This window comes from Xanthomonas sp. WHRI 6108, from assembly GCF_040202385.2.
In the GTDB taxonomy this organism is placed as follows: Bacteria; Pseudomonadota; Gammaproteobacteria; order Xanthomonadales; family Xanthomonadaceae; genus Xanthomonas; species Xanthomonas arboricola.
Window position 1 is genome coordinate 2,456,917 of record NZ_CP168198.1, and the last position, 56,768, is coordinate 2,513,684.

A 56,768-nucleotide genomic window follows, 5' to 3' on the forward strand; every position below is an offset into this window, starting at 1 on the left:
TGCCCTGCCCGCCGACCAGGGTCTGCACCAGATCGCCGCGCAATTGCATGGTGCGGATCGACGAGCCCAGCCCATCGCAGATGTAGGCCACCTGCTGCACCGCGGCCAGGCCGGCCGGCTGTGCGAATGCGGCCAGGTGCCCGCTGCCATCGCGAATCTCGAGCGCACCGGTACCGGCGCGTGCGCTCAATGCGGCGCGGCCCAGGTCATAGCTCCAGATGCGGTTGTCGCCCGCCATGGCGATCAACACCTGATTGTCGGCAACGGCCAGGCCTTGCGGGTAGTTCAGCGCCGAGGCACCGGCGAACGCCAGCGGCCCCTCGACCGGCTCGCCGGAGCGCCCGGTGCCGCACAAGGTGTCGACCTGCCCACTGCGCAGGTTGATGCGACGCAGGGCGTGATTGCCGGTGTCGGCGACATACAGCTGGTCGCGCTCCAGCGCCAGGCCTTGCGGACGCCGGAACGCCGCTTCACCGACGCCACCATCGATGAAGTCCGCGTTGCCGTGGCCGAACTGGCGCAGCACGCGGCCGCCATGCGTGCATTCGAGCACGCGGTGATGGCCGGTGTCGGCGATGTACAGGCGGTCCTCGGTGGCGGCCAGGCCGGTTGGAAACCGCAGCTCCAGGCGCGGCTCGGGATCGCGCTCGGCCACCCCATGCAGGTCGGCGTCCGATGGCGGCTGCTGGCCTTCGCACAGGGCGACCAGCGCCTTGTCGAGATCGCCGGTCACGCCGACCAGGCGCTGACGCTCGCGGCCGTAGGCATCGAGCAGCACCAGCGTCGGCCAGGAGTCGATGCCGAAACGGCGCCAGGTCTCCCAGTCCCTGTCGAGCAAAATGGGCGCACTGACACCATGGCCGCGCAGCTGCTTGAGCGCGCGTTGCGGCTCGCGTTCGCTGTCGAAGCGCGGCACCTGCACCACGATCACCTGCAGCCGGCCGGGGCTGCGCGCCTGGAACTGCGCCAGCTCGGCCAGGCGCTCGGCGCACCACACCGAGCTGGCATTGACGAATGCCAGCACCAGCGCCCGCCCGCGATGCTCCTGCAGGGTGGATGGCCTGGCATTGAGCCAGGTAGGAAATTCCGGCAATTCCTGGGTAAGCTGGGCAGTCATACCGTAATTATGCCCAAGCCCGATTAGCTGCGGGTGAGTCTGGCCACGGTCTGGCGCGCAGCGGTATCGACCAGTTGCCAGGCACGCTCGAAATCGTCCATGTCACCGGTGTAGGGGTCGGGGATATCGTCACGCTCTTCCACACCGGCCCAGGGCAGCCAGAGCGCGACCTTGTCGCGCAGCGGCGCCGGGGCGAGGCGTTGCAGATCGCGCAGATTGCTGCCATCGGCGCACAGCAACCAGTCGAAGTGTTCGAAGTCGGCGCCGCGCACCTGGCGCGCGCGCAACCCGGAGATGTCCACGCCATGGCCGCGTGCGCAGCGAATCGCGCGTGGGTCCGGCGGATCGCCGGCATGCCAGTCGCCGGTGCCGGCCGAATCGACCTCGATCCGCCGCGACAACCGCGCCTCGTCCAGCCGCGCACGCAGGGCGCCCTCGCCCATTGGCGAGCGGCAGATATTGCCCAGACACACGATCAGCACCCTCATGCCGCTGCCACGCGGGTTTGCGCGCGCGCCAGATCGTCCGGGGTATCGATGCCGGGCGGAAACTGCTCCGGCGTCAACGCCACCGCGATACGGTAGCCGGCCTCCATCACGCGCAATTGTTCCAGCGACTCGATGCGCTCCAGCATGCCGGGCGGCATTGCCGCGAAGCGCTGCAGAAATCCTGCGCGGTAGGCGTAGATCCCGATATGGCGCAGCCATTGCCCGTCACCGGGCAAGCTGTCGCGCTGACTGGCGAAGCTGTCGCGATGCCAGGGAATCGGCGCGCGACTGAAGTACAAGGCGTCGCCACCTGCGTTACGCACCAGCTTGACCACGTTCGGATCGAACAGTTCGTGCGCGCCGTCGACCTGCGCGGCCAGCGTGGCCATTTCGGCGCCGGAGTGCAGCAGCAGCTCGGCCACCGCACGGATGCCGGCGGCCGGCGCGAACGGCTCGTCGCCCTGCAGGTTCACCACGCAGGTATCGGCTTCCCATCCGGCGATCCGCGCGCATTCGGCAAGCCGGTCGGTACCCGATGCGTGCGCGTCGCCGGTCATCGCCACATGCACGCCGGACAGGCCTTCGACCACCTCGGCAATGCGTGCATCGTCGGTGGCCACCCAGACCTCGCGCGCGCCGGCCAGCAGCGCCCGCTCGGCCACATGCTGGATCATCGGGTGATCGCCGATCAACTGCAGCGGCTTGCCCGGCAAGCGCGTGGAAGCGTAGCGCGCGGGAATGGCGACGACGAAATCTGCAGGCGTTGAGTTAGTCATGCGTGCGCGCTCTGGAAAACAGGAAGAGTGGAAGAAACGAGATAACCGAATCGCATGATGTCGTGGTGTGAGCGAAGTCACGGTGGTCAATTGGGCGGCGATGCCCGACATCAGCACTACGCGCCGCTGCCCGTACTGCCCGCACAGGCACACCGACCATCTTGATTGGCCCTTGCCCACCCACCGTCGCGGGACCTTGATGTTCTTGCGGCGTGTCCCGCGACAGTGAGTCGAAGGACCCTGCAACCAAGCCGCAGATCGCCCACCGGCGCAGCGTTCACACGCCCTGCCGGCTGGCCAACTTGTCCAGGCGATCCAGCAGGCTCACCCAGAACGCCGCCGGCAGCTCCGCCTTGAGCGGCACGCTGTACAGCCATTCGTCGGCAAATGGCCTGCATTTCACCGCATCCTTTTCGGTCATCAGCACTGGCAAACGGCTGCCGAAACTGAAATCCGCCGCGCGATACACGTGATGATCAGGGAAGGCATGCGGCACCACGCCGATGCCGCGCGCGCGCAGCATCGCGAAGAAGCGTTCCGGGTGCGCGATCCCGGCCACCGCATGCACGCGCTGGCCGGCCAGCCGGCTCAATGGCTGAGCGCGCTTGCCATCCATCGGCTGCACGCTGTCGATGCTCAGGCGCATCTGCCATTCGCCGAATCCGGCGTCATCGGGCGCGGGTGTGGTCGCTGGTGCGCTGGCCTGGCCCAGATTGACCACGCGGAAATCGCAGTCGCGTGCACGTGCAGCCGGCTCGCGCAGCGGCCCGGCCGGCAACAGGCGCCCGTTGCCGTAGCGGCGCTGGCCATCGACCACTTCGATCTCGACATCGCGGGCCAGCCGGTAGTGCTGCAGCCCGTCGTCGCAGACGACGATGTCGCAGCCCGCTTCGACCAGGGCGCGCGCCGCAGCCAGGCGATCGCTGTCCACGCGTACGCGGGCACCGGTCTTCCAGGCGATCAGGACCGGCTCGTCGCCGCCGAGCGCGACCGGCGTGTCCGCCTCGACCCAGCGCGCCGTGCCCGATTCGTCACGGCCATACCCGCGGCTGGCCACGCCGGGCGTCCAGCCGGCCTCCTGCAACTTGGCGACCAGGGCAATCGTCAACGGCGTCTTGCCGGTGCCGCCGGCAGTGACGTTGCCCACCACGATCACCGGCACCGGCACGCCGTGGCGCTTGCGCCAGCCGCGGCGATACAGGGCGCGTCGCAGCGCGATGGCAGCGCCGTAGACCGGCGCCAGCAGGCGCGCCGACAGCGGGATCGGCGCATTGTCGTACCAGTAACCCGGCGTGCGGGTGCCGCGCTTGCTCATGCCTGACGTTCGCGGAACTGCATGCCGTGCAGGTGCGAGTACAAGCCGCCCTGCTCCAGCAATTGGTGATGGGTGCCGCGCTCGACGATACGGCCCTGGTCCATCACCAGCACCTGGTCGGCATGCTCGATGGTGGACAGGCGGTGCGCGATCACCAGCGTGGTGCGGTCCGGCATCAGCTTGTGCAAGGCGTCCTGCACCAGGCGTTCGGATTCGTTGTCCAGCGCCGCGGTGGCTTCGTCCAGAATCAGGATCGGCGCGTCCTTGAGCATCGCGCGCGCGATCGCCAGACGCTGGCGCTGGCCGCCGGACAGGCGCCCGCCCTTGGTGCCCACATGCGACTGCAGGCCTTCGGGCAATTGCGCGACGAACTCCATCGCGTTGGCGCCCAGGATGGCGCGTTCCAGCTGGCCGGCATCGGCACTGCGCATTTCGCCATAGGCGACGTTGTCGGCGATGCTGCCGTCGAACAGCATCACCTGCTGGCCAACCAGCGCGATCTGCCGCCGCAGATCGGCCAACGCGTACGCCTGCACCGGGTGCCCGTCGAGCAGGATCTGCCCGGACTCTGCTTCGTAGAAGCGCGGGATCAACTTGATCAGGCTGGACTTGCCGCTGCCGGAACGCCCGACGATCGCCGTCACCGTGCCCGGTTGCGCCACGAAACTGACCTCGGCCAGGGCCGGGTTCACCTGGTCCGGATAGCGTGCAGTGACATTGCGGAATTCGATCAGGCCCTTGGCGCGCGTCAGCGGCACCGCGCCCTGGTCCGGCTCGTCGGGACTGTCGAGCACCGAGAACAGGCGCTCGGCCGAGGCCAGGCCACGCTGCACCATGTTCTGCACATTGGTGAGCTGCTTGAGGCCCGGGATGATCGTCAGCATCGAGGTCATCAGCACCACGAAGTCGCCGGCGGTCAGCCGCCCGGCCAGTGCCTGGGCACCGGCCACGAACAACAGCGCCGACAGGCCGATCGCACCGATCATCTGCACCGTGGCGGTGGAAATGCCACGCGTGGATTCGACCTTCATCGCCAGACGCAGATTGCGGTCGGCCAGCGCGCCATAGCGCTCCATTTCGGTCTGCTGGGCACCGTAGATCTTGACCTCCTGATGGCTGGACAAGGTTTGGTCGGCGGCCTGCAACAGATGCGCGCCGCTTTCCTGGATGCTGTGGCTGATGCGCCGATAGCGCCGCGCCACCTTGTCCATCACCCAGGCCAGCACCGGTGCCAGCACCAGGATGGTCAGCGTGACCTGCCAGCTATGCCACAGCATCAACGCCAATGCGCCGATCACCTGCAGCGACTGCTGGATCATCACCTTGACCGCATCCACCGCCGCCTGCGCCACCTGGTCCGAGTCCGAGCCCAGGCGGATCAGCATCGACGGCACCGGTTCGGAATCGAAGCGCGATCCCGGCAGGCGCAGATATTTGGACATCACCTTGACGCGCAGGTCGCGCGCGATGCTGCGTGCGGATTTGCCCATCGCCATATCGGTGATGTAGCCGGCGACGCCGCGCACCACGAACAACAGGATGATCTGCACCGGCAGCCAGCGACTGACTTCGGCATTCTTGTAGATGAAGGTCTCGTCGGTGATCGGCTTCATCAACGCCAGGAAGCCGGTCGTGCCGGCCGCTTCGATCAGCGCGGCAATCAGCGCGGCGACCAGCAACAGGCGATACGGCTTGGCGAAGGCCAGCAGGCGACGGTACGTGCGCCAGGACGAAACTGGCGCCGGGCGGTCGTTGGAGGTGGTCACTGGCGGGTTCCGTTAGTGCGGGTCTGGCCGGTCGTGGATGTCGCCCCGGCTTGAGGCGCTGTGGCGATCGCGATGCGGCGGAAGCCGAGTTGCCCCAACGCATCCTGCGCTGTCACCACCGCTTGATACGGCGTGCGTGCATCGGCGCGCAGCAACACCGTCTGCTCGCGGTCGTCGCCGGCGAGCTGGGCGATGGTCTGCTTGAGCGAGTCCACGTCCGAGCGCAGCACTTCCTGATCGTTGATGAAATAACGCCCATCGGCATTGACCAGCACGCTCAGCGAACGTGGCGGTGTGCTGCTGTGCTGGTCGCTGGCGGTCGGCAGCTGCAATTGCAGCGTGGAGCGTGCGTCGAAGGTCGTGGTCACCACGAAAAAGATGATGAGGACAAGGATGACGTCAATCAATGGCACCAGATCGATATGCGGCTCGTCCTGGCTTCGGTCACTGCCGATGCGCATCCGTCAGCCCTTTGCCATGACGGGTTTGCCACCTGCCACGACCGGCGCCGCGGCGGCTGGCACCACGCGGCCGTCCATCGTGTCCAGCAACAAGGTGGCTTCCTGCTCCATCTCGATGATGTAACCGGCGATGCGGCCCTTGAAGAAGCGATGCGCCATCAATGCCGGTACCGCGATGATCATGCCGGTGGCCGTGCACACCAGCGCCTTGCCGATGCCGCCGGCCAGCTGGTTCACATCGCCCACGCCGTGATCGAGGATGCCCAGGAACATCTGGATCATGCCCACCACCGTGCCCAGCAGTCCCAGCAGCGGCCCGGCCGAAGCGATCGTGCCCAAGGCATTCAGATAGCGCTCCATGCGGTGCACCACATGCCGGCCGGTGTCCTCGATACGCTCGCGAATCAATTCACGCGGACGACCGCGCACATCCAGCGCTGCGGCCAGCAAAGCGCCCAGCGGCGAATTGCGCCGCAGCGACTCGATGTGGCTGGGATCCAGTTTTCCGCGCGCGGCCCAGTTGCGGACCTCCTCGCCCAGACCTGGCGGGGTCACCTCGTTGCGGCGCAGGCTCCACAGACGCTCCAGCACGATCGCCAGCGCGATCACGCCCAGCAACAGCAACGGCACCATCGGCCAACCGCCTGCCTTGACCAGCTCCAACACGATTCGATTCCTCCGGCAACGCGGCCGCCTATTCGCTGGTCGATAGGATAGCAGCCGACCGCCGCCGTTCCGCAGCATCCCAGAGCCGTGGCTGCCAGCGCCGGCGCTCGCGTACCTGCAGGCCCTCCGCGCCCAGCCAGACCCGGATTGCCCCGGCCCGGGCCGTGTCGAGCAACTCGGCGCCACTGCCCTGCCAGCGCTGCATCACCTCGGCACGCGGGTGACCGAAGCGATTGCCGTACCCGGAGGACACCAGCGCCAGCCGCGCGCCGGTGGCGGCGATGAAATCGGCATGCGAGCCGTCGGCGCTGCCGTGGTGCGGGACCACCACCACATCGGCACGTAACTCCGCGGCATGTTCACGCAGCAGGCGGCGCTCGACGAGCTCGCCGATATCGCCCGGCAACAAGGCGCTTCCATACCGTGTTTCGATGCGCAGCACGCAACTGGACTGATTGCGCAGATACGGGAAGCCGGCGCTGGGGTGCAGGAAGCCAAAGCGCACCCCATCCCATGCCCATTGCTGGCCGGCACGGCAGCGGGTGCTGACGTCCAGTGGCGCCTGTGGCGGTGCCGCCGTCATCGCAACGGGCAATCCCGCACGCACCGCTGCATAGCCGCCGGCATGGTCGGCGTCGGCATGGCTGAGCACGATGGCATCCAGGCGACGCACCCCGAGCGCGCGCAAGGCCGGCAGCGCCACCCGCTCGCCGGCATCGAAGCCATCGCGCACCGCCGGGCCGGTGTCGAACAGCAACGCATGCCGCTGCGTGCGTACCAAGACTGCCAGCCCCTGCCCCACGTCCAGCACCTGCACGTCGGCCTCGCCGGCCGCGGGCAGCTCGCGGTCCGGCCACAGCAGCGGCAACCACAACAGCAGCGCCATGGATTTGCCGGGCGTGCCGCGCGGCAGCAGCAACCAGAACGCGCCGAGCAAGGCCGCGACCAACGCGAGCGCATCGGACTCGGGCACCCACCACAACGCCACCGAGGTCTGCCCAAGCCAGACCAGGCCCGGCCAGGTCAGCTCGAAGCACCAGCCAGCCAATCGCCATGCCCACACGCCCGCTCCCGGCAGCACTGCTTCCAGCCCGGTGCCCAGCAAGGCGAGCGGCACCACCACAAAAGTCCACCAGGGAATGGCGACCAGATTGGCCAATGGCCCCACCAACGACGCCTGGCCGAACAGGCTGACGGTCAACGGCAGAAGGCCGACAGTGGCGACGGTCTGGGCGGACAGGAAGCCGCGCACGACCGCGCGATTGTCCGCTGGCAGGCACCACACCAGCCAGGCCACCCCGGCAAAGCTGAGCCAGAAGCCCGCCACCAGCACGCTCAGCGGGTCCCCCAGCAGTACTGCCAACAAGGCCAGCGCGAGGATCTGCACGGTGCTGGCACGCCGCCGCAGCACCCGCGCCAACGCGACCACGGCAATCATCAGCACGGTGCGCACCGTGGGCAGCGCCAGGCCCGCCAGCACTGCATACCCTGCGGCACCGAGCAAGGCGGCGACCGCCGCCGCATGGCTACGCGGAATCCGCGTTCCAAGCACCGGCCAGGCTCGCCAGAGTCCGGCGACCAGCACGGCGACGAATGCAGCCACCAGCCCCACATGGAATCCCGAGATCGCAATCAGATGGCTGAGCCCGGTCGCACGCAGCGTGGCCCAGGCTGCGTCGTCCAGCCCGCGTATGTCGCCCAGGGCGAGCGCGCGCAGGTAAGGCGCCGATGATCCGGGCACGCGGTCGGCAATGCGCTGCGACATCGCTTCGCGCCAGGCATCCACACCGCGCGGTGCAGCGGTCTGCCGCGCCGCAGCCGGCACCCGCACATAGCCGCTGGCGGCAATGCGCTGCGCCAGTGCCTGCCGCTCGGCATCGAAGCCACCGGGGTTGCGCAAGCCGCGTGGCGCACGCAGCTTGAGCCGCAGCTGCCAGGCGGCGCCCGCGCGCAGCGCGGCACGCGGCCCCATGCGCTCGGCACCGAAGTCGTCATACCAGGCCAGCTGCAGCAGCTTGCCGCGCAGTGCGGCAGGCTGTGCGGGATCGTCATCCACACGCAGCTGGAAGCGCGTGCGTCGTGGCTCGGCGACCGGCAGTTCGACAATCTGCCCGCGCACCGTCGGTTCCCGCGCTTCATCCTGCGGGCGCAGTTGTGCCTGCAGGACGCCGGCGCCCTGCCAGCCCATCAGGCCGAAACCGAACACCACGCTGGCCAGTGCCCACACCAACACGATCCACCGCGGAAGCAGCCATGTGCCGAGGCCGATACCCAGCACCGCTGCAGCAAGGCATGCCGCATAGGCCGCACGCGACTGCAGCGCAGGCGACCACGCGCACACCACGATGCCCAGCAACAAGGCCGCTGCCACGGTCATCGTCGATACCCGCCGCGGTGTAGGCGGTGCCTGTGCTGACGCATCCATGCTGTCGGTCGCCATCCCGGCCGTGGTCCATCCACCGACTCAAGTTAGACCAGCGCCTGCGTCGGGCACAGCCGCGAGCGGCGCATTGCGCGGTAGGAATAAGACTGCGCCTGCCGTGGTACATCCAGCCGGTGGAAGGTGCTGCCGCACGCGTGCAATGCGCCGGGCAGGACAGCGTGTGCAGGCCCCACAGCAACCGTATCAGCCTGCATTCGCCTCGATTTCATGACTGCCGCGCTATGTTCGCCACTGTTTCTGAGGAGCTTCCCCATGCGTAAAGGCACTGCACTGATTGTCGGCGTGACCGGCATTTCCGGTTACAACCTCGCCAATGTCCTGGTGGCCGATGGCTGGACCGTCTATGGCCTGGCACGGCGCTCGCTGCCTCAGGACGGCGTGGTCCCGCTTGCGGCCGATCTGCTGGATGCCGACAGCACCAGCACCGCGCTGCGTGGCCTGCCGATCACCCACGTGTTCTTCTGCACCTGGACACGGCGCGACACCGAGCGCGAGAACGTCGAAGCCAACGGCGCGATGATGCGGCATCTGTGCGAAGCGCTGAGCGATGCGCCGCTGCAGCACATGGCGCTGGTCACCGGTACCAAGCATTACCTGGGCGCGTTCGAGAACTACGGCAGCGGCAAGGCGGAAACGCCGTTCCGCGAAAGCGAGCCGCGCCAGCCCGGCGAGAACTTCTACTACACGCTGGAAGACCTGTTGTTCGCACACGCCGAGCAGCATGGCTTCGGCTGGAGCGTGCATCGCTCGCACACCATGATCGGCATGGCCAATGGCAGCAATGCGATGAACATGGGCGTCACGCTGGCGGTGTATGCATCGCTATGCAAGCACACCGGCCAGCCATTCGTGTTTCCCGGCTCGCAGGCGCAGTGGAACAGCCTCACCGACCTGACCGATGCCGGCCTGCTCGGCAAGCAGCTGGCCTGGGCCGGCCTGAGCCCGGCCGCACGCAATCAGGCCTTCAACACCGTCAACGGCGATGTGTTCCGCTGGCGCTGGATGTGGAGCCAGATTGCCGACTTCTTCGGGCTCGACGCTGCGCCCTGCCCCGAGACCCCGCAGCCGCTGGAGGCACGCCTGAGCGAGACCGCGCCGGCAATATGGAGCGAGATCGCGAGCCAGCATGGCCTGGTGGAGGCCGACGTCAATCGATTGGCATCCTGGTGGCACACCGATGCCGACCTGGGCCGCGAGATCGAGTGCGTCAACGACATGACCAAGAGCCGCGAACTGGGCTTTACGGATTTCTACGACAGCCGTGCATCATTCCTGGAACTTTTCACGCGCCTGCGCGCGCTGCGCATCATTCCCTGATGCGTTGGGTCGTCGCCACACACGTGGCGGCGACCGTTCTTCCTGTCAACGCGCGTCCTGTCACCGCGAGCATCGGCGCGATGCTACGCGCGGGCATTGCGTGCTGAACGCGCATGTGTGGCGAACGCCGGTCGATGCATCACGCGAATGCACCCGTCACCAGCCCCAGGATCTTCAATCTGAGACCGCGGGTTCAACACCGCCCAGCCGCCAGGAATTCCGACGGCCAGGCAGTGCTTCTCACACCGCAGAAGGTGCCAGTTCGCGCAGCTTGCCCTGATGCAGCTCGAGCACGCGGTCCAGGCGCCGCGCCAGGCTGCGATCGTGCGTTACCAGGACCAGACTGGTGCGCTGTGCACGGTTGAGTTCCAGCATCAGCTCGAACACGGTCTCGGCGGTCTTGTCGTCCAGGTTGCCGGTGGGCTCATCGCCCAGCACGCAGCCTGGCTTGTTCACCAGCGCACGCGCCACCGCTGCACGCTGACGCTCGCCGCCGGACAACTCGCTCGGCTTGTGCTCGATGCGATGTCCGAGCCCGACCGATTCCAGCAACTGCAAGGCCTGCGCCCGCGCCACCGACACCTCTTTCCCGGACAGCAGCACCGGCATCATCACGTTTTCCAGCGCGGTGAATTCCGGCAGCAGATGATGGAACTGGTAGACGAAACCCAGCGCCTGATTGCGCAGCTTGCCGCGCTCGCCATCGGACAACGCCGACATGCGCCGGCCGGCCACGTACACCTCGCCGGAGGTCGGGATGTCCAAGCCGCCGAGTAGATGCAGCAGCGTGCTCTTGCCCGCCCCCGAGGCGCCGACAATGGCCACGGTTTCGCCGGTCGCCACGGTCAGATCCAGCCCGTCGAACACCGGCGTGCGCATTTTGCCTTCGGCGTAGGTCTTGGCCAGACCCTCGGCGCGGATCACCGCCTCTGCTTGGTTTGGCGTTTGCACAGCCGATTCCCTGATCTCATTCATAACGCAGCGCCTCCGCCGGCTGCGTGCGCGAGGCGCGCCATGCCGGATACAAGGTCGCCAGGAAACTCATCACCAGCGCGACGACGGTGATCACCACCACGTCCTGGGTCTGCATGTCGGTCGGCAAGCCGGTGATGTAATACACGTCCTCGGGCAGCAGCTTGACGCTGAAGATCGTCTCGATCACGCCCAGGATGCGTTCCAGGTTGAGCGTCAGCACGATGCCGCCGATCACGCCCATGATCGTGCCCATGAAGCCGATCAACGAACCCTGCACCATGAACACCTGCATCACCCCCGCAGGCGACAGGCCCAGGGTGCGCAGGATGGCGATATCGGCCTGCTTGTCGGTGACCAGCATGACCTGCGAGGACACCAGGTTGAACGCGCCCATCGCCACGATCAGCGACAGCAGGATGCCCATCACGGTCTTTTCCATCTTCAACGAGTGGTAGAGATTGGCGTTCTCCTGGGTCCAGTCGCTGACCCGGTACGGGCCATGCAACTTCACCGCCAGATCGCGCGCCACCGGCCAGGCCTGATCCATGTCGTGCAGGCGCAGCCGCACGCCGGTGACGCCGTCCATGCGCAACACGCGCGCCAGGTCCTGCATGTTGACCACGGCCAGGCCGCGGTCGATCTCGTTGTAGCCCGCCTCGAAGATTCCGCTGACGGTGAAGCGCTTGAGCCGCGGCATCGCGCCCAGCGGCGTGGCCTGGGTATCGCTGAGCAGCACCACGATGCTGTCGCCCATGTCCACGCCCAGCCACAGCGCAAGCTCCTTGCCGATGACAATGTTGTAGGAGCCCGGGGTCAGGCTGTCGACCGACCCCTGCTGCATCTTCTTGGCCAGTACCGATACCTTGCCCTCTTCGGCAGGAACGATGCCGCGCACGATCGCCGGCTGCTTGCGCGGGCCCTGCAGCAGCGATTCGGTTTCGATGTACGGCGCGGCACCGGCGATGCGCGGATCGGCCATGGCGACCTCGACTGCATGTTGCCAGTCGTGCATCGGCGCGCCATCCGCACTGACCGTGGCATGCGCGGCCATCTGCAGCAGGCGGTCGCGGATTTCCTTCTGGAAACCGCTCATCACCGCCAGCGTGGTGATCAGCACGGTCACGCCCAGGGCAATGCCCAGGATCGATGCCATCGAGATAAACGAGATGAAGCCATTGCGCCGCTTGGCACGCAGGTAGCGCAAGCCGATGGCAACCGGGATAGGTTTGAACATGCGGTTCAACCAGGAAAGGGACGCTATGGTGCCACTTGCGGCCGCCGGGACGAAATGGCGTGTGCCTGAGCGGCCAGACGCAGTTCACGTCGCTGCGCTGCGGGCAAGGTATCCGGCCAGAAAAGTAGGCGTTGGCGACGTGCATCCGGGCCGGTCCACGCCATCACCGCGATCGGCCCGCGCCACGCCACCTGCAGGCCCTGCACCTGCACACCGTCAACGCTGGCAGGCGTTTCGCTCCAGGGCACGATCACTTCCCGTGCTGACGAGCGCAACAGCAGGCGCAGCGATCGTCCACCGGTCAACACCGTATAGACGGACAACAGCATCGCCAGCCATGGCGGTGCCCCGCTCCGCCAGAGTGCCAACAATGCGAGCGCGCTCAGCACGCCCAGTGCGCAAGCAAGCCCGCGCGATGGGCGCCATTCAAGCCGGCATGGCGCGAATATCGGCGATGAGTGCGGCGTTGACGGCATCGGGGCAGGCCTCGTATCCCATGAACCAGCGCCACAACTTATCGTCTTCGCAATCCAGCAGCTGTAGGAAAACCGCGCGCTCGGATTCGGAAGCCTGCGCCCAGCGTTGATCCAGATAGCGCCCGAACAATTGATCGAGCTCGCGCATGCCGCGCCGGCAACGCCAGCGCAGTTTCTTCAACAGGGTTTCTTCATCCATCTCACTCTCCAGCTCGCCTTGCCGGCGCCGAAAACGACAGCGGCACCAGACCAAGGGCCGGTGCCGCTGTGAACCATCTCCCCGCCAACGCGGGCCCGCATTGCGCTGCGATCAGGCGCGACGCGCCATCATCAGCTTCTTGATCTCGGCAATCGCCAGCGCCGGGTTCAGGCCCTTGGGGCAGGTCCGCGCGCAGTTCATGATGGTGTGGCAGCGATACAGCTTGAACGGGTCTTCCAGGTCGTCCAGGCGCGCACCGGTGTCCTCGTCGCGCGAATCGATGATCCAGCGATACGCCTGCAGCAGGATCGCCGGGCCCAGATAGCGCTCGCCATTCCACCAGTAGCTCGGGCAACTGGTCGAGCAGCAGGCGCACAGGATGCACTCGTACAGGCCATCAAGCTTGCGGCGGTCTTCCGGCGACTGCAGGCGCTCGCGGTCCGGCGGCGGCGGGGTCTGGGTACGGATCCACGGCTTGATCGACGCGTACTGCGCGTAGAAGTGCGTCAGATCCGGCACCAGGTCCTTGATCACGCTCATGTGCGGCAGCGGGTAGATCGGCACCTCGGCCTTGCCGCAGGCGGCAATCGCCTTGGTGCAGGCCAGCGTGTTGGTGCCGTCGATGTTCATCGCGCACGAGCCGCAGATGCCCTCGCGGCAGGAGCGACGGAACGCCAGCGTCGGGTCGATCTCGTTCTTGATCTTGATCAGCGCGTCCAACACCATCGGGCCGCACTTGTCGAGATCGATCTCATAGCTGTCGGTACGCGGGTTGGCGTCGCCATCCGGATCCCAGCGGTAGACCTTGAAGGTGCGCGTGTTCTTGGCGCCCTGTGCAGGGTAATGCTTGCCCTTGCCGATCTTTGAATTCTTGGGGAGGGTGAACTCTGCCATAGCTGCTCTCGTTGGCTCAGGCGATGCGCGGTGCGAACGACAACCGCACCGTGCGCATGAAGGTAAAGATGACGGATGCCACCGCCGCGGCGGTGGCGCAACCGCCGGCGGCATGCCGGCGTTGCCCCTGCGTCATGGGGCGATCCGGCTGTCGCGGTGCACGGCTGCGGTACCCGGACAGGCCGGCCAGCAGATGCAGGGCGAAAGCAGATCGATCCATGCGCATCGATCAGTAAACGCGCGGCTTCGGCGGGACCACGTCCACGTCCTTGCTCAGCGTGTACATGTGCACCGGACGATACTCGAACTCGCACTTGCCCTTGTCGTCGACGGTGACCAGCGTGTGCTTCTGCCAGTTGACGTCGTCGCGGTCCGGGAAGTCTTCGTGCGAATGCGCGCCGCGGCTCTCATGCCGCTGTTCGGCCGAGTTGATCGTCGCCACTGCATTGAGCAGCAGGTTGTTCAACTCGTAGGTTTCGATCAGATCCGAATTCCATACCAGCGAGCGGTCCGAGACCTTGACGTCTTCGAAGCTGGCAAAGATCTCGGCCATCTTGTCGACGCCCTCTTTCAGCGTCTTGCTGGTACGGAACACCGCCGCGTCCGACTGCATGGTGCGCTGCATGTTGTCGCGGATCACCGAGGTCGGCGTGGAGCCGTTGGCGTAGCGCAGCTTGTCCAGCAGGCCCAGCGCCTTTTCGCAGGCATCGGACGGCAATGTCTTGTGCGGCTGGTTGGGCTTGACCGTCTCGGCGCAGCGGTTTGCCACCGCACGGCCGAATACCACCAGATCCAGCAGCGAGTTGGAACCCAGGCGGTTGGCGCCGTGCACCGACACGCAGGCAGCTTCGCCGATCGCATACAGGCCCGGCACGACCGCATCCGGGTTGTCGCCCTGCTTGCGCACGACTTCGCCATAGAAGTTGGTCGGAATGCCGCCCATGTTGTAGTGCACGGTCGGCAACACCGGAATCGGCTGCTTGGTCACGTCCACACCGGCAAAGATATGCGCGCTCTCGGCGATACCGGGCAGCTTCTCGTTGATCACTTCCGGGCCGAGGTGGGTCAGGTCGAGCAGGATGTGATCCTTGTGCTCGCCCACGCCACGGCCTTCGCGGATCTCCACGGTCATCGAGCGCGATACCACGTCGCGCGATGCCAGATCCTTGTAATGCGGTGCATAGCGCTCCATGAAGCGCTCGCCGTTGCTGTTGCGCAGGATGCCGCCTTCGCCACGCACGCCCTCGGTGATCAGGCAGCCCGCACCGTAGATACCGGTGGGATGGAATTGCACGAACTCCATGTCCTGCACCGGCAGGCCGGCACGCATCACCAGGCCGCCGCCGTCACCGGTACAGGTGTGGGCGGAGGTGGCGCTGAAGTAGGCACGGCCATAGCCGCCGGTGGCCAGCACCACGCCGTGGGCGCGGAACAGATGCAAGCTGCCATCGGCCATATCCAGCGCCAGCACGCCGCGGCAGACGCCTTCCTCGTCGAAGATCAGGTCGAGTGCGAAGTACTCGATCATGAAGCGTGCGTTGTGCGCCAGCGACTGCTGGTACAGCGTGTGCAGCATCGCGTGACCGGTACGGTCGGCCGCCGCGCAGGTGCGCTGCGCGGACGGGCCTTCGCCGTACTTGGTGGTCATGCCGCCGAACGGGCGCTGGTAAATCTTGCCCTCTTCGGTACGCGAGAACGGCACGCCGTAGTGCTCGAGCTCAATGATGGCCGGGATCGCCTCACGGCACATGTACTCGATCGCGTCCTGGTCGCCCAGCCAATCGGAGCCCTTGATGGTGTCGTAGAAGTGGTAGCGCCAGTCGTCTTCGCCCATGTTGCCGAGCGCGGCCGAGATGCCGCCCTGCGCCGCAACGGTATGCGAGCGGGTCGGGAAGACCTTGGTCAGGCAGACCGTCTGCAGGCCCTTCTGGGCCAGGCCGAACGTGGCGCGCAGGCCGGCGCCGCCGGCGCCCACCACGACCATGTCGTACTTGTGTTCTGTGATCTTGTAAGCGGACATCGAATTATGGATTCCTGTTTGGTCGCGGACGACTCAGCTGATGCCCAGCGCAATACGCGCCACGGCAAACACGCTGACGATGGCGCCCAGCACGGCGACGAAGCGCACGATGGTCTGCGCAGCAAGCGCGAGCAGCGAGTTGTGCACGTAATCTTCCAGCACCACCTGCATGCCCAGCTGCGCATGCCAGAACGAGGCGATCAGGAAGCCGACCAACAGGATCGCGTTCCAGGGCTTGGCCACGGCAGCGCTGGCCGCAGCGTGATCGGCACCGATCAGGCTCAGCACGAAGATCAGGAACCAGATCGACAGCGGCACCAGGGCGGTGGCGGTCAGGCGCTGCACCACGAAGTGCTCGGTGCCGGTCTTGGCGGCACCCAGGCCACGCACGTTCTTCAGCGGGGTACGGTAGCGGTTCATACGGCACCTCCGGCCAGCAGTACATAGGCCCAGATCGCAGCGGTGAGCACGAAGCTCAGGATTAGCGACAACCAGCCAAGACTGACGAACGAGCGCACTGCATAGCCCTGTCCGAAGTCCTGCATGATGTGGCGCAGTCCACCGAACAGGTGGAACGCGAAGCACCAGGTCCAGCCGAACAGGAAAACCTGGCCGTACCAGGCGCCTGCGTGCTCGCGGAAACAATTCCAGTGGTCGGGGCCGAGCATCAATGTCAGCAAGGCGGCAGCAATCGCCAGGGCGCCGATGGACAGTACGATGCCAGTGGCTCGATTGAGAATCGAGGTCACCATCTGTATCTGCCAGCGGTACACCTGGAGATGCGGGGAAAGAGGACGTTCGCGGATCGCCATTCGCTGGGCTCGTTTTCTCGGCTGGGCGGCACTAGACCGCTGTGGCTAAAAGCTGCTCAAAAATCGATGCAGCGTCCATTTTTTTCCCAGTCGCCGTAGCGCGTTGGCTCGGGGCCGTCGCGTCCACCAATCTCCTTGGGCAGTGGCTGCTTCTCGGGAAGATGCTCCTGAGGAGAAGGCTGCGTCTCGGAATCCTGCGCTGGGGTGGGGGTTGGATGGCCTATCATAGTGGTCTCACAACATTGCGATTTTAGTCCTCCCCTTCCATGGCTGACAACCTGAATCTTATTCCACAGGGTTTTGGCTCCCTGCACGACATGCAATACGTCCGCTTGATCGGGACGGATGCAGTGGCGTTCGCGCATGCGCAATTTGCCAACGACGTACAGGCGCTGGCGATCGGGCAGTGGCAGTGGAATGCGTGGTTGACGGCAAAGGGGCGCGTGATCGCCATCTTCGCACTCCTGCGTGAGGACGACACCCACCTGCTGATGCTGTTGCCCGATGGCAATGCGGCCGAGATCGCAACGCAACTCGGCCGTTTTGTGTTCCGACGCAAGCTCAAGATCGGCGTGGCGGCGCTTTCGGCGTTTGGCGGCCTTGCCGCGCCCGCCCGCGCCCAGGGCGCGCAGGCCGATATCGGAACGCAGCGTATCGAATTGGACCTGGGCAGCCCTGCCCTGCCGCGCACGCTGGTGTTGCTGACGAACGATGAGGCATTGGCCGCGCCTATCGAAGTACCGCGCATGGACGCCGAGTGGCGCCGTACGGACCTGCAACTGGGGCTGGCGCGCCTGCCCGATGCGCAACGTGAGCAGTGGACGCCGCAGCAGCTGGCGCTGGATCGCCTGCAGGCCTTCAGCGTCAAAAAGGGCTGCTATCCGGGCCAGGAGATCGTGGCGCGGACGCATTTTCTGGGCAAGGCCAAGCGTGCGCTGCAGCTGTTGCAGGTCGATGCCGTTGGCAGCGATTCGCTGGTCGAGGCCGGCCAGGCCGTGCTGCTGGGCGATGCCACCGTCGGCACGCTGGTCAGCGTGACGGGCGATCTTGCGCTGGCGGTGTTGCCGCTGGAGCTGACCCTGGAAGCCGACGCCGTGCTGCAGGCGGGCGCGCATGCCGCCCGCCCGCTTGCGTTCGTGCAGGGGCTGGCGCGTTAGGCCAGCGCCAGCCGTTCGCCGCTGGCCGGGTCGAAGAAGTGCAGCGCCTCGCTGCGCAGTGCCAGGCGCAGATGCTCCCCCACCGCCGGCAGGGCCTGCGGCGCGACCCGGATCACCAGCGGCTGGCCGCCGCGGTCGAGATTGAGGAAGATCTCGTTGCCGACCGGCTCGATCACATCGATACGCGCGTCAAAGCCCAGCGCGGCGTCGTTTGACGGCTGCAGATGCTCCGGACGCACGCCGACGATGACCTCGCGACCGAACCAGCTGCGCTCGACCCGCGCCGCACCCAGCGGCACGCGCCAGCCATCGGCCATGACCAGATGCAGGCCGTCCTGCTCATCCAGGCGCCCCTGCAGCACGTTCATCGCCGGGCTGCCGAGGAATCCGGCCACGAACAGATTGGCCGGGCGGTCGTACAGCGCCATCGGGCTGTCGATCTGTTGGATCACCCCATCCTTGAGCACCACGATGCGCTGGCCCAGCGTCATCGCCTCGACCTGATCGTGGGTGACGTAGATCATCGTGGTGCCGAGCTTGCGATGCAGCTGCGCGATCTCGGTACGCACGCTGTGGCGCAGCTTGGCATCCAGATTGGACAGCGGCTCGTCGAGCAAGAACACCGACGACTCGCGCACCATCGCCCGCCCCAGCGCCACGCGCTGACGCTGGCCGCCGGACATCGCCTTGGGCAGCTTGTCGAGCATCGGGGTCAGCCCCAGCAGCTCGGCGGCGTTGTTGACGCGCTCGGCGATGACCTGCTTGGGGTGGCCGCGCAGCTTGAGCCCGAAGGCCAGGTTCTCGGCCACGGTCATGTGCGGGTAGAGCGCATAGCTCTGGAACACCATGGCGATGTCGCGGTCCTTGGGGGCCACGTCGTTGACCACGCGCTCGCCGATCTTCAACGTGCCGGCACTGATGTCCTCGAGCCCGGCAATCATGCGCAACAGGGTCGACTTGCCGCAGCCGGACGGACCGACCAGCACCATCAGCTCGCCATCGGCGACCTCGAAGCTCGCACCCTGCACCGCGACCTGGCCGTTCTCGTAGACCTTGCGGACACCTTCCAACTGCACTTTCGCCATCTTCGGCCTCAACGTAAGTTGTGCGCCCTGCCCTCGGCCCTCCCGACGGCGGTGACGCCGCATGCGCCTGCAAGGAAATCCCCTGCAAACGAATGCATTGGTTTATTCTGACATGTAATCGTTTTCACATGGCAACATCGATCTCGGGAGGGACCATGCCGCCACCGACCCAAGCCGCTGTCTCAAGCGGTGCAGCCTACCTTGCGAGGCCCGCCATTCGGCCACGCATGTGCAGGTCAACCGCCGCGGCGCTAACCGCTGACGGCCACTTGCTGCAACAATCGGGGATTGGGCGTGCGCGTCCATCCCCCGCTGCGCGCACGCCAGTGTCGCTCAGGAACAGACATACCGACCGCCGGCTGTCCGGCGCCTTTCCGACCAGCTGCTGATCACGATGTCTCCAGAATCTGAAATTCGGTCCATGCACAACACCCTGATCCTGTTCGGCGCCACCGGCGATCTCGCCCAGCGCTATCTCTTCCCGTCCCTGCTGCGATTGTTCGTCGATGGCCTGCTGCCGGAGGATTTCCGTATCCGTGCGCTGGCATTGTCGCCGCACGACACCGAGGCGTTCCGCGAGGTCCTGCGCCCGCGCCTGGCCGCCGCGCTGCCGATCGCCACGCCCGAGCAGATCGAAACGCTGCTGCAGCGGGTCGACTATCGCTCGGTGGATCTGCGCGATGCCGAGTCGGTGGCCAATGCCGTACGCGAGCTGGCCAGCCGCCAGTGCGTGAGCTACCTGGCGATTCCGCCGGGCCTGTACATCAGCACCTGCCAGGGCCTGGCCCTGGGCGGCGCGCTGGCTGCGCCGCACCGGCTGATGCTGGAAAAGCCGATCGGCCACGACTCGGACAGCGCCCGCGAGATCCTGCAGTCGATCGGCGCGCTGATCGACGAAGACCGCGTGTTCCGCCTGGACCACTACCTGGGCAAGGCGGCGGTGCAGAACCTGATCGCCCTGCGCTTCGGCAATACGTTGCTGGAAGCGGTGTGGAACCGCACCTATATCGAGTCGGTGCAGATCCTGGTGGCCGAGAGCGAAGGCGTGGATGGGCGCGATGCCTACTACGCGCGCTCCGGCGCGCTGCGCGACATGGTGCAGAGTCACATCCTGCAGTTGTTGTGCCTGGTGGCGATGGAGCCGCCGGCCTCGCTGGAAGCCGATCGCATCCGCGACGAGAAGGTCAAGGTGCTGCGCGCCCTGCGCCCGATGACCGCCGAGCATGCCGCCCACGACAGCGTGCGTGGCCGCTACACCGCCGGCAGCATCAACGGCCAGCCGGCGCAGGCCTATCACCCGCCGGAAGGCAGTGACGTGGAAACCTTCGTCGCGGTGACCGCGCATATCGACAACTGGCGCTGGGCCGGGGTGCCGTTCCACCTGTGCACCGGCAAGCGTCTGGCCGAGCGTTCCACCCGCATCGTGGTCACGCTCAAGCCGGTGACGCATTGGCTGTTCGAGCGCCCGGACCGGCAGAACGCGGTGCCCAACCGCCTGACCTTCCAACTGCAGCCGCAGGAAAACATCGAGCTCGGCCTGATGAGCAGCCTGGCCGGCCCGGAATGGGGCGCGATCGAACTGCAGCCGCTGGAACTGGAACTGTCGGTGCCGACCGGCCTGCACCGCCGCATCGCCTACGAGCGCCTGTTCGTGGATGCCTTCAACGGCAACCCGGCGCTGTTCGTACGCGACGACGAGGTCAAGGCCGCCTGGTCGTGGATCGACAGCGTCAGCGATGCGTGGAAAGACGCGCAGCTGCCGCTGCAGCCCTACCCGGCCGGCAGTTGGGGCCCCGATGCCGCGGCGCCCTTCCTGCCCCCGGCCACCGACGCACAGGGACACACCGCATGACCGCCCCTTCCAAGCCGGTGCTGGTTGCCGATATCGGCGGAACCAATGCGCGCTTCGCGCTGGCCGACGTCGACGCCTCGGTGCCGCTGCTGGATGACACCTCGCGCGAATTTGCGGTGGTCGATTTCGGTTCGCTCGGCGAAGCCGCGCGCTATTACCTCGACCAGATCGGCGTGCAGGCCACCCAGGGCGTGTTCGCCGTGGCCGGCCGCGTGGACGGCGACGAGGCGCGCATCACCAACCATCCGTGGGTGATCTCGCGCTCGCGCACCGCGGCGATGCTGGGCTTCAGCACCCTGCACCTGATCAACGACTTCGCCGCGCAGGCCATGGCGATCAGCCTGCTGCGCCCGCAGGACGTGGTGCAGGTCGGCGGCGCCAGCTGGCGGCCGGCGCCGATCGATCAGCCGCGCAACTACGGCGTGATCGGCCCGGGCACCGGGCTGGGCGTGGGTGGGCTGATCATCCGCAACGGGCGTTGCTTTCCGCTGGAAACCGAAGGTGGCCACGTCAGCTTCCCGCCCGGCACGCCGGAGGAGATCCGCATCCTGGAGATCCTTTCCGAGCAGTTCGGCCGGGTCTCCAACGAGCGCCTGATCTGCGGCCCGGGCCTGGTCAACATCCATCGCGCGCTCAGCGAGATCGCCGGGGTCGACCCGGGCCCGCTGCAGCCCAAGGACATCACCGCACGTGCGGCGGCGGGCGACCCGCGCTCGTCGCGCACCATCGATCTGTTCTGCGCCATCTTCGGCGCGATCGCCGGCGACATGGTGTTGATGCAGGGCGCCTGGGACGGCGTATTCCTCACCGGCGGGCTGGTGCCCAAGGTGCTGGATTCGCTGCAGCATTCCGGCTTCCGCCAGCGCTTCGAACACAAGGGACGCTTCTCCGCGATCATGTCGCGGGTGCCATCGCTGGCTGTCATGCACCCGCATGCCGGCCTGCTCGGCGCCGCCGCCTATGCGGTGGATGCGCAGCGTCAGCATCCAGGGGAGCAGCGATGAACCTGCAGGACAATCCGCGCATCACACTGGTGCGTTACGAAGACCCGGCCGAATGGACCGAGGCGGTGGCCAGCGAAATGGCCGACCTGCTGGAACAGGAGATTTCGCGCCGCGGCCAGGCGCGCATGCTGCTGTCAGGCGGCACCACCCCGGCGCCGGTGTACGAATCCCTCGCCCACCGCCCGCTGGACTGGTCGCGGGTGGAAGTGGGCCTGGTCGATGAGCGCTGGCTCTCGCCGCAGGATCAGGACAGCAACGCCTGGCTGGTCAATCACAGCTTTCTGACTCACGCATCGGCGGCGACCTTCATCCCGCTGGTGCGCCCGGGCAAGCAGTTGCCCGAGTGCGTGCACACCGCGAACCTGCAGGCCAGACACGCCGAGCCTGCGTGTCTGGCGGTGCTGGGCATGGGCGGCGACGGACACACCGCCTCGCTGTTTCCGGGCTCGACCGACCTGAGCAAGGCACTGTCCAGCCCGCAGCCGTACGCGTCGCTGGATGCCACCGGCTGCCCCGGCGCGAATCAGTGGCCGCTGCGGATCACGCTGACACCGGCCGGACTGGCCGCCATCCCGACCCGCCTGCTGCTGTTGCGCGGCAAGCAGAAGCTGGACGTGCTGCAGGCTGCATTGGCTGGTGACGATGTCAGCGAGTATCCGATCCGCGTGGCGCTGCAGCCGCCGGGCCCGAAATTGCGGGTTCATTGGTGTGCGTGAGTGCGAGTCCCTCGCAAGAGCCCGCACATCCATGTGCGGGTATCTACGAAAAGAACAGCGTGATTACCTTCCCCGTTTCTCATAGCCGGTAGCCAATGAGCCTGCATCCGAACATCCAAGCTGTCACCGACCGTATCCGCAAGCGCAGCGCGCCGTCGCGCGCGGCGTATCTGGCCGGTCTCGATGCCGCCCTGCGCGAGGGTCCGTTCCGTAGCCGTTTGAGCTGCGGCAACCTGGCGCATGGTTTCGCCGCGTCCGAGCCGACCGACAAGTCGCGCCTGCGCGGTGCGGCCACGCCCAACCTGGGCATCATCACCGCCTACAACGACATGCTGTCGGCACACCAGCCGTTCGAGCATTACCCGCAGCTGATCCGCGACACCGCGCGTACGCTCGGTGCCACCGCGCAGGTGGCCGGCGGCGTGCCGGCGATGTGCGACGGCGTGACCCAGGGCCGCGCCGGCATGGAGCTGTCGCTGTTCTCGCGCGACAACATTGCCCAGGCCGCGGCGATCGGCCTCAGCCACGACATGTTCGACAGCGTGGTGTACCTGGGCGTGTGCGACAAGATCGTGCCGGGCCTGCTGATCGGCGCGCTGGCCTTCGGGCATCTGCCGGCGCTGTTCATGCCGGCCGGCCCGATGACGCCCGGCATTCCGAACAAGCAGAAGGCCGAAGTGCGCGAGCGCTACGCCGCCGGCGAAGCCACCCGCGCCGAACTGCTGGAAGCCGAGTCGTCCTCGTATCACTCGCCCGGCACCTGCACCTTCTACGGCACCGCCAATTCCAACCAGGTGTTGCTCGAGGCGATGGGCGTGCAGCTGCCCGGTGCCTCGTTCGTCAACCCGGAGCTGCAGTTGCGCGATGCGCTGACCCGTGAGGGCACCGCGCGTGCGCTGGCAATTTCTGCGCTGGGCCAGGACTTCCGTCCGTTCGGTCGCCTGATCGACGAGCGTGCCATCGTCAATGCCGTGGTCGCGCTGATGGCCACCGGTGGTTCGACCAATCACACCATCCACTGGATTGCGGTGGCGCGTGCGGCCGGCATCGTGCTGACCTGGGACGACATGGATCTGATCTCGCAGACCGTGCCGCTGCTGACCCGCATCTACCCCAACGGCGAAGCCGACGTGAACCGCTTCCAGGCCGCGGGCGGCACTGCCTTCGTGTTCCGCGAGCTGATGGACGCCGGGCTGATGCACGACGACTTGCCCACCGTGGTCGAAGGCGGCATGCGCGCCTATGCCAACGAGCCGCGCCTGCAAGACGGCAAGGTCGTCTACGTGCCCGGCACTGCAACCACCGCCGACGACAGCGTGGCGCGGCCGGTCAGCGCCGCATTCGAATCGCAGGGCGGCCTGCGCCTGCTGCGCGGCAACCTGGGCCGCTCGCTGATCAAGTTGTCGGCAGTCAAGCCGCAGCACCGTACGATCGAAGCGCCGGCAGTGGTGATCGACACGCCGCAGGTGCTCAACAAGCTGCACGCCGCCGGCGTGCTGCCGCACGATTTCGTGGTGGTGCTGCGTTACCAGGGCCCGCGTGCCAACGGCATGCCGGAACTGCATTCGATGGCGCCGTTGCTGGGTTTGCTGCAGAACCAGGGTCGGCGCGTGGCCTTGGTCACCGACGGCCGTCTGTCCGGTGCGTCGGGCAAGTTCCCGGCGGCGATCCACATGACGCCCGAAGCCGCACGCGGCGGTCCGATCGGGCGTGTGCGCGAAGGCGACATCGTGCGCCTGGACGGCGAAGCTGGCACGCTGGAAGTGCTGGTCTCGGCCGAAGAGTGGGCATCGCGCGAGGTCGCACCCAACACCTCGGTGGCGGGCAACGACCTGGGGCGCAACCTGTTCGCCATTAACCGCCAGGTGGTTGGCCCGGCCGACCAGGGCGCTATCTCGATTTCCTGCGGCCCGACCCGTCCGGACGGTGCGCTGTGGAGCTACGACGCCGAGTACGAACTCGGTGCCGATGCAGCCGCCGCCGCCGCACCGCACGAGTCCAAGGACGCCTGATTCCCCTTCCCTCTGCGCGACCGCCTCGCGGTCGCCGTCTAACGGAGTTGCAATGACGATTGCCCAGACCCAGAACACCGCCGAACAGCTGCTGCGCGATGCCGGCATCCTGCCGGTGGTCACCGTGGACACGCTGGACCAGGCGCGCCGCGTGGCCGATGCGCTGCTCGAAGGCGGCCTGCCCGCGATCGAACTGACCCTGCGCACCCCGGTCGCGATCGAAGCGCTGGCCATGCTCAAGCGCGAGCTGCCCAACATCGTGATCGGCGCCGGCACCGTGCTGAGCGAGCTGCAACTGCGTCAGTCGGTGGATGCCGGTGCCGACTTCCTGGTCACCCCCGGCACGCCGGCGCCGCTGGCGCGCTTGCTCGCCGATGCGCCGATCCCCGCCGTGCCCGGCGCGGCCACGCCGACCGAGCTGCTGACCCTGATGGGCCTGGGCTTCCGCGTGTGCAAGCTGTTCCCGGCCACTGCCGTGGGCGGCTTGCAGATGCTCAAGGGCCTAGCCGGCCCGCTGTCCGAACTCAAGCTCTGCCCCACCGGTGGCATCAGCGAGGCCAACGCGGCCGAGTTCCTGTCGCAGCCGAATGTGCTGTGCATCGGAGGCTCGTGGATGGTGCCCAAGGACTGGCTGGCGCAGGGCCAGTGGGACAAGGTCAAGGAGAGCTCGGCCAAGGCGGCGGCGATCGTGCGGCAGGTACGCGCGGGCTGATTCTCTGGCCAGTGTATCCAGCGGCTTGGAACCCAGGTTGCCGGGAAAGCTGGACAGCTGAGGAAAGCTGATCAGCTGGGGCTTTGGTTTTGAATGAGGAAAGCCCGGTTTGCTGGCGCTTTCACTTTGGTTGAGGAAAGGCTGCTGGCAGGCGCCTTGTTTCATGCGTGCGAGCGGCCCGCGGGCGCCGGGCAGGACACGCCGTGAACCCATCCATGGGGGCTCTTACACGCGCCATGTCGTGTAAGGTCCTGCCCCGGCGCCCGCGGACCACTCTCGAATGTTCCTGTGTTGGCGGAACGGAGAGCAGCCACTGCCGCAGGGCATGCTCGACCTAGGATTTGATCGTTGCCTCGGCTATTGGGGCAGAGGCCTCTTCGCATCCCTCTTGAAGGCAGCGGATTGAGAGCACTGGAACCGCGCACTTCTGAGTACTTGGCATCTGGGCGGTCTGTCAGAGAGCTACGAAGTCGAAGGTCCAGAAGACGTGCGGCGACCTTGGCGGATGATTGGCACCAAAATCGACCACTGAATCGGCTGTCGTTTTTCGTCGCTCAACGTCACGGAAACGACTCGCCGAGGCGGCAGCGTGGCCGGGGATTGGCGGAGAGCGGCACAGGGATGTGCCGCGGCGGCGAGTCAGACAGGATGTCTGACCGAGCCGAGGAGCCAGTCCGCGGACGCGCTGTCGCCCTCACCAAAGCCAGCGAAACACAGCCGCGTGCTTGGCAGTGCCCCGGAAGAGAAACCGTACCCTCACCCCAACCCCGCTCCCGGCCCACGCTTGCGGCGCGGTAGATCCAAGGCACGCGCGTCCATGGCGCGTAAGCCGTGCCTTCTCGCCCCACCGGGAGAGTGGCTTTGCGCCTTGTCACTCAGGGCCTCAGTGCGCTGGTGAGTGCCTTAGGCCAGGGAAACTTCAGCAGGGTTGGCGGCTCACGATTCCAGCGCAACGCTTGCCGACGGCGTCGGCACGCCGCGCGCACGTCGTACCAGCGCGGCTGCGCCGTTGCTCATGTCATCGAGAATTGCGTAGATCGTCGGCAGAAACAGCAGACTCACCACCGTCGAGAACGCCAGTCCGCCGGCGATCGCGCGGGCCATCGGGAAGTACGGCGGGCCATCGCTGAACATCGTGGTGCTGGTCAGCGAGATCGGCACCATCGCCAGGATGGCGGTGCCCATCGTCATCATGATCGGCCGCAAGCGCTCGCGTGAGCCTTCTATCAAGGCCTGCGTGCGGCCCATGCCGCGGCGGCGCAGGTTGTTGATGTGCTCGATCATCACGATGCCGTTGTTCACCACCACGCCCATCAACACCAGGATGCCGATGAATGACATGATCCCGAACGAGGTGCCGGTGATCCAGAACAGCCAGAACACCCCGAAGATCGAAAACACCACGCCGCTCATGATCGCCGCAGGAAACAGCAGCGATTCGAATACCGCTGCCATCACTACATAGATCATCACCAGCGCGATCACCAGGTTGAAGACCATCTGGCCCATCGCTTCGCCGTCGTTCTGGTAATCGCCGCCGTCGAAGGTATAGCTGTAACCGGCGGGGAAACTCATCGCCTTGAGCGGCTTTTCCATTGCCGCGCGTGCTTCCGGCACGGTGACCTTGCTGGCCAGATTGGCCTTGATGGTCAGCGTGGTCTGGCGATTGGTGCGGCCGATCTGGGTGGCGGCCGGGCGAATCTGCACATCGACCAGACTGAGCAACGGCACGCTGCGGCCATCCTTGGTGCGTACCGTGAAGCTGGCCAGGTCTTCCGGCTTGCTCTGTTCGGCGCCGGCAAAGCGCACCCACACCGGTACCTCGTTGTCGCCGCGGCGGAACTCGCGCAACGGCGTGCCACGCAACGCCAGACCGACGAAACTTGCCACCTGCTCGGCACTGAACCCGAAGGCTGCCGCACGCTCGCGATCGACCCGGATCGCCAACTCGCTGGTGCGGTCGCCGGTGTCCACGTGCACGTCGCGCAATTCCTTGCGCTGCGCCAGCAGCGGCATCACATCGTCGGCCAGGGCCTGCAAGGCCTGGGTCGAATCGCCGACCAACTGCACCTGCACGCCTTGATTGCCGCTGCCGCCATCACCCTGGTTGCCGATGCTGTAGTCCGCACGCGCCGAGCGCGGCAAGGCCTTGCGGATCTGTTCCAGCAACGCCGGCAGCTCCTTGACCTTGCCCGCGTCGAAAGTCACGGTGGTGCTGCCGCCTTCCGCTTCGCTGAACCACGAATAGATCTGGGTGATGTGGTACTTGTCGCGATTGGCTTGCAGGTAACGCTCGACCCGCCCCACTTCCTCACCCATCTGCTCATGCGTGTACGAGCCTTTCCATTGATACTGGATGAAAGCCTCGTTGCCGCCATCGCCGCCGAACATGTCGACCTTGGTCAACTTCATCGGCACCAGGCTGATCGCACTGACCAACACGATGCCGGCCACGCTCCAGCCACGATGAGCCAGCGTCCATGCCAGCACCTTGGCATAACGCCGCTGCAGCCGCGCAATCACGCCGCGCTCGGAGCTCACCATCGGCGGTGTCTTCATGCGCGCCGACAACATCGGAATCAGGCTGATCGCCACCAGCCACGAGGCCAGCAGCGACACCGAAATGGTGATCGCGATCTGCGCCATGAAGATGCTGATGTTGTTGGTCTCGCCAAACAGGTTCGGCACGAACACGATGCAATGGCACAAGGTGCCGGCGCTGAGCGCGATCGCCACGCTGCGCGTGCCGAGCAGGGCCGCAAGCTGCGGTTGACCGGGCATGCGCTCGCGTTCCTGGTAGATGCTTTCCACCACCACCACCGCGTTGTCGACCAGCATGCCGACCGCCAGCAGCAGGCCCATCATGGTCAGGATGTTGAGCGTGACGCCGACGAAGTACATGAAGCCCAGCGTGATCGCAAAGCAGATCGGAATCGCCAGCGTCACCATCAGCGTCGATGGCCAGTGGCGCAGGAAGAAGAACAGCACCGTGATCGACAACAACAGGCCCACCGCGCCGGCTTCTGCCAGTTCCGCCAGCGACGAGGTCACCGCCTTGCCCTGGTTGTCGATCACCTTGATCTGCACATCGCGCATCGCAGGTTCGGCGCGGATGTCCTCGACTTCCTTCAACGCCGCCTTGGACACATCCACCAGGTTGGCGCTGCGCTCCTTGTAGATGTCGAGCCCGATCGCCGGGCGCCCGTCCAGGCGACGGCCGTAATTCATCCGCGTCGGCTTCAACCGCACCTGCGCGATATCGGCCAGCCGCAGCCCCTTGGCATTGAGCACCAGGTCGCGCAGTTCCTGCAGGTCGCGCAATTCGCCGATTGGCTGTACCCGAATGCGCTGGCCGTTGTCGTCGATCTGCCCTGCCGACACCGAAAAATTGAGCTTGCCCAGGCGCTCGCTCAAATCATTGAGGCTGAGGTCGTGCGCGGTGAGCCGGTCCGGCGCGATGGCGATCTCCACTTCGTTCGGCGGTGCGCCGGAGATCTCCACCTTGGCCACGCCGGGAATCCGTTCGATGCGCCGCTTGAACTCGCGGTCGAGCATGTCGTACGCGCCGGTCAGGTCGGTCTGGCTGGCCAGGCGCACCTTCAGCACCGGCTCGTCGCTGCTGGACCATTTGTAGATGTGGAAGCGCTGCAGATCTTCCGGAAAATCGTCGCGGATGGCATCCAGCCGCTCGCGCGCATCCGATGCGGCGATGGCGATGTCGCGGTCCCAATCGGAGAACTCGATGAAGATATTGGCGCCATCGGCGGTGGCGGTCGAGCGCATGCGCTTGATGCCGGTCATCGTCGCCAGCGCCTCTTCGGCCGGCCGGACCAGGTTGCGTTCCACCTCGTCCGGGGTGGACCCGGTGTACGGCAGTTGCACGAACAGGAACGGTGCGGAAATGTCCGGCAGCGCCTCAAGCGGCAGCCGGAACGCGGCAATCAGCCCCACCACCACCAGCGAGACGAAGCACATGATGGTGGTGACCGGCCGACGGATGCTGAAGGCGGCAACGCTCATAGCGCCTCCAGCCCGTCGGAGTTACCGGTCGCCTGCGCACGTTGGCCGGCCGTGCGCCCGCCACGCTCCAGGTAGTACGCATCGGCGCGACGGTCCAGCAGGTCGTACACCACCGGGATCACCAGCAGGGTCAGCAGCGTGGACACCAGCAACCCACCGATCACGGTGATCGCCATCGGCGCGCGCACCTCGGCGCCCTCGCCCATCGCCACCGCCAACGGCAGGAAGCCGAACAAGGTGCACAGCGTGGTCATCACGATCGGCCGCAAGCGCGAACGCGCGCCTTCGATCAAGGCCTCGCGCTTGGGCACGCCCTCCTCGCGCAGCTGGTTGACCTTGTCGATCAGGATGATCGCGTTCTTGGTCACCAGCCCCACCAGCAGGATCAAGCCGATGAACACCACCACCGACACCGGCTTGCCGGTCATCAGCAAGGCCAGCACCGCGCCGACCATCGCCAGCGGAATGGTGAACAGGATGACGAACGGATGCAGCAGCGATTCGAACTGCGAGGCCATCACCAGATAGACCAGAAAGATCGCCAGACCGAAGGCGAACAACAGCGACTTCACCGATTGCGCCAGTTCCTCGCCCTGCCCGCCGATATGCATGCCCACGCCGGCGGCCAGCGGATCGTTGCGCACCATCGATTCGACCTCGCGCACCGCGCCGCCCAGATCCATGTCATGCAGGCTGGCCGAGACGATCGCCACGCGGGTCTGATCGGCGCGATGGATCTCGCTCGGCCCGGTCGTCGCCACCACCGCGGCCACCGCCGCCAGACGCACCGGCCGGCTGCTGCCCGGGTTGACGATCAGCTGCCGGATCGCATCCACACTGGCGCGGTCGCTGTGTTGCGCACGCACCAACACATCGATCTTGCGATCGCGAAAGCTGTAGCGCGTGGCCACATCGCCGCGCACCTTCTTGACGATCACATCGGCGATCTGGCGGGTGGTCAGGCCCAACGCAGCGGCGCGTTCCTGATCGAAACGGATCTGGATTTCCGGGAAGCCCTCTTCCACCGTCGACTTGACGTCGGCGTAATGGCCATTGGCCCGCAGCATCGCCGCCAGCTTCTGCCCGGCACGTTCCAGCTCGCCCAGATCCTGCCCGCGCAGCTCCACTTCCAGCGGCGTGGAAAAACTGAACAATGCCGGCCGTGCAAAATCCACCTGCGCTCCCGGATGGTCCACCATGCTGCTACGCAGCCGCCTGGTGGCCGCCGCTTCCACTTCCGGGCTGCCGCCGCCGGCCATCACCACGGTGAGCTTGCCGATGTTCTCGCCGCTCTCGGTGGGGTTGGCGTCCAGCCGCGTACCGCTGCCGCTCACCCCATACAACGAGGCGATGCCCGGATCCTTGTCGTGCGCCAGCTGCAACTCGCGCACCAGGGCGTCGGTCTGCGCCAGCGGCGTGCCGGAAGGCAGTTTCACCGTCATTTCGAAGCGGTCCTGTGCCAGCTGCGGAATCAAATCCGCACCCAGCATCGGCACCAGCAACACGGTGCCGATAAACGCGGCGGCCGCCAGTCCCAGCACCAGGCCGGGCCGCCGCAATGCCGCCGGCAGCATCGCCAGATAACCACGCTCGGCGCGGGCATACGGCGCCATCGCCAGGTCGCTGGCCTTGCGCATCACCGGCGATACCACCCGTGCGATGCCGCGCCACAGCTTGACCACCGCCCACGCCACCGCGAAGAACGCGTAGCGCACGCTCGCGCCGGCCCCGCGCCGGCCGGCAGCCACCGGCTTGAGCCAGCGCTGCTGCGGCTGCCACTGCGGCTGGCTGGGCTCGTCCGGGAATGCCATCGGCGGCGCACCCTTGAGCGAACTCAGCATCGGGATCAGCGTCATCGACACCACCAGCGAGATCGCGATCGCGATCGCCACGGTCAGCGCCTGGTCGCGGAACAGCTGCCCGGCGATGCCCTCGACGAACACCAGCGGCAGGAACACCGCGATTGTGGTCAACGTGGACGCCATCACCGCCATGCTGACTTCACGGGTGCCGGCGATTGCCGCATCCAGCACGCTCAGGCCACGTTCGCGCGCCTTGGCGATGCTTTCCAGCACCACGATCGAGTCGTCCACCACCAGCCCGGTGGCCAGTGCCAGCCCGCCCAGCGACATCACGTTGAGGCTCAGGCCCAACTGGCCCATGAAGAAGAACGTGGTGATGATCGACACCGGCAACGACAGGCTGATCACGAAGGTGCTCCAGCCATCGCGCAGGAACAGGAAGATGATCAGGATCGCCAGCACGCCGCCAATCACCGCATCCTTCTTGACGTCGCTGATCGCGTGCTCGATGAAGTGCGACTGGTCCTCGATGGTGGTGATCTCCACATCGCCGGGCACGGTCGCCTGCAACTGCTCCAGCCGCTTGCGCAGTGCCGCGGCGGTGGACACGGTATTGGCGTCGCCTTCCTTGTAGATCGCCAGCTCCACCGCTTCCTTGCCGCCCAGGCGGATGATCGCCTCGCGTTCCTTGTAGCCCTGGCGCACCTCGGCCACATCCTTCAATCGCACCGGCATGCCGCCGGCGATGCTGCTACTGGACGCCGACGAGGTGCTCTGCACTTCGGCCGCTGCGGCCAGCGCCGCCTGCGACCCGGTGGACGCGGCGATCGCATACATCTGCTGCATCGCCGCTTCCGCGGCGCTGCCGCTGCTGCTCTGCGTGGTCACCAGCATGTTGCGGATCTCGTCCAGATCCACGAACTGGTTGACCGTGCGCACCAGATACCGCTGCGAGCCTTCTTCCAGCCGGCCGCCGGAGATATTGACGTTCTCCTCCTTGAGCCGGGTGATCACGTTGTCGATCGGCAGGTTGAGCTGCGCCAGTTTCTGCTGATCGATATCGACCTGGATCTCGTCTTCCAGCCCGCCGCCGACCTTGACCGCGGCCACGCCGGCCACCGGTTCGAGCTTCTTCTTCAGGTCTTCGTCGGCGTAGCGACGCAGCCCGGTGAGCTGGCGGATCGCATCGTTGTCGGAGGCCGGCGCCTGTTTGGGCGACAGCGCCAGCCGCATGATCGGCTCGGTGGATGGATTGAAGCGCAGCAGCACCGGCGGCTTGGTTTCCAGCGGCAGCGACAGGGCTTCCATCTTGTCGCGCACTTCCAGGCTGGCCTGGTCCATGTTGGTGCCCCAGGCGAACTCCAGCACCACATCGCTCTGCCCGGTGCGCGAGATCGACTTGAGCTTGCGCAGGTTCTTGACCACGCCGACGGCTTCTTCCACCGGCTCGGTCACCAGCGTTTCGATTTCCGCCGGCGCCGCGCCGGTGTATTCGGTGCGCACGGTCAGCGTGGGGTAGCTCAGGTCCGGCAACAGGTTGACCTTGAGACTGCGCAACGCGATCAGCCCGAACAGCAGCATGGTCACGGTGATCATCGCGATGGTCACCCGCCGCCGCGTGGCGAAGGCCACCAGACCGCCGCCGCCGGGCAAGGGGGCATGCGGGTCGTGCACGGGTGCGTGCGGGTTGCCGTGCTCGCTCATGAGCGTTTCCCGTCGCTGCCGGCTGCCGGTGCCGCAGCGGCAACCGGCTTGCGGTCGGGCTGGCCGATGACCTGCACCGCAGTGCCATCACGCAGTGCCACCTTGCCGGCGGTCACCACCTGGTCGCCTTCCTTCAGCCCTTGCCGCACTTCCAGCCACGGGCCTTCGGCATAACCAAGTTTCACCGGCACCCGGCTGGCCTTGCCGTTACGCACCACGAACACCGCCGGCTCGCCATCGTCCAGCAGCGCCAGGCGCGGGATCACCAACGCGTCCTTGCGCTGGTCGTAGTCGATGCGGATGCGCCCGAACATGCCCGGCTGCAGCGCTTCGGCGCCCTGGCCGAACGCACAGATCACCCGGAAGGTACCGCTGCCCGAATCCACCACCGGCGCAATGCGGTCGACCTTGCCGATGAACTGCTGACCGGGCAAGGCATCGGCCAGCAAGGTCACCGGCTGGCCGGACTTGAGCGTGGCCAGTTCGCGCTCGGGCACGTTGAGCGTGGCTTCCAGCTGCGAATCGTCGACGATGCGGAAGATCGGCGTATTGATCTGCACGAAGTTGCCGGTCTTGATCGAGCGCGAGGCGATCACCCCGGAAATCGGCGCCTGCACCGTGGTGTAGGACAGCTCCAGCGATGCCAGGCGATGCTGCGCGCGGCTGTTTTCGACATCGAACTTGAGCTGGTCGACATCGGCGGCACTGACCAGCTGCTGCCCCACCAACTGGGTGGCACGGCGGTAACTGTTCTCCAGTTTGCGCAGCTGCGCTTCGCTTTGCGCCACCGCCAGATGCGCACGGTCCGGATCCAGGCGAACCAGGGCCTGACCCGCGGACACCTTCTGGCCCTCTTCCACCATCACCGCCAATGCAACGCCGGAGGTCTTGGCCACCACCTGCGCTTCGGCACGCGGCTCCAGGGCGGCGGTGCCGGTATAGCTGGCCGCCACCGCACGGCGTGCGGCCTTGGCAATTTCCACCGGCACCGCATCGACGGTTTTCTTCTTCTCGGCGGCCTTGGCCTCGCCATCTCCCGCCTTGCAGCCGCCCAGCAACAGGCTCGTGGTGATCAACAATGCAGCGGCGCAGGTTCCGCTGCGGCCCGGCAGGAAGGAGAGTGGCGACATCGTCGTGTCCTAGTGGATGCGTGAACAGGTGTTGTAGGCAAGTAGACCACCAGAACGATCATGTCGCCAATGCGCCAAAGGTCATGGTCTGTTCAAGTTCGCGTATTCACCCCGTTTGCGCCACGCCAAATCGCAGGCATACTCGGAGCGGTTCCGCCACGCCCCCACGTGCGGACGTTCAATCAGTCTTCCGGATACGAAACCATGCGCCCGCAGCCGCTCGCCGCTTGTCTCGCTCTGGTCGTCTTCCTGCCGTTTGGGGGCGCATCAGCGACACCGTCAGTCACGCCAGCCGCACCCGCCACCCCTGCGCCCGCCGCGGCAGTGGCTACACCCGCAGCGCCCACCGGCAATCCGTCCAACGGCCGCTTGCTGGCCTACACCTGCCAGGGCTGCCATGGCGTCACCGGCTACAAGAACGCCTATCCCAGTTATCGCGTGCCCAAGATCGGCGGCCAGTCCAGCCAGTATCTGACCCAGGCGCTGACCGAGTACCGCCAGGGCAAACGCAAGCATCCCACCATGCAAGCGCAGGCGCAGAGCTTTTCCGAGCAGGACATCGCCGATATCTCCGCCTACCTGTCCACCCTCAAATAAGCGCCCACATGCCGAACGCCCTGCACGCTCCGCGTCTAGCCATCGCCCTGGTCGCTGCCCTGATGTTGGCGGCCTGCTCCCAATCCCAGGTCGAGTCCACCGATCATTCCGCCGGCGATGCCGGCCACGCCAGTGGCGAACATGGCTCCGGCTCGTCTGCCGGCCTGCCGACCGGGCGCGCCGACGCCGGCGACAAGCTGGCGCACGCGAAAGGCAAGGCCACCGGCCAGAGCTGCGTCGATTGCCACGGCGCCGACGGCAATGCCCCCATCGACCCCAGCTATCCCAAGCTCGGCGGCCAGTACGGCGATTATCTTGCACATGCTCTGCAGGCCTACCGCAGCGGCGATCGCCAGCACCCGTTGATGACGGCGCAGGCCACTGCGCTGAGCGATCAGGACATCGCCGACCTGGCCGCCTACTTCGGTGCTCGACAGACGCAGCTGCGCGACCTGCACGGCGTCAACTGAGTTGCCGATGCGCAGCGTGCCCCGCGCACGCTGCGTCTCATGCGAAATGAAAAAGCACTTGCGCGAACATTAACAGGCCGCTATCATTTCGTTCTCAGTTTCGTGGGGCCATAGCTCAGCTGGGAGAGCGCCTGCATGGCATGCAGGAGGTCGGCGGTTCGATCCCGCCTGGCTCCACCACTCCTGGCTTAGGCCGTCAGGGTGACAACTCAGGTTTTGATACGCGTCCCCATCGTCTAGAGGCCTAGGACACCACCCTTTCACGGTGGACACCGGGGTTCGAATCCCCGTGGGGACGCCAATCATCTGAAAGCCCCGGCACTGCCGGGGCTTTTTTTTGCGTGTTTTTCAGCATCGATTGGACGCGCGGTTATCTGCACGCGACGCTCGTGGTGGCATCTCGATCTTCTGAGACGATGACGCAACGGCTTCGCATCATTGCAATGCGGCCCGACCCCAACCTGCCGTTGCCGGCACAGCCGCACACATGTCGATGGTGGAGAACGCACACGCTTGCAATGTCGATTGGTCGTCCGCGCAGACTGTTGCAGCTTGCCGACGTACGAAAGAAGCCACCACCACGACGCCTTCATTTACTGCGCGACCAGACAATCGTCCATACAGACGACATCGCATCCGGTCGACCTGCGACGCGCGCACGCATCAACTGCTCGCGAAGGCATGCGCCACGCTGCTCCCGCTACTGGCGAATCGGTCGTGCAAACTTTTTTGCACACACCACTTCCCAAGCGCCATCGATGTCGCTATGATTGCCGGCTCGCAGCATCGTGGGGCCATAGCTCAGCTGGGAGAGCGCCTGCATGGCATGCAGGAGGTCGGCGGTTCGATCCCGCCTGGCTCCACCAAATTCCCGACATAGGCCGTCTGGAATCTACAACCAGGTTTTGATACGCGTCCCCATCGTCTAGAGGCCTAGGACACCACCCTTTCACGGTGGACACCGGGGTTCGAATCCCCGTGGGGACGCCAATCATCCGAAAGCCTCGGCACTGCCGGGGCTTTTTTTTGCCTGAAATTCAGCGGTACCCTGTTCCACCGCATGCAGGCGTGGCGACACGATACGCGCGCATCCTGTCAGTCCATCCACACACACGCGCGCATCGATTGTGGAACGCGCACAGCTTGGTTGCGCGTCGAACGAATCCGCACAACGACGGATCAGGTCTGGCCGACATCCAGCGCCTTGCGGCCTTCGTGGGTGAGATCGATGTCGCCGTCTTCGGCCTGGGTCGCATAGCCGGCACGCACTGCCCAGTTGGCCTCTTCGTCGGCGACCGGCCTGGTGTCATGGATGTCGCGCAAGATGCGCAGTTGCTGCGAAGAATCGAAATCCATGGGAAGCCACCTGCTTGAAAAGAGCTTTCCAAGGTACGCATCGCGCGTGATGGCTGCGTGCCTACAGGCGTGTACCAGCAACCCACGCTCATCTCGCCGGAATTTTCAGCGACCACGCATCATCGATGCGCGGCAATGGAACACGCCGCCATGCGGTGAAGAAAGGTGACGCCGCTGCATCAGCAGCTGCGCCACGTCCACGGCAAAATGCTCTATTTCTGACGGCATACTCAGGCGCGACGATGCAGCAGCTGCCAACGTTCGCCGGTTGCGGCGATTCTCGAGCGCACAAAAGAAAAGCCCCTCTGACCGTCGCCAGAAGGGCTTTGCTTGTACTGCTACATCCTGGTGCCGAAGGTGGGACTCGAACCCACACGCTTTTAAGGGCGGCGGATTTTGAATCCGCTGCGTCTACCGATTCCGCCACTTCGGCGTGGCCGCGCAGTATAGCGACTTGCGCATGAAACGAACAGTGTCACAACGCGCCTGACGAATTCAGCTGCAAGCAATGGCGTCAGCGCTGCGGTGGAGCAGTGTCGATATACTGGCCGACTTAGGTGAAGGAGTAAGCAATGTCGGTGTTGCGTGGAGTTCGGGTGCTGGTGGTCGAGAACGACCAGATGAATGCCATGCTGCTCGATCTGCAGCTCGTCCAGGCTGGCGCAGTGGTGCTGGGTCCGGTCGGGGAAGTTGCGCAAGCGCTGACCCTGATCCAGGCCGATGCGCCGGAGATCGCAGTGCTCGACTACCGCCTCGGCAATGGCGAGACCAGCGAGCCGGTCGCCCGGTTGCTGTCGGAGCTCGGGATTCCGTTCGTGCTGGCGACCGGTGTTGCCAGTGGCACCATCCCCAGCGGCTTCGAGCGCGGCGTGATCCTGACCAAGCCCTATTTGTCAGACGAACTGATCAGCGCTTTGGCCAGGGCACGGCAACTGAGCGGCGCCGCCAGCTGAAAGCTCCGACCAGCCCCTGGGTCGCCAGCATGCGGGCCCGGCCGATGCCCTCATTCATCGCCAGCCACACCTGCAGACCGCCCGCCTGCTGCGCTTAACGTAGGCTCATCGCGCGGTCGCGCCGGCTGCCACACCCCCTCGATCACGGCCCGCTTGCCACTAGAATCGTGCATCCAGGCATGATGGGCAGGTCACCAATGGATATCGCCGTGTCGCCGTTTGCCGGTCTGTTGCCGGAGACGTGCGAGACAGCCGGGCTGTTGCTGGCATCGTCCGCATGCGCCGCCGACCCGCTGCTACGCGACAGCCCAGCGCTGCGCACGACGCTTTCGCTGTGCCTGCATGCACAGGCGCCAATGTTGCTGGTCTGGGGCGAGCAGTCGCGCTGCATCTACAACGATGCCTGCGCCGCGCTGTTGGGTGAACGCCACCCGGCAGCATTCGGCCAACCCTTGGCGGAACTTGCAGACGGCGCTGAAGCCAACCACAGCGATGCCGATGCGCGTGCAGCATTGACGCTGTCGACGTGGTCCTGCAGCCCGGTGCTGCAGGCCGGCAAACCTCTGGGCATGCTGTATGTCGCCGGCACGCCCGCCCCTGCTGCAGGGCCGCCCCGTCGCGAGTCCGCGCCCGCAGCGGTGTCGCCTTCGCTCGACCAGTCGCCGGCCTTCATGGCGGTGTTGCGGGGACCCGGCTACATCATCGAAAGCGCGAACCAACGCTTCCACGAGCTGGTCGGCCAGCGACCGTTGCTCGGCCGTCCGTTGCTCGAGGCGATGCCGGAAGTCGCAGACCAGGGCTATCTCGAGCTGCTCGATGAGGTGCGGCGCAGCGGCCGCCCCTTCATCGGCGAGTCGATGTCCGCCTATCTGCAGCGCACGCCCGGCAATGCGCTCGATCAGACCTTCGTGGATTTCCTGTATCAGCCGATACGCGAGCGCGACGGCCGCATTGACGCGATCCTGGTGCACGGATTCGATGTCACCCAGCAACGCAGCATGGCAAGTCGCGACAGTTTCCTGCTGACGCTCGAAGACGCGCTGCAAAACGTTTCCGATCCGCGTCAGATCATCGATACCAGCGTGCGCTTGCTGGGCGAGCATCTGCAGGTCAATCGCTGCGCGTTCGGCCTGGCGGCGGCCGACGGCAGAACCATGCACGTGATCAGCGACCATGTGCAGGACATGCCTAGCCTGCAGGGCGATTTTCCGCTGGAAGTGGCACAGGGCCTGCGCGACGCCCTGCTGGAGAATCGCCCCTGGTTCACCACCGATGCGATGGCGCCCGGCGCACCGGACTACGTGGCGCAGCAGTACCGCCGCTCCGGCCTGCGCGCGTCGCTGGCGATTCCGCTGCACAAACACGGCCGCCTGGTCGCGGCCATCGGCGTGCATCAGCGCGCACCGCGGCGCTGGCTGTCCGCCGAGATCGAGCTGGTCCGCCTGGTTGCGGCGCGCTGCTGGGAATCCATGCAACGCGCCAAGGCGCAGCAGCAACTGGCCGCCAACGAGGCGCGGCTACGCCGACTGGCCGATACGCTGCCACAGATCATCTTCATTGCCGACCCGGAGGGTGAGCCGCATTACTTCAACCGGCGCTGGTACGAATACACCGGACTGGATCCTGCCGACCACCAGACCGCCGCGTGGCATCAGGCACACACCGCCGATGGCCTGCAGCTGTCTGCGCAGGCCTGGGCGTTGGCCATCGAGGGCGAACGCGCCTACGAAATGGAGTGCGAGCTGCAACGCCACGATGGCCAGCGGCGCTGGCATCTGGCGCGTGCCCTGCCCGTGCGCGGCGACGACGGCAGCATCAGCGAGTGGATCGGCACCTACACCGATATCCATGACCGCCGTGCGTTCGAGCAACAGCTGCGCGAAAGCGAAGTGCGCTTCCGCGCCTTGTGCGAGACGGTGCCGGCAATGATCTGGATGGCCGATGCGCAGGGCGACTGCGTATACTGGAATCCGCGCTGGTACCACTTCACCGGGCAGGCCGAAGACCAGGCAATGGACCAGGGCTGGTGGGATGTGATGCATCCGGACGACGCCGAACGCGTGCGCCACGCATTCGGCCAGGCCTTGGAGCAGCGAGGCGAGTTCCTGGCCGAGTACCGCGTACGTCGCCACGACGGGCAATACCGTTGGTGCATCGATACCGCGTCGCCGCATTTCGCCAGCGACGGACGCTTCCTCGGCCATATCGGTTCGCTGACCGATATCTCCGAACGCAAGCTGATCGAGGATGAAACTGCCTCCGATCGCGCCATCCTGAGCCTGATCACCACCGGCGCGCCGCTGCCGGTGGTGCTGGACGCCATCGCAGCGAGCGTGGAAGCGCGTGGCGAGATTGCGCTGTATTGCGCGGTGATGGTGCTGGATGACGTACGCAAGATGCTGAGCTTCGGCTCGGCGCCGCATTTTCCGGTCGAGTACCGCGGGCATTTCGAAGCCTCGCCGATCGGGCCGAACGGGCCGCCGTGCGCGCGCTCGGCCTATCTCGGTCAGCAGGTGATCTGCGAGGACATCCAGGCCGACCCCAGCTTCAGCGACCACCACGCGATTTCGGCGGCGCTGGGCATCGTCGCCTGCTGCGTGACGCCCATCCTGGACAGCAACGGCCAAGTGCTGGGCACGCTCAACATCTACTACGACCGCGTCCACCTGCCCTCGCTGCGCGAACAGGCGATGGCGCGCTCTGCATCGCATCTGGCCGGCATCGTCATCGAGCGTACGCGCGTGGATGCCAAGCTCAAGCAATCGCTGCAGGCCGAGACTGTCGCACGCAGCCAGGCCGAGCATGCCAACCGGGTCAAGGACGAGTTCCTGGCCACGCTCAGCCACGAATTGCGCACGCCGCTCAATGCCATCCTGGGCTGGTCGCGGTTGATGCAGTCGGAGGTGTTCGAGCCGGCCAATCTGGGCAAGGGCCTGATCATCATCGAACGCAGTGCGCGTGCGCAGACGCAGATCATCGACGACCTGCTCGACATGAGTGCGATCCTGTCCGGCAAGATCCGCCTGCAGGCAGAGCACTTCGATATCGCAGGACTGATGCGCAGTACGGTGGAGTTGATGCAGCCGTCTGCACTGGCGCGCGACATCGCGCTGGAACTGGATGCACCCGGCGAGGGCGAGCTGTGGTTCTTCGGCGATGCCGGGCGGCTGCAGCAGGTGCTGTCCAACCTGCTCAGCAATGCGCTCAAGTTCACCTCACCCGGCGGAACGGTGCGGGTGGCGCTGGACATCGAGGACGAACGGCTGCGACTGTGCGTGCAGGACACCGGCATCGGGATTGCGGCCGAGTTCCTGCCGCATGTGTTCGACCGCTTTCGGCAGGCCGATGCCGGCACCACGCGGCGCGTGGGCGGGCTGGGGCTGGGCTTGTCGATCTCGCGCCAGTTGGTCGATCTGCACGGCGGCAGCCTGGGTGCCTCCAGTGCGGGCGAAGGCAAGGGGTCGACCTTCACCATCGTGCTGCCGTTCCAGCACGGGGTCAGCGATCTGCGTCCCGCGTCGGCCGGGTCGCTGCAGGTCGGTCCGCTGCCGAGTGATTGTCTCGGGCGCCTGGATGGCGTGCGCCTGCTGCTGGTCGACGACGACCAGGATTCGCGCGAGGCGGTGGTGCAGTTTTTGATGCTTGCCGGCGCGCAGGTGCAGGCGGCCGGCTCGGTGGAAGCGGCCGAACAATGCCTGGCAGACACGCCCTTCGACGTGCTGGTCAGCGATATCGCCATGCCGGTGCGCGACGGCTACGACTTGATCCGCACGGTGCGCTCCGGCCGCGCCGACCTGCCGCGGCACATCCCTGCGATCGCCCTCACCGCCTATGTGCGCGAAGAAGACCGCGACCGCGCTGTGGTCGCCGGATTCGATGCGCATATGGGCAAGCCGGTGGAACCACCCGGCCTGGTCGACCTGATCGAACGCCTGATCTTGCCGACGCGCGCGGTACGCAGCGAGGCGTGAGATCGCCTGGAAACGCAATAAAACAGCGTGGTCAACCAAGTGCTGCTTGCAGCACACACACACACCGACCATCCCAACAGGTCCTTGCCCGCCTACCGTCGCGGGACCTTACGCGGCATGGATGCCGCGTAAGAGCCTACATGGACCTACTTGCGGCGTGTCCTGCGATGGTGGGCGGGCAAGGGCCCTGCAGCAAGACCTCAGACCAGCCGCCTTACGACTGATCGTATCTGCATAGGCGCACCGCGGTGGTCGGAGTGCACGGACCCGCAGCCAAGTTGCAGATCAGCCTGCCCAAGCGCGATCCAATCGCAGCCGGACCCGCCGCCTTGCGAGCGGGTCTATCTACACGGCCCAGCCACGCCAGGGCAGCCGCCGGGCACGCTGACTCAGCCGCGCTTGGCGCGAGCGAATGCCGCGGCCAGCGCGTTGTCGGCCGGCGGCGCAGTAGTGCGCGGCTTGCTGTTGCCCTGCGCCGGGCCACGCCCACCGCCACCATCGCGCCGGCCCTGCCCCGTGCCGCCGTTGCCGCGCTGATCGCGCGATTGGGCTGCAGCATCGGCCGGCGGTGGCGTATCGGACAGACGGCAGGTCAGTGCGATGCGTTTGCGCGCCACGTCCACTTCCAGCACCTTGACCTTGACGATGTCGCCGGCCTTGACCACATCGCGCGGATCCTTGACGAAGGTGTCCGACAACGCGGAGATGTGCACCAGGCCATCCTGATGCACGCCGATGTCGACGAACGCACCGAATGCGGCCACGTTGCTGACCACGCCTTCGAGCACCATGCCGGGCTTGAGATGCTTGATGTCCTCGATGCCTTCGGCGAACTGCGCCGCCTTGAACTCGGGGCGCGGATCGCGGCCGGGTTTTTCCAGCTCCTTGAGGATGTCGCGCACGGTCGGTACGCCGAACTGCTCGTCGGTGAACAGCTCCGGCTTGAGCCCACGCAGGAAGCTGCCATCGCCCAGCAGGGCCTTGATCGGCTTGCCGGTGCTGCCAACGATGCGCTCGACCACCGGATAGGCTTCCGGATGCACCGCTGACACGTCCAGCGGCTCGTCGCCATCGGCGATGCGCAGGAAACCGGCGCATTGTTCGAAGGTCTTGTCGCCCAGACGCGGCACCTTGAGCAGGTCCTTGCGGCGCTTGAACGGCCCGTTGTCGTCGCGATGGCGCACGATATTTTCCGCCACCGTGCTCGACAGCCCGGACACGCGCGACAGCAGCGCCGCCGACGCGGTATTGACGTACACGCCGACCGCATTGACGCAGTCTTCCACGCGCGCCTCCAGCGCCTTGGCCAGACGATACTGGTCCACGTCGTGCTGATACTGGCCCACGCCGATCGCCTTGGGCTCGATCTTGACCAGCTCGGCCAGCGGATCCTGCAGGCGCCGCGCAATCGACACCGCACCGCGCAGCGACACGTCCAGATTGGGGAACTCCTTGGCAGCAAACTCGGACGCCGAATACACCGACGCACCGGCTTCGCTGACCACGATCTTCTGCAGCTTGCTCGCCCCGCACAGCGCGATCGCCTCACCGGCGAGTTTGTCGGTCTCGCGGCTGGCGGTGCCATTGCCGATCGCAATCAGCTCCACGTTGTGTTGCATGCACAGCTTCTTGATCGTCTGCAGCGACTGCTCCCATTGCCGCTTGGGCTCGTGCGGGTAGATCGTCTCGGTGGCCACCAGCTTGCCGGTGGCATCGACCACGGCGATCTTGCAACCGGTGCGGATACCCGGGTCCAGCCCCAGCACCACGCGCGGGCCGGCCGGCGCGGCCAGCATCAGGTCCTTGAGGTTGTCGCCGAACACGGCGATCGCCTCGGCCTCGGCCTTCTCCCGCGCCTGGTTGAACAGGTCCAGCAGCAGATGCATGTGCAGCTTGGCGCGCCAGGTCAGCCGGCAGGCATCCAGCAACCAGCGATCGGCCGGACGGTTCTGGTTGGAGATGCCGGCATTGCGCGCCACACGGCCCTCAGCGTACTGATGGCCGGCCTCGGCATCGTTGCCCGGCTCCAGATCCAGGTACAGGAACTCCTCGCGGCGCGCACGAAACAGCGCCAGCAAGCGGTGCGAGGGAATCTTGGACAGCGATTCGGCATGATCGAAGTAATCGCGGTACTTGGCACCGGCCTCTTCCTTGCCCTCGGCAACGCGCGCGCGGATCACGCCGTTGTCGTTCAACCAGCTGCGCAGCTCGCCCACCAGGGCGGCATCTTCGCCCCAGCGCTCCATCAGGATGGCGCGTGCGCCTTCCAGCGCTGCCTTGATATCGGCCACGCCCTTTTCCGCGTCGATGTAGGCCGCAGCAGCGACTTCCGGCGCCTGGCTCGGGTCGGCCAGCAGGCCATCGGCCAGCGGCTCCAGACCGGCTTCGCGCGCAATCTGCGCACGCGTGCGGCGCTTGGGCTTGTAAGGCAGGTACAGGTCTTCCAGCCGCGACTTGCTGTCGGCCGCCACGATCTCGGCGCGCAATTCGTCGCTGAGTTTGCCCTGCTCGCCGATGCTGGACAGGATCGCCGCGCGGCGCTCTTCCAGCTCGCGCAGATAGGTCAGGCGCGTTTCCAGATTGCGCAGCTGGGTATCGTCCAGCCCGCCGGTGACTTCCTTGCGATAGCGCGCGATGAACGGAACGCTGGCGCCTTCGTCGAGAAGGGCAATGGCGGCGCGCGCCTGGGCGGGTTGGGCACCGATCTCGTCGGCGATGGTGCGAGCGATCTGCTGGGCAAGCTGGCTGTCGTGCATGGCGGCGCGGCCGGAGCCGCTTCACTGAAAAAAGCATTTTCGCAGTGCTGGCCCGCCGCGGGAACCCGTTGACAGGATCGCCATAACCCTATGCCGGCGCGCCCGTCGATGGCTGACAAGCGCTAGCGGGCGATCGTCAGGTGGTTACCGATGGTGCGGAAGCGCTGAAGTACCGTTGCGATACCTGCAGCAGTGGGCACTTGGCGCCCACTGACGGTGGGCGCACTCGTCCGGTCGGCTGCGCTTAGCTGGCGCGACCTGCGTAATGCGTGGCCGCGCGCTCGACCAGGATGCTTTCGTGCAGCGATTCCAGTGCCATCACGCGGATCTTGCCGACGTCCTTCAACGGCACCATGCGCTCGACATAGATCTCCGGGCCAGCGTCGGTCATCGCGCGCGACTTGCTGAACCCGTAAGGCACAACTCCCTTGTCGCCATCTTTGCTGCCACCGACGTACAGAACGATCGACATGCCCACACCCTCATTAACAACTGTGACTACGTTAGTGGCGCGAGCATAACGACCGCGCCGTGAGGAGCTTTCCACGCACGTTAACGCCGGCTGTTTGCGGTTTGGTGACGGCGGGATCCCTCGCCTGTCTGCACAACCGCTTCACCCGGCCTGCCGGTCCAATTGCGCTCCGCCCGCACGTACGACACCGCATGGACCTCAAGAGTGGCTACCCGTTCTGGTCGATCCGCAACGGGTTGATGCGCGCCTATCCACGTCTGGAGCGGGACACCGATTGCGAGGTGGCCATCATCGGCGGCGGGGTCACCGCCGCGCTGATCGCGCACGAACTGCTCAAGCACGGGCACGAGGTGGTGGTGCTCGAGCAGCGCGAGATCGGCTGGGGCAGTACCTCGGCCAGTACCGCCTTGCTGCAGTACGAAATCGACACACCGATGATCGAGTTGGCCAGGCATTACGGCATGCCGGCGGCAGCGCTTGCATACGCTGCGTGCGCGCAAGCCATCATCGACCTGCAAGGCCTCTGCAATACGCTGGGCGGCTGCGACTTCAGCCGTCAGGACAGCCTGTACTACGCCAGCCGGTCGCGGGATCTCGACGACCTACGCAGCGAACTGCAGGTGCGAAAAACCCACACTCTTCCGGTCGAATGGATCGAGCGCGCGCCGTTGTGGCACAACTACGGCGTACGCTCCGAGGGTGCGATCCTCAGCCGCCTGGCTGCCAGCGTCGATCCGTATCGGCTGTGCTACCGCCTGTTTGCAGAAGGCGAGCATTACGGCGCGCGCATCTACGACCGCACCGCGATCGCCACCCTCACACCCCACGACCGGCATGTCGCGTTGCGCACCCGCGACGGGGTCACGCTGCGCGCCCGGCACGTCATCATGGCCGCAGGCTACGCAAACCAGCAGTGGCTGTCGCAGCGCGTTGCACGCAACCGCAGCAGCTACGCATTCGTGACCGATCCGCTGCACGATGGCGAGATGGGCGCGCTCAAGCACACCATGATGTGGGAAACCGCGCGTCCCTATCTCTACCTGCGCAGCACGCCGGATGGACGCGTGGTGGCCGGCGGCGAAGACGACAACATCGATCTGCCCGCACGTCGCGACGCACGTGTCATGCGCAAGCTGAAGACGCTGCTGAAGAAGATCCACCAGACGATGCCGGACATCAGCCTGCGCCCGGTGTTCGCCTGGGGCGGCACCTTCGCCGAAACCGCCGATGGACTGCCATTCTTCGGCCCGCATCCGCAACATGGGCCGCGGGTGTCGTTCGCGATGGCGTACGGCGGCAACGGTATCACCTACAGCGCGATCGGTGCAGGCTTATTGCGCGCGCAACTGGAAGGCAGGCCTCACCCGTTATCGGACCTGTTCGGTTTCTCGCGGTTGCGCTGAGATCCCCACGGCCACCAGCCGTGGCCGTGCAGCGCATACGTGTCGGCGGCCCGTTCCAGCGGATTGCGCACGTGGATGCCGCCGCACAGCAGATACACCGGCAAAAACAGCGGGCCGAGCAGCATGTACTGGTAGACATGCGCACGTTCGTGGTCGCCCAGGCGCACCGGCGGGTGCTGACAACGCCCGGCCGCATGCGCATACGTGCTGCACTGCAGATCCAGTGAGGCGCCCTTGAGCAGGATCACATTGCCCAGCGTCATCGCCCCGCCCGGTCCCCATGGCCAGGCATGGAACACCACGGCCACTTCCTGCCCGGACCAGCGCGGACGCGCGCCGAAACAGCTGCCGGCGGCACCGATGGCAAGGCCAAGCAAGGTATTGGGCAGCGTCCACAACGCGCCCAGCACCTGCACGGACGACCACCGGCGCCGGGCGGGCGTCAGTCGGCCTGATTGGGGATCAGCAGCCACAGGATCAGATAGACCAGGATGCCGGGGAACGCGGCCGAGGCGATCGACACGATTACGAACAGCACCCGCAACAGCGTGGAGCTCCAGCCGAAGCGGCGGGCGATGCCGCCGACCACGCCGGCGATCATGCGGTCGTTGAGGGAACGGGACAATGTGGTGGTCGTGACCATGGAAGGCTCCTTCGAACGTGTCGCCCAGTCTAAAAAGCGCAGCGACTGCGCCTTGTGACGGCTGCGGCTGCTCGCTGCAGGCACAGCGTAACCCGAAGCCGGATCACGCGTTGCCGCCACGCTCCTGCAACCAGCGGTGGATCGCCACCGGCACCTCGCGCTGCGCACGTCCGGAGACGTAGATGCCGATATGCCCGCCGCGGAAACTCAGCTCGGTGTAGTCGTCGCTGCCGACCAGGCCGCGCAATGCACGCGAGGCGTCGGGCGGCACCAGATGATCGTGTTCGGCGTAGATGTTGAGCACCGGCATGTCCACCGCCTGCAGGTCGACCGCCTCCCCGCCGATGCGCACCTGCCCGGTCACCAGCCCATTGCGCTGATAGAACTGGGTGACGAACTCGCGGAACGCCTCGCCGGCCAGATCGGGCGAATCGAAGATCCACTTTTCCATGCGCAGGAAATCTTCCAGCGCCTGCTTGTCGTCGAGGATGTCGAGCAAGCCGACGTATTTCTGCAGATTCAGCCGGAACGGTTTGAGCATCAGGTAACTGGCGTTCATCAGATCCGCCGGCACGTTGCCCATGGTGTCCACGAACAGATCCACATCGACCATGCGCGCCCAGTTGGAGAGCATGTTGTCGGGGGTGTGGAAATCCACCGGCGTGACCATGGTGATCAGGTTGCGCACCTTCGGCCGCTGCAGCGCCGCATAGCACAGCGCAAACGTGCCGCCCTGGCAGATGCCGAGCACATCGACTGCCTCCAGCCCCGACTGCGCGCGCAGGTGATCCACCGCGCCATCGATATAGCGCAGCAGATAGTCCTCCAGCGTCAGGTAACGCTCGGAGCGGTCCGGGTAGCCCCAATCCAGCACGTAGACGTCCTGGCCGTGGCCCAGTAGGCCCTTGACCAGCGAGCGGTCGGCCTGCAGATCGACCATGTAGGGGCGGTTGACCAGCGCGTAGACGATCAGCAGCGGCGTCCTGGCCACCGGCGCCTGCTCGCCGACAAAGCGGTACAGCACCACCTTGCCATCGCGCCAGATTTCCTCGCGCTCGGTCACGCCGTAATCCACGTCTTCCACGCCGGGCAACAGCTTGAGCCCCTCGCGCAGCTTGCGCTGCATCGACAGGGTTTCCTGCATCAGGTCTTCGGCGCTGAATCCCAACGGGCCTTTCATGTCTACGCTCCACGTGGCTTGCGTGCGGCCGGCTTACCGGAAGCTGTGCCGGCCGATGGCCTGGCGGCGCTTTTGGCCGCCTTCGTATTCTTGGCTGGGGCGGTTTTCGCTGGTGATTTCTTGGCCGGGCTGGTCGCCGCTGCCGGCTTGGGCGCAGTGTCCGCCCTGGATGCCGGCGCGCGCCTGGCCGTGGCCGGCGCAACCGGGTCAGCCGCCGCTGCAGCCGGCTTGCCGGCCGGGCTGGCCGCGGTGCGCAGCATGCGCCGCACCGCACGTTCCAGCTCGGCGATGCGGCGGTGCGCGGCGTCCATCTCCGAACGCGTCGGCATCCCGAAACGCTCGCTCAACTGCTCCACTTCTTCCTGCAACGCGGCGCGCAGGCGCATATGAGCATTGGCAAAGCCGCCATACACCTCGCGAAACTGGTCGGACAAGGCGACGTCGGCATACGACTCTTCGGCGGCCTCGATCCACAGATCGAACAAGGCACGCGCACTGGTCAGCTGACTGCCGCTGCTTTCGTGCTCCCCCAGCTTGGAGGCGAACCGGCCGAACGCCTGCTCGATGGCCGACTTGAGTTGTTCGCCATAGGCCTGCGATTGCGCCTGGTACTCCTGCTGCGCACGGGCCAGCGTCTGCAGGCGTGCCTGGTGATTGCGGCTCACGCCGAATGCCGGCATGTCCAGCCAGGGCGCGTTTTCCTCCCGCCACTTCGCCAGCGCCTGCGCGGCGTCCTGCAGCCACGGGTCGAAGCCGCCCGGGCTGCCGCCACGCAGCGAGCCCAGCGTCCACTGCATCAGCTGCTCGCCCTGCCCCTGCACGGCGCGCCGCCAGGCTTCGGAGACCTCATTGGCCGAGGTGTCGCGCCCGGCAAACTGCGCGGCCACCTGCTGCATGGTGCCGAACCAGTCGCCGGCCTGATGACGGAAGCGGTCGATGGCCTCCTGCGCCTGCGGTGCGGCCTGGGTGGGCAGCAGTTGCGACCACCAGTCCATCGCCTTGCGCCAATCCTGCGGTGCGTCACTGCCCGGCCCCGCCCCAGGAACGGCACCGGGCTGTGCAGCGGCGCCGGACTGGCCGTGGCGCATGGCATCTCCCCAGGCGCTCCAGTACTGGCGCGCCTTGTCTTCGAAGTTGCCGTTGTCCGAACCGCTGGTTGCCATGATCCCTTGCCGTGACTGTCCACCAGCCATCCTACCGCGTGTGCCCGGCCGTACCGGTCAGGGTTTGGGGATGCGCAGCGTCTTGCTGATCATCAACGAGCCGGACACCGCAAACAGCAGCACCAGCGGGTGGAATTGCCACGGCCCGAGCTGCCACTGGCCCCACCACAAGGTCTGGCCGATATGGCCGCTGCTGGCAGCCACCGCCAGCAGGATCACCAGCAGCAGGCTGGTGGGGATCGGGGTGCCTTCGAAGTACGGCACCTTGTCGGCCTCGCCGGCGATCTCTTCGGCAGTCACGTTGTAGCGCGCCAGCCGGCTCACGCCGCAGCAGACGAAATAGCTCAGCACCAGCCAATCCCAGCCGCCGCGCATGCCGCAGGCATAGCCCAGCGCCGCCGGCGCCACCCCGAACGAGATCACGTCGGCCAGCGAATCCAGCTCGCGGCCCAGGGTCGAGGACGCCTTGCGCCAGCGCGCCACATGCCCGTCCAGCGCATCGAACACGAACGCCAGCGGGATCAGCGCCATGCCCAGCAGCAGGTCGCCGCGATGTCCTTCCTGCAGGAAGCGCATCGACGCGAACACCGCGCCGGTGCCGCAGAAGGCGTTGGCCAGGGTGAACCAGTCCGCGAGTTGGAAATCGCGCAGCATCGAGAAATGGCGTTTCATGCGCAGCCTGAGGTGATCGAGGCGCAAAGGGTAACGCGCGCACGCCATGCAGGCGACCGTTTCGCGCTATCGGCTAGGCTGGCGATCAGCGTGGCCGCTCCGGCCGGGCACGATCGACACCGAGGACAGCATGAAGCGCAGCATCCTGATCACCGGCGCAGGCAGCGGCATCGGCGCCGGCATCGCCACCGAGCTGGCCTCCGGCGGCCACCATCTGATCGTCAGCGATATGGACCTGGCGGCAGCCGAACGCACCGCGCAGCGCCTGCGCGACACCGGCGGCTCGGCCGAAGCACTGGCGCTGGACGTGACCGATGACCACGGCATCGCGCAGGCCTTGGCGCGCGTGACGCGCGCGCCGCAGGTGCTGGTCAACAATGCCGGCCTGCAGCAGGTTGCCACGCTGGAAGACTTTCCGATGCAGCGCTGGGCCTTGCTGGTGGATGTGATGCTGACCGGCGCCGCACGGCTCAGCCGCGCGCTCCTGCCCGGCATGCGCGCGGCCGGCTACGGGCGCATCGTCAACATCGGCAGCATCCACTCGCTGGTCGCCAGCCCGTACAAGAGCGCGTATGTCGCCGCCAAGCACGGCCTGGTCGGCCTGGCCAAGGTCATCGCCCTGGAAACCGCCGACTGCGACATCACCGTCAACACGCTGTGCCCTAGCTATGTGCGCACCCCGCTGGTGGAGCGCCAGATCGCCGACCAGGCGCGCACGCGCGGCATCGCCGAAGACGCAGTGATTCGCGATGTGATGCTCAAGCCGATGCCCAAGGGCGCCTTCATCGACTACGACGAACTCGCCGGCACGGTCGCGTTCCTGATGTCGCATGCCGCACGCAACATCACCGGGCAGGCGATCGCCATCGATGGCGGCTGGACCGCGCAGTAAGCGCGGCTGGCGAAATTTTCACCAGCTTCCGTGGCCGCCTTGCGCCGCAAGGCGCGCGCGCAGTTGTCCACAGACTTGCGCAGACTTCATCCACAACCGGTGTGGAGAAGTGCGTGGAGGCGAATGCGGGCGGCAGGTCGCCACAGCAAGCAGCGCCGGCTTGCGGTTGCGCTCGCCAGGTCAATCGCGTGCGCATTGGCGCCAGCAGATCGAAGTCCATTAAGGACGGCGGACGCTTAACTTCGGCACTGCGTTGACCGCGCCAGCCAGCAGTAACAGCCGCGCTCGCCTGGGCGGCTGCGCACTTCCTCAATCCCGCTCAGATGCGCGAATACGTCCACGACTGCATGCGCCCGTCGCGATACGGCATCACGCCGTGAAACGGACGCGGGTCGCCATCGAAGACCAGTGGCAGGAAATTGCGGTCGCCTTCCCACATCGGTACCTGGTCCATGCGGTCGATCGCCACCCATTCCAGCGTGCCTTCCGGGTTGGAAGCCTGCGGCTCGCCTTGGAAGCTGCGGATCAGGAACACGAAGCCCAGCCAGTCCTCGCCCTGCTTGCCGAAGCCCGGCCAGCTGATGGTGCCGCGCAGCTGCATGTCGCCGCACTCCACGCCGGCCTCTTCGCGGATCTCGCGGCGCATGCCGGCCAGTACGTCCTCGTCCGGCTCCACTTTGCCACCGAGCCCGTTGTATTTGCCCAGATGCTGATCGCCGGGGCGGGCATTGCGATGGATCATCAACACCTGTGTGCCGTCGGGCGACAACAGGTAGCCGAGCGTGGCGACGATGGGGGTATAGGGCATGGCGGGCGAGCTGGAATCGAGCGCATCAGTATGACCGATGCTGTGCAAGCGGCGTGGCGCAGCCTCAGCCGACCGCAGCCTGCGAGCCCGGGCGCGGTGGCGCAACGTAGTCGGTATCCAGACGCAAGGTAGCCACGCCATGGCCGCGCTCGGCCAGATAGTCCAGCCACTTGCCCAGGAACGTATTCATCCGCATGCGGTGGCTGATCAGCTCGGCCGGCGGCGGGAACATGCCCATCACGTCCTGCCAGCGACGGCCGACGTAGCAATGGGTGGTCTCGGCCTGGCACGCATCGCGGTACAGGCGCACGTAGGCCGACGGGTCAGGCTCGCCGGTGACGGGATCGCACAGGTCGTAGGTCAGCCGCAGCTCGACCGTGTAGCGGTGGCACTCGATCACGTCCAGACGCAGGTCCAGGCCATCGCCGATCGACGAGACATAGGAGCCGGGAGCGAGGTCGGCCGGTGCGAACAGCCGGGTCAGATGCTGGAAGTTTTCTGCGTACAAGCCCATCAGCCAGCCGAACCGGCTCAACTTGGGGATGCGTTCGAGTTTACTCAGTGCTTGCGCCATGAACCGATCCTACACGCTGCGCTGCCGCACGGGCAGCATTGACGACCGGCCATCGGCAGGCCTACCTTGGTGGAGCACCGCCCCGCCCGCTTGATTTGCTTGACGCTCGCCGACCGACCGTGACACGTCACGGCAGCTGCGGATCGTGAATACGCTACGCGCGTCCCCAATCCCCAATCCCGCCAACCAGTCCCCCGCCTCAAAACATCTCGCGCTGCAGCCCCAGCGTGGACAACACCTTGCTGGAAATTTCCTCGATCGAGGTATTGGTGGTGCTCAAGGTCGGAATGCGCTCCATCTGGAACATGCGCTCGGCGGTGGCCACCTCACGCCGGCAGGTCTCTGCCGCGCTGTAGCGTGAATTGGCGCGCCGCTCCTGGCGGATCTGCTGCAACCGCTCCGGGTCGATGGTCAGGCCGAACAACTTGCTGCGGTAATTGCGCAGGCGCGGCGGCAGGCGCTCGTTTTCCAGATCTTCCTCGGTCAACGGGTAGTTGGCGGCACGGATGCCGTAATGCAATGCCAGGTAGATGCAGGTCGGCGTCTTGCCGGCGCGCGACACCGCCACCAGGATCACGTCGGCCTCGTCGTAATTGAGTGCGATACCGTCATCGTGGCTCAGCGCGAAGTTCATCGCGTTGATGCGGCGGTGATAGGTCTCGAAGTCCACCATGCCGTGCGCACGGCCCACGCGCGAATGCCGCGGCGCATTGAGTTCGCGTTCCAGCGGCTCGATGAAGGGCGCGAACACGTCCAGCATCAAGGCGCCGCTTTCGGCCAGGATCATGCTCAGCTGGGGATCGACGCAGGAATTGACCACCACCGGGCGCACCTGGTACCGCTCACCTGCCGCGCGCACCCGCAGCGCCGCATCGCGCGCTTTTTCTGCATCATCAATGAACGACATGCGGTCGGTGACGAAGTTGAATCCACTGAACTGCGTGAGCAGGCTATGCCCAATCGTTTCAGCGGTGATACCGGTTCCATCGGAGACGTAGAACACCGGTCGAATTGTTGACATCAAGACCACCTCTTTGAACTGGTGTCCAAAACTTACGGGTTCATGCTTGTGCAGATTCCGCTGTGCACTGCATCATAGCGGCTTCTTCCTACGGACGCGGCCATCCAGCCCGCTCGGGCGATGGCCATACGGAGCATCGCGCTTGAACGAGAATATCCTGTGGTTGCATGAGCTACGCCTGGCCGATCTGGCCCGCGTAGGTGGTAAGAATTCCTCGCTCGGCGAGATGATCGGCAACCTGGCCGGGCTTGGCGTTTCGGTTCCCGGTGGATATGCGACCACTGCCGAGGCTTTCAAGGACTTCATCGCGCATAACGATCTGTCCAAGCGCATCTTCGACAAGCTGGCGACGCTGGATGTCGAGGACGTTGGCGCCCTCACCGTTGCCGGCAAGGAAATCCGCGGCTGGGTGATCGATGCTCCGCTGCAGCCGGAACTGGACCGCGATATCCGCACCGCGTACGCACAGCTGTGTGCGGAAAACGGCGGTGGCGAAGTGGCCGTGGCGGTGCGTTCGTCGGCCACTGCCGAAGATCTGCCCGATGCCTCGTTCGCCGGCCAGCAAGAGACCTTCCTCAACGTGACCGGTGCCGACGATGTCGTGCACAAGGTCAAGGAAGTGTTCGCCAGCCTCTACAACGACCGCGCAATCGCTTACCGCGTGCATCATGGCTTCAAGCACGAAGACGTGTTCCTGTCGGCCGGCGTGCAGTTGATGGTGCGCTCGGGCGTCGGCGCGGCCGGCGTGCTGTTCACGCTGGACACCGAATCGGGCTTCCGCGACGTGGTGTTCGTCACCTCCAGCTTCGGTCTGGGCGAGATGGTGGTGCAAGGCGCGGTCAACCCGGACGAGTTCTACGTCTACAAGCCCACGCTGACCGCAGGCAAGCCGGCGATCCTGCGCCGCTCGCTCGGCAGCAAGGCGATCCGCATGGTCTACTCGGATGTGCCAGGCGAACGCGTGCGCACCGAAGACACGCCGGTGGAACTGCGCAGCACCTTCTCGATCAGCGATGAAGATGTGCAGGAGCTTTCCAAGCAGGCGCTGGTGATCGAAAAGCACTACGGCCGCCCGATGGACATCGAGTGGGCCAAGGACGGTGTCAGCGGCAAGCTGTTCATCGTGCAGGCGCGTCCGGAAACCGTGAAGTCGCGCAGCCACGCCACCCAGATCGAGCGTTTCTCGCTGGAAGCCAAGGACGCCAAGATCCTGGTCGAAGGCCGTGCGGTGGGCGCCAAGATCGGCAGCGGCGTGGCACGCGTGGTGCGCTCGCTGGACGACATGAATCGCGTGCAGGCCGGCGACGTATTGATCGCCGACATGACCGATCCTGATTGGGAGCCGGTGATGAAGCGTGCATCGGCCATCGTCACCAATCGCGGCGGCCGCACCTGCCACGCGGCGATCATCGCGCGCGAACTCGGCGTGCCGGCCGTGGTCGGCTCGGGCAACGCCACCGATGTGATCAGCGACGGTCAGGAAGTGACGGTGAGCTGCGCCGAAGGCGACACCGGTTTCATCTACGACGGCCTGCTGCCGTTCGAGCGCACCACCACCGACCTGGGCAACATGCCGCCTGCCCCGCTCAAGATCATGATGAACGTGGCCAACCCGGAGCGTGCGTTCGACTTCGGCCAGCTGCCCAATGCCGGCATCGGCCTGGCGCGTCTGGAAATGATCATTGCCGCGCACATCGGCATCCATCCCAACGCGCTGCTGGAATACGATAAGCAGGACGCTGACGTCCGCAAGAAGATCGACGCCAAGACAGCCGGCTATGGCGACCCGGTGAGCTTCTACGTCAATCGCCTGGCCGAGGGCATCGCAACGCTGACCGCCTCGGTGGCACCGAACACGGTGATCGTGCGTCTGTCGGACTTCAAGTCCAACGAATACGCCAACCTGATCGGCGGCTCGCGTTACGAACCGCATGAAGAGAACCCGATGATCGGCTTCCGTGGCGCCAGCCGCTACGTCGATCCGTCTTTCACCAAGGCCTTCGCGCTGGAGTGCAAGGCGGTGCTGAAGGTGCGCAACGAGATGGGCCTGGACAACCTCTGGGTGATGATCCCGTTCGTGCGCACGCTGGAAGAGGGCCGCAAGGTGATCGAGGTGCTGGAGCAGAACGGGCTCAAGCAGGGCGAGAACGGCCTGAAGATCATCATGATGTGCGAGCTGCCGTCCAATGCGCTGCTGGCCGACGAGTTCCTGGAGATCTTCGACGGTTTCTCGATCGGCTCCAACGACCTGACCCAGCTGACCCTGGGCCTGGACCGCGACTCGTCGATCGTGGCGCATCTGTTCGACGAGCGGAACCCGGCGGTCAAGAAGCTGCTGTCGATGGCGATCAAGTCGGCGCGCGCCAAGGGCAAGTACGTGGGCATCTGCGGACAGGGGCCGTCCGATCACCCGGAACTGGCGGAGTGGCTGATGCAGGAAGGGATCGAGTCGGTATCGCTGAATCCTGACACCGTGGTCGACACCTGGCTGCGTCTGGCCAAGTTGAAGAGCGAGAGCTGATGGGTATGTTGGGTGCGGTGTTGGCGGCGGCTGCGGGAGCAGTCGCCGCAAGGCCGGTGGCGGCCAGGACGGCGGAGCCGGCGTTCAACTGGGCCAATATCCCGTGGGCGCAATACGCGCTCAACTGGGGGCTGGCCCTGCTGATCGTGGTGGTCGGCATGTGGCTGGCCAAGCAGCTCAGCCAGTGGCTGCACCGTGCGCTGACCCGCGCGCGCGTCGAGATCACGCTGACCAACTTCCTGCGCAACGTGCTGTACGCGTTGCTGCTGGTGCTGGTCTTCGTCAGTGCGCTGAGCAAGATCGGCGTGCCGCCGACCTCGCTGATCGCGGTGCTGGGTGCGGCCGGCCTGGCGGTCGGTCTGGCGTTGAAGGACTCGCTGTCCAATATCGCTGCAGGCGTGATGCTGATCGTGCTGCGGCCGATGCGCGATGGCGACCATGTGGTGATTGCCGGCCAGGAGGGCATCGTCGACGAGATCCGGATCTTCCAGACCCGGATCCGCTCGTTCGACGAGCGCATGATCACCCTGCCCAACAGCACCATCACCACCTCGCCGATCGTCAACTACAGCACCCTGCCCAACCGGCGCCTGGAAGTGACCGTGGGCGTGGGCTACGGCGACGATCTGAAGAAAGCCCAGCAGCTGTTGCTGCAGATCGCCAAGGACAATCCGAACCTCCTGGAGTCGCCGGCACCGTTCGTGCAGGTCACCAATCTGGGCGAAAGCACGGTGGATCTGATGTTGTTCGCGTATGCGACCAACGGCAATTTCGGCGCGGCCAAGAGCACCACGCTGGAACAGATCCGCAACCAGTTGCTGGAAAACGGGCTCAACATCCCGTATCCGCAGCGCGACCTGCACGTGTATCACCACGATGCCGACGGCAAGCCGATCGCCGACCTGCTGCTAAAAGGCATCGCCGACGACGGCGACCTGAGCAAGGGTCCGCCGCTGGCGCGCTGATGCATTGAATCGCTTGATGGAAAGCAAAAGGCCGCATCGAACGATGCGGCCTTTTTATTGGATGCGTTGCAACTATGTGGCTTTTTGCCTGCCTGACCGGCAGCAAACGTTACCGGACATACACCTGCGCGTGATCCGCAACTGGGCGCCGTCAATCAACACGCCAACAGCGCGCAACGCCGCCGTCGCCAGCGCTCA

The 56,768-nt window shown here is 66.0% G+C and carries 48 protein-coding genes, 5 tRNA genes and 1 pseudogene (2 of these 54 only partly in view); 19 read left to right on the top strand and 35 right to left on the bottom strand.

Translation table 11 applies throughout. The features are described from left to right. From ABQ039_RS10270 to ABQ039_RS10305, 8 genes and pseudogenes are all read right to left on the bottom strand, one after another. Positions 1-1,117, bottom strand: partial view of a hypothetical protein gene (locus tag ABQ039_RS10270; RefSeq protein ID WP_167764190.1) — the 5' portion only. Its footprint begins 302 nt before the window's first position; the window shows 1,117 of its 1,419 coding nt (coding positions 1-1,117); it begins with the start codon at positions 1,115-1,117; its stop codon lies off the left edge, out of view. 23 nt (positions 1,118-1,140) lie between these two features. Then, the gene (locus ABQ039_RS10275; protein WP_024938676.1) at positions 1,141-1,605 is read right to left on the bottom strand and encodes a low molecular weight protein-tyrosine-phosphatase; all 465 of its coding nucleotides are present in this window, start codon (positions 1,603-1,605) and stop codon (positions 1,141-1,143) included. Beyond that, positions 1,602-2,381, bottom strand: a complete 780-nt coding sequence (gene kdsB / locus ABQ039_RS10280; RefSeq protein WP_184609477.1) for a 3-deoxy-manno-octulosonate cytidylyltransferase — start codon at positions 2,379-2,381, stop codon at positions 1,602-1,604. The genes ABQ039_RS10275 and kdsB overlap by 4 nt, the downstream gene beginning before the upstream one ends. 277 nt (positions 2,382-2,658) lie before the next feature. After that, a complete protein-coding gene (gene lpxK / locus ABQ039_RS10285; RefSeq protein WP_184609476.1) occupies positions 2,659-3,696 on the bottom strand; it encodes a tetraacyldisaccharide 4'-kinase in 1,038 nt (345 codons plus the stop codon). After that, entirely contained in the window at positions 3,693-5,462 is a 1,770-nt protein-coding gene (gene msbA, locus ABQ039_RS10290; RefSeq protein WP_349777782.1) for a lipid A export permease/ATP-binding protein MsbA, read from the bottom strand. The genes lpxK and msbA overlap by 4 nt, the downstream gene beginning before the upstream one ends. Continuing rightward, positions 5,459-5,923, bottom strand: coding sequence for a biopolymer transporter ExbD (locus ABQ039_RS10295; protein ID WP_102254224.1), 465 nt, complete (start codon positions 5,921-5,923; stop codon positions 5,459-5,461). The genes msbA and ABQ039_RS10295 overlap by 4 nt, the downstream gene beginning before the upstream one ends. Before the next feature lie 3 nt (positions 5,924-5,926). Further along, positions 5,927-6,589, bottom strand: a complete 663-nt coding sequence (locus tag ABQ039_RS10300; protein WP_349777781.1) for a MotA/TolQ/ExbB proton channel family protein — start codon at positions 6,587-6,589, stop codon at positions 5,927-5,929. Next, positions 6,483-9,029 (bottom strand): annotated as a pseudogene (locus tag ABQ039_RS10305) (DNA internalization-related competence protein ComEC/Rec2); the annotation flags it as partial. The pseudogene ABQ039_RS10305 and the gene ABQ039_RS10300, both read right to left, overlap by 107 nt. Before the next feature lie 255 nt (positions 9,030-9,284). On the opposite strand from ABQ039_RS10305, the gene ABQ039_RS10310 reads away from it, so the two are divergent. Then, on the top strand, positions 9,285-10,349 hold the full coding sequence (locus ABQ039_RS10310; RefSeq protein WP_184609474.1) for an SDR family oxidoreductase: 1,065 nt from the start codon (positions 9,285-9,287) through the stop codon (positions 10,347-10,349). Positions 10,350-10,589: 240 nt separating this feature from the next. Here the strand turns inward: ABQ039_RS10310 and lolD are convergent, their stop codons facing one another. The 10 genes from lolD to ABQ039_RS10360 all read right to left on the bottom strand — a co-directional run bounded on the left by lolD (position 10,590) and on the right by ABQ039_RS10360 (position 17,324). Further along, the gene (gene lolD / locus ABQ039_RS10315; RefSeq protein WP_039521716.1) at positions 10,590-11,324 is read right to left on the bottom strand and encodes a lipoprotein-releasing ABC transporter ATP-binding protein LolD; all 735 of its coding nucleotides are present in this window, start codon (positions 11,322-11,324) and stop codon (positions 10,590-10,592) included. After that, positions 11,317-12,558: a lipoprotein-releasing ABC transporter permease subunit gene (locus tag ABQ039_RS10320; RefSeq protein ID WP_054592953.1), complete on the bottom strand. Its 1,242-nt coding sequence runs from the start codon at positions 12,556-12,558 to the stop codon at positions 11,317-11,319. The genes lolD and ABQ039_RS10320 overlap by 8 nt, the downstream gene beginning before the upstream one ends. A gap of 23 nt (positions 12,559-12,581) precedes the next feature. Beyond that, a complete protein-coding gene (locus tag ABQ039_RS10325) occupies positions 12,582-13,034 on the bottom strand; it encodes a protein YgfX (RefSeq protein WP_184609472.1) in 453 nt (150 codons plus the stop codon). Beyond that, the gene (locus ABQ039_RS10330) at positions 12,985-13,233 is read right to left on the bottom strand and encodes a succinate dehydrogenase assembly factor 2 (protein ID WP_016902588.1); all 249 of its coding nucleotides are present in this window, start codon (positions 13,231-13,233) and stop codon (positions 12,985-12,987) included. The genes ABQ039_RS10325 and ABQ039_RS10330 overlap by 50 nt, the downstream gene beginning before the upstream one ends. Before the next feature lie 111 nt (positions 13,234-13,344). Beyond that, positions 13,345-14,127 (bottom strand): succinate dehydrogenase iron-sulfur subunit, encoded by a 783-nt coding sequence (locus tag ABQ039_RS10335; RefSeq protein WP_102256613.1) that lies wholly within the window; start codon positions 14,125-14,127, stop codon positions 13,345-13,347. A gap of 16 nt (positions 14,128-14,143) precedes the next feature. Further along, complete coding sequence (locus tag ABQ039_RS10340) at positions 14,144-14,353, bottom strand: hypothetical protein (RefSeq protein ID WP_080959882.1); 210 nt, start codon at positions 14,351-14,353, stop codon at positions 14,144-14,146. Between the two features lie 3 nt (positions 14,354-14,356). Beyond that, positions 14,357-16,147, bottom strand: coding sequence for a succinate dehydrogenase flavoprotein subunit (gene sdhA, locus ABQ039_RS10345; protein WP_039514416.1), 1,791 nt, complete (start codon positions 16,145-16,147; stop codon positions 14,357-14,359). A gap of 33 nt (positions 16,148-16,180) precedes the next feature. Continuing rightward, on the bottom strand, positions 16,181-16,567 hold the full coding sequence (gene sdhD, locus ABQ039_RS10350; RefSeq protein WP_016902592.1) for a succinate dehydrogenase, hydrophobic membrane anchor protein: 387 nt from the start codon (positions 16,565-16,567) through the stop codon (positions 16,181-16,183). Beyond that, positions 16,564-16,959: a succinate dehydrogenase, cytochrome b556 subunit gene (gene sdhC / locus ABQ039_RS10355; protein WP_026064344.1), complete on the bottom strand. Its 396-nt coding sequence runs from the start codon at positions 16,957-16,959 to the stop codon at positions 16,564-16,566. The genes sdhD and sdhC overlap by 4 nt, the downstream gene beginning before the upstream one ends. 56 nt (positions 16,960-17,015) lie before the next feature. Beyond that, positions 17,016-17,324, bottom strand: a complete 309-nt coding sequence (locus tag ABQ039_RS10360; RefSeq protein WP_228599687.1) for a DUF1674 domain-containing protein — start codon at positions 17,322-17,324, stop codon at positions 17,016-17,018. Between ABQ039_RS10360 and ABQ039_RS10365 the strand changes: the two genes are divergently transcribed. Next, positions 17,226-18,116: a folate-binding protein YgfZ gene (locus ABQ039_RS10365; RefSeq protein WP_184609470.1), complete on the top strand. Its 891-nt coding sequence runs from the start codon at positions 17,226-17,228 to the stop codon at positions 18,114-18,116. The genes ABQ039_RS10360 and ABQ039_RS10365 overlap by 99 nt on opposite strands. Here ABQ039_RS10365 and ABQ039_RS10370 read toward each other — a convergent pair. Beyond that, entirely contained in the window at positions 18,113-19,201 is a 1,089-nt protein-coding gene (locus ABQ039_RS10370) for an ABC transporter ATP-binding protein (RefSeq protein WP_016902595.1), read from the bottom strand. The two genes, ABQ039_RS10365 and ABQ039_RS10370, sit on opposite strands and share 4 nt — an antisense overlap. A gap of 421 nt (positions 19,202-19,622) precedes the next feature. Between ABQ039_RS10370 and zwf the strand changes: the two genes are divergently transcribed. From zwf to ABQ039_RS10395, 5 genes are all read left to right on the top strand, one after another. Continuing rightward, positions 19,623-21,053 (top strand): glucose-6-phosphate dehydrogenase, encoded by a 1,431-nt coding sequence (gene zwf, locus ABQ039_RS10375; RefSeq protein ID WP_016902596.1) that lies wholly within the window; start codon positions 19,623-19,625, stop codon positions 21,051-21,053. After that, the gene (glk, locus tag ABQ039_RS10380; protein ID WP_016902597.1) at positions 21,050-22,057 is read left to right on the top strand and encodes a glucokinase; all 1,008 of its coding nucleotides are present in this window, start codon (positions 21,050-21,052) and stop codon (positions 22,055-22,057) included. The genes zwf and glk overlap by 4 nt, the downstream gene beginning before the upstream one ends. Continuing rightward, positions 22,054-22,773 carry a 6-phosphogluconolactonase gene (gene pgl / locus ABQ039_RS10385; protein WP_054592947.1) on the top strand — a complete coding sequence of 240 codons (720 nt, stop codon included), beginning with the start codon at positions 22,054-22,056 and terminating at the stop codon, positions 22,771-22,773. Before glk ends, pgl begins: the two co-directional genes overlap by 4 nt. A gap of 95 nt (positions 22,774-22,868) precedes the next feature. After that, positions 22,869-24,785: a phosphogluconate dehydratase gene (gene edd, locus ABQ039_RS10390; RefSeq protein ID WP_024938694.1), complete on the top strand. Its 1,917-nt coding sequence runs from the start codon at positions 22,869-22,871 to the stop codon at positions 24,783-24,785. Positions 24,786-24,837: 52 nt separating this feature from the next. Beyond that, on the top strand, positions 24,838-25,497 hold the full coding sequence (locus ABQ039_RS10395; protein WP_016902600.1) for a bifunctional 4-hydroxy-2-oxoglutarate aldolase/2-dehydro-3-deoxy-phosphogluconate aldolase: 660 nt from the start codon (positions 24,838-24,840) through the stop codon (positions 25,495-25,497). Between the two features lie 936 nt (positions 25,498-26,433). Here the strand turns inward: ABQ039_RS10395 and ABQ039_RS10400 are convergent. Genes ABQ039_RS10400 through ABQ039_RS10410 form a run of 3 tightly spaced genes read right to left on the bottom strand, consistent with a single transcriptional unit; the run spans position 26,434 to position 34,153 of the window. Beyond that, positions 26,434-29,517 (bottom strand): efflux RND transporter permease subunit, encoded by a 3,084-nt coding sequence (locus ABQ039_RS10400; protein ID WP_184609468.1) that lies wholly within the window; start codon positions 29,515-29,517, stop codon positions 26,434-26,436. Beyond that, on the bottom strand, positions 29,514-33,023 hold the full coding sequence (locus ABQ039_RS10405; protein ID WP_349777780.1) for an efflux RND transporter permease subunit: 3,510 nt from the start codon (positions 33,021-33,023) through the stop codon (positions 29,514-29,516). The genes ABQ039_RS10400 and ABQ039_RS10405 overlap by 4 nt, the downstream gene beginning before the upstream one ends. Then, complete coding sequence (locus ABQ039_RS10410; RefSeq protein WP_349777779.1) at positions 33,020-34,153, bottom strand: efflux RND transporter periplasmic adaptor subunit; 1,134 nt, start codon at positions 34,151-34,153, stop codon at positions 33,020-33,022. Before ABQ039_RS10410 ends, ABQ039_RS10405 begins: the two co-directional genes overlap by 4 nt. 204 nt (positions 34,154-34,357) lie before the next feature. Between ABQ039_RS10410 and ABQ039_RS10415 the strand changes: the two genes are divergently transcribed. The 6 genes from ABQ039_RS10415 (at position 34,358) to ABQ039_RS10440 (ending at position 36,210) form a co-directional block, all read left to right on the top strand. Beyond that, the gene (locus ABQ039_RS10415; protein ID WP_046342823.1) at positions 34,358-34,750 is read left to right on the top strand and encodes a cytochrome c; all 393 of its coding nucleotides are present in this window, start codon (positions 34,358-34,360) and stop codon (positions 34,748-34,750) included. Between the two features lie 8 nt (positions 34,751-34,758). Beyond that, complete coding sequence (locus ABQ039_RS10420) at positions 34,759-35,220, top strand: cytochrome c (RefSeq protein ID WP_160955148.1); 462 nt, start codon at positions 34,759-34,761, stop codon at positions 35,218-35,220. A 104-nt stretch (positions 35,221-35,324) separates the two neighbouring features. Further along, positions 35,325-35,400: transfer RNA gene (locus tag ABQ039_RS10425), tRNA-Ala, on the top strand. Positions 35,401-35,445: 45 nt separating this feature from the next. Then, positions 35,446-35,521 (top strand) — tRNA-Glu (locus tag ABQ039_RS10430). A 489-nt stretch (positions 35,522-36,010) separates the two neighbouring features. Continuing rightward, positions 36,011-36,086 (top strand) — tRNA-Ala (locus ABQ039_RS10435). Between the two features lie 48 nt (positions 36,087-36,134). Next, positions 36,135-36,210, top strand: a tRNA-Glu gene (locus ABQ039_RS10440). A gap of 189 nt (positions 36,211-36,399) precedes the next feature. On the opposite strand, the gene ABQ039_RS10445 is transcribed toward ABQ039_RS10440, so the two are convergent. Further along, the gene (locus tag ABQ039_RS10445; RefSeq protein WP_166771333.1) at positions 36,400-36,576 is read right to left on the bottom strand and encodes a hypothetical protein; all 177 of its coding nucleotides are present in this window, start codon (positions 36,574-36,576) and stop codon (positions 36,400-36,402) included. A gap of 346 nt (positions 36,577-36,922) precedes the next feature. Continuing rightward, a tRNA-Leu gene (locus ABQ039_RS10450) sits at positions 36,923-37,009 on the bottom strand. Positions 37,010-37,148: 139 nt separating this feature from the next. On the opposite strand from ABQ039_RS10450, the gene ABQ039_RS10455 reads away from it, so the two are divergent. Both ABQ039_RS10455 and ABQ039_RS10460 read left to right on the top strand, forming a co-directional pair. After that, complete coding sequence (locus ABQ039_RS10455) at positions 37,149-37,529, top strand: response regulator (protein WP_046342825.1); 381 nt, start codon at positions 37,149-37,151, stop codon at positions 37,527-37,529. Between the two features lie 671 nt (positions 37,530-38,200). Beyond that, the gene (locus tag ABQ039_RS10460) at positions 38,201-41,500 is read left to right on the top strand and encodes a PAS domain S-box protein (RefSeq protein ID WP_374057863.1); all 3,300 of its coding nucleotides are present in this window, start codon (positions 38,201-38,203) and stop codon (positions 41,498-41,500) included. A gap of 389 nt (positions 41,501-41,889) precedes the next feature. Here ABQ039_RS10460 and ABQ039_RS10465 read toward each other — a convergent pair whose 3' ends face one another. Next, positions 41,890-44,256 carry a Tex family protein gene (locus tag ABQ039_RS10465; protein WP_349777778.1) on the bottom strand — a complete coding sequence of 789 codons (2,367 nt, stop codon included), beginning with the start codon at positions 44,254-44,256 and terminating at the stop codon, positions 41,890-41,892. A gap of 244 nt (positions 44,257-44,500) precedes the next feature. Further along, positions 44,501-44,728, bottom strand: coding sequence for a hypothetical protein (locus ABQ039_RS10470; RefSeq protein WP_016904406.1), 228 nt, complete (start codon positions 44,726-44,728; stop codon positions 44,501-44,503). A gap of 191 nt (positions 44,729-44,919) precedes the next feature. Between ABQ039_RS10470 and ABQ039_RS10475 the strand changes: the two genes are divergently transcribed. Beyond that, entirely contained in the window at positions 44,920-46,131 is a 1,212-nt protein-coding gene (locus ABQ039_RS10475) for an FAD-dependent oxidoreductase (protein ID WP_349777777.1), read from the top strand. Here ABQ039_RS10475 and ABQ039_RS10480 read toward each other — a convergent pair. The 5 genes from ABQ039_RS10480 to ABQ039_RS10500 form a co-directional block, all read right to left on the bottom strand. Further along, positions 46,089-46,604 carry a hypothetical protein gene (locus ABQ039_RS10480; RefSeq protein ID WP_349777776.1) on the bottom strand — a complete coding sequence of 172 codons (516 nt, stop codon included), beginning with the start codon at positions 46,602-46,604 and terminating at the stop codon, positions 46,089-46,091. The two genes, ABQ039_RS10475 and ABQ039_RS10480, sit on opposite strands and share 43 nt — an antisense overlap. After that, positions 46,574-46,774, bottom strand: coding sequence for a PspC domain-containing protein (locus ABQ039_RS10485; protein ID WP_104574704.1), 201 nt, complete (start codon positions 46,772-46,774; stop codon positions 46,574-46,576). Before ABQ039_RS10485 ends, ABQ039_RS10480 begins: the two co-directional genes overlap by 31 nt. A gap of 103 nt (positions 46,775-46,877) precedes the next feature. After that, on the bottom strand, positions 46,878-47,954 hold the full coding sequence (locus ABQ039_RS10490) for a class III poly(R)-hydroxyalkanoic acid synthase subunit PhaC (RefSeq protein WP_024938704.1): 1,077 nt from the start codon (positions 47,952-47,954) through the stop codon (positions 46,878-46,880). Positions 47,955-47,956: 2 nt separating this feature from the next. Next, on the bottom strand, positions 47,957-49,120 hold the full coding sequence (phaE, locus tag ABQ039_RS10495; RefSeq protein ID WP_349777918.1) for a class III poly(R)-hydroxyalkanoic acid synthase subunit PhaE: 1,164 nt from the start codon (positions 49,118-49,120) through the stop codon (positions 47,957-47,959). Between the two features lie 54 nt (positions 49,121-49,174). Then, on the bottom strand, positions 49,175-49,837 hold the full coding sequence (locus tag ABQ039_RS10500; protein ID WP_179465750.1) for a phosphatidylcholine/phosphatidylserine synthase: 663 nt from the start codon (positions 49,835-49,837) through the stop codon (positions 49,175-49,177). A gap of 82 nt (positions 49,838-49,919) precedes the next feature. Between ABQ039_RS10500 and ABQ039_RS10505 the strand changes: the two genes are divergently transcribed. Further along, positions 49,920-50,681, top strand: coding sequence for a 3-hydroxybutyrate dehydrogenase (locus ABQ039_RS10505; RefSeq protein WP_184609450.1), 762 nt, complete (start codon positions 49,920-49,922; stop codon positions 50,679-50,681). A 319-nt stretch (positions 50,682-51,000) separates the two neighbouring features. Here ABQ039_RS10505 and ABQ039_RS10510 read toward each other — a convergent pair whose 3' ends face one another. The 3 genes from ABQ039_RS10510 to ABQ039_RS10520 form a co-directional block, all read right to left on the bottom strand. Then, positions 51,001-51,489 carry an 8-oxo-dGTP diphosphatase gene (locus ABQ039_RS10510; RefSeq protein ID WP_024939182.1) on the bottom strand — a complete coding sequence of 163 codons (489 nt, stop codon included), beginning with the start codon at positions 51,487-51,489 and terminating at the stop codon, positions 51,001-51,003. Between the two features lie 64 nt (positions 51,490-51,553). After that, positions 51,554-52,063 (bottom strand): DUF1249 domain-containing protein, encoded by a 510-nt coding sequence (locus ABQ039_RS10515; protein ID WP_349777775.1) that lies wholly within the window; start codon positions 52,061-52,063, stop codon positions 51,554-51,556. Positions 52,064-52,262: 199 nt separating this feature from the next. Continuing rightward, on the bottom strand, positions 52,263-53,084 hold the full coding sequence (locus ABQ039_RS10520; protein WP_024939184.1) for a pyruvate, water dikinase regulatory protein: 822 nt from the start codon (positions 53,082-53,084) through the stop codon (positions 52,263-52,265). A 142-nt stretch (positions 53,085-53,226) separates the two neighbouring features. On the opposite strand from ABQ039_RS10520, the gene ppsA reads away from it, so the two are divergent. Both ppsA and ABQ039_RS10530 read left to right on the top strand, forming a co-directional pair. Beyond that, positions 53,227-55,605 (top strand): phosphoenolpyruvate synthase, encoded by a 2,379-nt coding sequence (gene ppsA / locus ABQ039_RS10525; RefSeq protein WP_184609448.1) that lies wholly within the window; start codon positions 53,227-53,229, stop codon positions 55,603-55,605. Continuing rightward, entirely contained in the window at positions 55,605-56,570 is a 966-nt protein-coding gene (locus ABQ039_RS10530; protein WP_184609445.1) for a mechanosensitive ion channel family protein, read from the top strand. Before ppsA ends, ABQ039_RS10530 begins: the two co-directional genes overlap by 1 nt. A gap of 195 nt (positions 56,571-56,765) precedes the next feature. On the opposite strand, the gene orn is transcribed toward ABQ039_RS10530, so the two are convergent. Next, positions 56,766-56,768, bottom strand: the 3' end of a protein-coding gene (gene orn, locus ABQ039_RS10535; protein ID WP_024939185.1) for an oligoribonuclease. Its footprint extends 582 nt past the window's final position; the window shows 3 of its 585 coding nt (coding positions 583-585); its start codon lies beyond the right edge, outside the window; its stop codon occupies positions 56,766-56,768.

What these genes read in the sequence shown, in the direction of transcription:
- ABQ039_RS10275 (WP_024938676.1), bottom strand. Translation starts at nt 1,605, where the DNA reads ATGAGGGTGCTGATCGTGTGTCTGGGCAATATCTGCCGCTCGCCAATG.
- kdsB (WP_184609477.1), bottom strand. Translation starts at nt 2,381, where the DNA reads ATGACTAACTCAACGCCTGCAGATTTCGTCGTCGCCATTCCCGCGCGC.
- lpxK (WP_184609476.1), bottom strand. Translation starts at nt 3,696, where the DNA reads ATGAGCAAGCGCGGCACCCGCACGCCGGGTTACTGGTACGACAATGCG.
- ABQ039_RS10295 (WP_102254224.1), bottom strand. Translation starts at nt 5,923, where the DNA reads ATGCGCATCGGCAGTGACCGAAGCCAGGACGAGCCGCATATCGATCTG.
- ABQ039_RS10310 (WP_184609474.1), top strand. Translation starts at nt 9,285, where the DNA reads ATGCGTAAAGGCACTGCACTGATTGTCGGCGTGACCGGCATTTCCGGT.
- lolD (WP_039521716.1), bottom strand. Translation starts at nt 11,324, where the DNA reads ATGAATGAGATCAGGGAATCGGCTGTGCAAACGCCAAACCAAGCAGAG.
- ABQ039_RS10320 (WP_054592953.1), bottom strand. Translation starts at nt 12,558, where the DNA reads ATGTTCAAACCTATCCCGGTTGCCATCGGCTTGCGCTACCTGCGTGCC.
- ABQ039_RS10325 (WP_184609472.1), bottom strand. Translation starts at nt 13,034, where the DNA reads ATGCCGTCAACGCCGCACTCATCGCCGATATTCGCGCCATGCCGGCTT.
- ABQ039_RS10330 (WP_016902588.1), bottom strand. Translation starts at nt 13,233, where the DNA reads ATGGATGAAGAAACCCTGTTGAAGAAACTGCGCTGGCGTTGCCGGCGC.
- ABQ039_RS10335 (WP_102256613.1), bottom strand. Translation starts at nt 14,127, where the DNA reads ATGGCAGAGTTCACCCTCCCCAAGAATTCAAAGATCGGCAAGGGCAAG.
- ABQ039_RS10340 (WP_080959882.1), bottom strand. Translation starts at nt 14,353, where the DNA reads ATGCGCATGGATCGATCTGCTTTCGCCCTGCATCTGCTGGCCGGCCTG.
- sdhA (WP_039514416.1), bottom strand. Translation starts at nt 16,147, where the DNA reads ATGTCCGCTTACAAGATCACAGAACACAAGTACGACATGGTCGTGGTG.
- sdhD (WP_016902592.1), bottom strand. Translation starts at nt 16,567, where the DNA reads ATGAACCGCTACCGTACCCCGCTGAAGAACGTGCGTGGCCTGGGTGCC.
- sdhC (WP_026064344.1), bottom strand. Translation starts at nt 16,959, where the DNA reads ATGGCGATCCGCGAACGTCCTCTTTCCCCGCATCTCCAGGTGTACCGC.
- ABQ039_RS10365 (WP_184609470.1), top strand. Translation starts at nt 17,226, where the DNA reads ATGGCTGACAACCTGAATCTTATTCCACAGGGTTTTGGCTCCCTGCAC.
- ABQ039_RS10360 (WP_228599687.1), bottom strand. Translation starts at nt 17,324, where the DNA reads ATGCGCGAACGCCACTGCATCCGTCCCGATCAAGCGGACGTATTGCAT.
- ABQ039_RS10370 (WP_016902595.1), bottom strand. Translation starts at nt 19,201, where the DNA reads ATGGCGAAAGTGCAGTTGGAAGGTGTCCGCAAGGTCTACGAGAACGGC.
- zwf (WP_016902596.1), top strand. Translation starts at nt 19,623, where the DNA reads ATGCACAACACCCTGATCCTGTTCGGCGCCACCGGCGATCTCGCCCAG.
- glk (WP_016902597.1), top strand. Translation starts at nt 21,050, where the DNA reads ATGACCGCCCCTTCCAAGCCGGTGCTGGTTGCCGATATCGGCGGAACC.
- pgl (WP_054592947.1), top strand. Translation starts at nt 22,054, where the DNA reads ATGAACCTGCAGGACAATCCGCGCATCACACTGGTGCGTTACGAAGAC.
- edd (WP_024938694.1), top strand. Translation starts at nt 22,869, where the DNA reads ATGAGCCTGCATCCGAACATCCAAGCTGTCACCGACCGTATCCGCAAG.
- ABQ039_RS10395 (WP_016902600.1), top strand. Translation starts at nt 24,838, where the DNA reads ATGACGATTGCCCAGACCCAGAACACCGCCGAACAGCTGCTGCGCGAT.
- ABQ039_RS10400 (WP_184609468.1), bottom strand. Translation starts at nt 29,517, where the DNA reads ATGAGCGTTGCCGCCTTCAGCATCCGTCGGCCGGTCACCACCATCATG.
- ABQ039_RS10405 (WP_349777780.1), bottom strand. Translation starts at nt 33,023, where the DNA reads ATGAGCGAGCACGGCAACCCGCACGCACCCGTGCACGACCCGCATGCC.
- ABQ039_RS10410 (WP_349777779.1), bottom strand. Translation starts at nt 34,153, where the DNA reads ATGTCGCCACTCTCCTTCCTGCCGGGCCGCAGCGGAACCTGCGCCGCT.
- ABQ039_RS10415 (WP_046342823.1), top strand. Translation starts at nt 34,358, where the DNA reads ATGCGCCCGCAGCCGCTCGCCGCTTGTCTCGCTCTGGTCGTCTTCCTG.
- ABQ039_RS10420 (WP_160955148.1), top strand. Translation starts at nt 34,759, where the DNA reads ATGCCGAACGCCCTGCACGCTCCGCGTCTAGCCATCGCCCTGGTCGCT.
- ABQ039_RS10445 (WP_166771333.1), bottom strand. Translation starts at nt 36,576, where the DNA reads ATGGATTTCGATTCTTCGCAGCAACTGCGCATCTTGCGCGACATCCAT.
- ABQ039_RS10455 (WP_046342825.1), top strand. Translation starts at nt 37,149, where the DNA reads ATGTCGGTGTTGCGTGGAGTTCGGGTGCTGGTGGTCGAGAACGACCAG.
- ABQ039_RS10460 (WP_374057863.1), top strand. Translation starts at nt 38,201, where the DNA reads ATGGCGGTGTTGCGGGGACCCGGCTACATCATCGAAAGCGCGAACCAA.
- ABQ039_RS10465 (WP_349777778.1), bottom strand. Translation starts at nt 44,256, where the DNA reads ATGCACGACAGCCAGCTTGCCCAGCAGATCGCTCGCACCATCGCCGAC.
- ABQ039_RS10470 (WP_016904406.1), bottom strand. Translation starts at nt 44,728, where the DNA reads ATGTCGATCGTTCTGTACGTCGGTGGCAGCAAAGATGGCGACAAGGGA.
- ABQ039_RS10475 (WP_349777777.1), top strand. Translation starts at nt 44,920, where the DNA reads ATGGACCTCAAGAGTGGCTACCCGTTCTGGTCGATCCGCAACGGGTTG.
- ABQ039_RS10485 (WP_104574704.1), bottom strand. Translation starts at nt 46,774, where the DNA reads ATGGTCACGACCACCACATTGTCCCGTTCCCTCAACGACCGCATGATC.
- ABQ039_RS10490 (WP_024938704.1), bottom strand. Translation starts at nt 47,954, where the DNA reads ATGAAAGGCCCGTTGGGATTCAGCGCCGAAGACCTGATGCAGGAAACC.
- ABQ039_RS10500 (WP_179465750.1), bottom strand. Translation starts at nt 49,837, where the DNA reads ATGGCGTGCGCGCGTTACCCTTTGCGCCTCGATCACCTCAGGCTGCGC.
- ABQ039_RS10505 (WP_184609450.1), top strand. Translation starts at nt 49,920, where the DNA reads ATGAAGCGCAGCATCCTGATCACCGGCGCAGGCAGCGGCATCGGCGCC.
- ABQ039_RS10510 (WP_024939182.1), bottom strand. Translation starts at nt 51,489, where the DNA reads ATGCCCTATACCCCCATCGTCGCCACGCTCGGCTACCTGTTGTCGCCC.
- ABQ039_RS10515 (WP_349777775.1), bottom strand. Translation starts at nt 52,063, where the DNA reads ATGGCGCAAGCACTGAGTAAACTCGAACGCATCCCCAAGTTGAGCCGG.
- ABQ039_RS10520 (WP_024939184.1), bottom strand. Translation starts at nt 53,084, where the DNA reads ATGTCAACAATTCGACCGGTGTTCTACGTCTCCGATGGAACCGGTATC.
- ABQ039_RS10530 (WP_184609445.1), top strand. Translation starts at nt 55,605, where the DNA reads ATGGGTATGTTGGGTGCGGTGTTGGCGGCGGCTGCGGGAGCAGTCGCC.